At 70.3% G+C, this 55,854-nt stretch carries 53 protein-coding genes and 5 pseudogenes (2 of these 58 cut by a window edge); 37 read left to right on the forward strand and 21 right to left on the reverse strand.

The window, feature by feature from the left end:
* Both OHU35_RS31675 and OHU35_RS31680 read left to right on the forward strand, forming a co-directional pair.
* A protein-coding gene (locus tag OHU35_RS31675) for a ferrochelatase (RefSeq protein WP_405507685.1) crosses the window boundary here: on the forward strand, positions 1–321 show its 3' end. Its footprint begins 807 nt before the window's first position; only the last 321 of its 1,128 coding nucleotides appear in the window; the start codon falls outside the window, past its left edge; it ends in the stop codon at positions 319–321.
* An 8-nt stretch (positions 322–329) separates the two neighbouring features.
* Complete coding sequence (locus OHU35_RS31680; protein WP_405507687.1) at positions 330–1,145, forward strand: inositol monophosphatase family protein; 816 nt, start codon at positions 330–332, stop codon at positions 1,143–1,145.
* Positions 1,146–1,265: 120 nt separating this feature from the next.
* Here the strand turns inward: OHU35_RS31680 and OHU35_RS31685 are convergent, their stop codons facing one another.
* Positions 1,266–1,439: a hypothetical protein gene (locus OHU35_RS31685; RefSeq protein WP_189721794.1), complete on the reverse strand. Its 174-nt coding sequence runs from the start codon at positions 1,437–1,439 to the stop codon at positions 1,266–1,268.
* A gap of 426 nt (positions 1,440–1,865) precedes the next feature.
* Between OHU35_RS31685 and OHU35_RS31690 the strand changes: the two genes are divergently transcribed.
* From OHU35_RS31690 to OHU35_RS31705, 4 genes are all read left to right on the forward strand, one after another.
* Positions 1,866–2,519 (forward strand): response regulator transcription factor, encoded by a 654-nt coding sequence (locus OHU35_RS31690; RefSeq protein ID WP_405507689.1) that lies wholly within the window; start codon positions 1,866–1,868, stop codon positions 2,517–2,519.
* 6 nt (positions 2,520–2,525) lie between these two features.
* A complete protein-coding gene (locus OHU35_RS31695; RefSeq protein WP_189721793.1) occupies positions 2,526–3,758 on the forward strand; it encodes a HAMP domain-containing sensor histidine kinase in 1,233 nt (410 codons plus the stop codon).
* 406 nt (positions 3,759–4,164) lie between these two features.
* Entirely contained in the window at positions 4,165–4,461 is a 297-nt protein-coding gene (locus tag OHU35_RS31700; RefSeq protein WP_003993510.1) for a DUF4193 domain-containing protein, read from the forward strand.
* A 13-nt stretch (positions 4,462–4,474) separates the two neighbouring features.
* A complete protein-coding gene (locus OHU35_RS31705) occupies positions 4,475–5,458 on the forward strand; it encodes a hypothetical protein (protein WP_405507691.1) in 984 nt (327 codons plus the stop codon).
* 44 nt (positions 5,459–5,502) lie between these two features.
* Here the strand turns inward: OHU35_RS31705 and OHU35_RS31710 are convergent, their stop codons facing one another.
* Positions 5,503–5,961, reverse strand: a complete 459-nt coding sequence (locus tag OHU35_RS31710) for a DUF3093 domain-containing protein (RefSeq protein ID WP_189721792.1) — start codon at positions 5,959–5,961, stop codon at positions 5,503–5,505.
* Between the two features lie 58 nt (positions 5,962–6,019).
* On the opposite strand from OHU35_RS31710, the gene OHU35_RS31715 reads away from it, so the two are divergent.
* The 8 genes from OHU35_RS31715 to OHU35_RS31750 all read left to right on the forward strand — a co-directional run bounded on the left by OHU35_RS31715 (position 6,020) and on the right by OHU35_RS31750 (position 13,860).
* Positions 6,020–6,604, forward strand: coding sequence for a PaaI family thioesterase (locus OHU35_RS31715; protein ID WP_189721791.1), 585 nt, complete (start codon positions 6,020–6,022; stop codon positions 6,602–6,604).
* Positions 6,605–6,690: 86 nt separating this feature from the next.
* On the forward strand, positions 6,691–7,242 hold the full coding sequence (gene dut, locus OHU35_RS31720; protein ID WP_189721790.1) for a dUTP diphosphatase: 552 nt from the start codon (positions 6,691–6,693) through the stop codon (positions 7,240–7,242).
* Between the two features lies 1 nt (position 7,243).
* Positions 7,244–7,993, forward strand: a complete 750-nt coding sequence (locus tag OHU35_RS31725) for a DUF3710 domain-containing protein (RefSeq protein WP_189721789.1) — start codon at positions 7,244–7,246, stop codon at positions 7,991–7,993.
* Between the two features lie 160 nt (positions 7,994–8,153).
* Positions 8,154–9,320, forward strand: coding sequence for an alginate lyase family protein (locus tag OHU35_RS31730; protein WP_405507693.1), 1,167 nt, complete (start codon positions 8,154–8,156; stop codon positions 9,318–9,320).
* Between the two features lie 131 nt (positions 9,321–9,451).
* Positions 9,452–11,995: an ATP-binding protein gene (locus OHU35_RS31735; protein ID WP_405507694.1), complete on the forward strand. Its 2,544-nt coding sequence runs from the start codon at positions 9,452–9,454 to the stop codon at positions 11,993–11,995.
* Positions 11,992–12,675: a response regulator gene (locus OHU35_RS31740; RefSeq protein WP_405507695.1), complete on the forward strand. Its 684-nt coding sequence runs from the start codon at positions 11,992–11,994 to the stop codon at positions 12,673–12,675. The genes OHU35_RS31735 and OHU35_RS31740 overlap by 4 nt, the downstream gene beginning before the upstream one ends.
* A gap of 51 nt (positions 12,676–12,726) precedes the next feature.
* The gene (locus OHU35_RS31745) at positions 12,727–13,125 is read left to right on the forward strand and encodes an OB-fold nucleic acid binding domain-containing protein (protein ID WP_078602751.1); all 399 of its coding nucleotides are present in this window, start codon (positions 12,727–12,729) and stop codon (positions 13,123–13,125) included.
* A gap of 3 nt (positions 13,126–13,128) precedes the next feature.
* Positions 13,129–13,860, forward strand: a complete 732-nt coding sequence (locus OHU35_RS31750; protein WP_189721785.1) for a DUF3159 domain-containing protein — start codon at positions 13,129–13,131, stop codon at positions 13,858–13,860.
* Between the two features lie 87 nt (positions 13,861–13,947).
* Here OHU35_RS31750 and OHU35_RS31755 read toward each other — a convergent pair whose 3' ends face one another.
* On the reverse strand, positions 13,948–14,625 hold the full coding sequence (locus tag OHU35_RS31755; protein ID WP_189721784.1) for a TrkA family potassium uptake protein: 678 nt from the start codon (positions 14,623–14,625) through the stop codon (positions 13,948–13,950).
* Entirely contained in the window at positions 14,625–15,296 is a 672-nt protein-coding gene (locus tag OHU35_RS31760) for a TrkA family potassium uptake protein (RefSeq protein WP_114255765.1), read from the reverse strand. Before OHU35_RS31760 ends, OHU35_RS31755 begins: the two co-directional genes overlap by 1 nt.
* 269 nt (positions 15,297–15,565) lie before the next feature.
* Between OHU35_RS31760 and OHU35_RS31765 the strand changes: the two genes are divergently transcribed.
* The 3 genes from OHU35_RS31765 (at position 15,566) to OHU35_RS31775 (ending at position 20,265) form a co-directional block, all read left to right on the forward strand.
* Complete coding sequence (locus tag OHU35_RS31765) at positions 15,566–16,480, forward strand: PfkB family carbohydrate kinase (RefSeq protein WP_405507697.1); 915 nt, start codon at positions 15,566–15,568, stop codon at positions 16,478–16,480.
* Positions 16,481–16,745: 265 nt separating this feature from the next.
* The gene (locus OHU35_RS31770; protein WP_189721782.1) at positions 16,746–18,797 is read left to right on the forward strand and encodes an APC family permease; all 2,052 of its coding nucleotides are present in this window, start codon (positions 16,746–16,748) and stop codon (positions 18,795–18,797) included.
* A 139-nt stretch (positions 18,798–18,936) separates the two neighbouring features.
* Positions 18,937–20,265: a class I SAM-dependent RNA methyltransferase gene (locus OHU35_RS31775; RefSeq protein ID WP_189721781.1), complete on the forward strand. Its 1,329-nt coding sequence runs from the start codon at positions 18,937–18,939 to the stop codon at positions 20,263–20,265.
* Between the two features lie 729 nt (positions 20,266–20,994).
* On the opposite strand, the gene OHU35_RS31780 is transcribed toward OHU35_RS31775, so the two are convergent.
* Both OHU35_RS31780 and OHU35_RS31785 read right to left on the reverse strand, forming a co-directional pair.
* Positions 20,995–21,810 (reverse strand): substrate-binding domain-containing protein, encoded by an 816-nt coding sequence (locus tag OHU35_RS31780; protein ID WP_229872781.1) that lies wholly within the window; start codon positions 21,808–21,810, stop codon positions 20,995–20,997.
* Between the two features lie 66 nt (positions 21,811–21,876).
* Positions 21,877–22,083 (reverse strand): annotated as a pseudogene (locus OHU35_RS31785) (LacI family DNA-binding transcriptional regulator); the annotation flags it as partial.
* Positions 22,084–22,521: 438 nt separating this feature from the next.
* Here OHU35_RS31785 and OHU35_RS31790 point away from each other — a divergent pair.
* The 6 genes and pseudogenes from OHU35_RS31790 to OHU35_RS31815 all read left to right on the forward strand — a co-directional run.
* Complete coding sequence (locus OHU35_RS31790) at positions 22,522–23,859, forward strand: ABC transporter substrate-binding protein (RefSeq protein ID WP_229872780.1); 1,338 nt, start codon at positions 22,522–22,524, stop codon at positions 23,857–23,859.
* Entirely contained in the window at positions 23,859–24,830 is a 972-nt protein-coding gene (locus tag OHU35_RS31795; RefSeq protein ID WP_189721779.1) for a carbohydrate ABC transporter permease, read from the forward strand. Before OHU35_RS31790 ends, OHU35_RS31795 begins: the two co-directional genes overlap by 1 nt.
* Positions 24,827–25,714 (forward strand): carbohydrate ABC transporter permease, encoded by an 888-nt coding sequence (locus OHU35_RS31800; RefSeq protein WP_189721778.1) that lies wholly within the window; start codon positions 24,827–24,829, stop codon positions 25,712–25,714. The genes OHU35_RS31795 and OHU35_RS31800 overlap by 4 nt, the downstream gene beginning before the upstream one ends.
* Before the next feature lie 105 nt (positions 25,715–25,819).
* Positions 25,820–28,114 (forward strand): glycoside hydrolase family 65 protein, encoded by a 2,295-nt coding sequence (locus tag OHU35_RS31805; RefSeq protein ID WP_189721777.1) that lies wholly within the window; start codon positions 25,820–25,822, stop codon positions 28,112–28,114.
* A 234-nt stretch (positions 28,115–28,348) separates the two neighbouring features.
* The gene (locus OHU35_RS31810) at positions 28,349–30,565 is read left to right on the forward strand and encodes a glycoside hydrolase family 3 N-terminal domain-containing protein (protein WP_308400963.1); all 2,217 of its coding nucleotides are present in this window, start codon (positions 28,349–28,351) and stop codon (positions 30,563–30,565) included.
* A gap of 674 nt (positions 30,566–31,239) precedes the next feature.
* A pseudogene (locus tag OHU35_RS31815) lies at positions 31,240–31,335 on the forward strand (flavodoxin family protein); the annotation flags it as partial.
* 1,023 nt (positions 31,336–32,358) lie between these two features.
* Here OHU35_RS31815 and OHU35_RS31820 read toward each other — a convergent pair.
* The 6 genes and pseudogenes from OHU35_RS31820 to OHU35_RS31845 form a co-directional block, all read right to left on the reverse strand.
* Positions 32,359–32,712, reverse strand: a complete 354-nt coding sequence (locus OHU35_RS31820) for a hypothetical protein (protein ID WP_189721775.1) — start codon at positions 32,710–32,712, stop codon at positions 32,359–32,361.
* A gap of 398 nt (positions 32,713–33,110) precedes the next feature.
* Positions 33,111–33,256: pseudogene (locus tag OHU35_RS31825) on the reverse strand (ArsR family transcriptional regulator); the annotation flags it as partial.
* A 192-nt stretch (positions 33,257–33,448) separates the two neighbouring features.
* Complete coding sequence (locus OHU35_RS31830) at positions 33,449–33,940, reverse strand: CinA family protein (protein ID WP_229872779.1); 492 nt, start codon at positions 33,938–33,940, stop codon at positions 33,449–33,451.
* Between the two features lie 174 nt (positions 33,941–34,114).
* Complete coding sequence (locus tag OHU35_RS31835) at positions 34,115–34,468, reverse strand: hypothetical protein (RefSeq protein ID WP_189721773.1); 354 nt, start codon at positions 34,466–34,468, stop codon at positions 34,115–34,117.
* Positions 34,469–34,659: 191 nt separating this feature from the next.
* The gene (locus OHU35_RS31840) at positions 34,660–34,878 is read right to left on the reverse strand and encodes a hypothetical protein (RefSeq protein WP_405507702.1); all 219 of its coding nucleotides are present in this window, start codon (positions 34,876–34,878) and stop codon (positions 34,660–34,662) included.
* Positions 34,879–35,069: 191 nt separating this feature from the next.
* Entirely contained in the window at positions 35,070–35,603 is a 534-nt protein-coding gene (locus tag OHU35_RS31845) for a DUF4232 domain-containing protein (protein WP_405507704.1), read from the reverse strand.
* Between the two features lie 186 nt (positions 35,604–35,789).
* Here OHU35_RS31845 and OHU35_RS31850 point away from each other — a divergent pair.
* A pseudogene (locus OHU35_RS31850) lies at positions 35,790–36,029 on the forward strand (GntR family transcriptional regulator); the annotation flags it as partial.
* 23 nt (positions 36,030–36,052) lie between these two features.
* Here OHU35_RS31850 and OHU35_RS31855 read toward each other — a convergent pair.
* The gene (locus OHU35_RS31855; RefSeq protein ID WP_405507706.1) at positions 36,053–36,772 is read right to left on the reverse strand and encodes an ABC transporter permease; all 720 of its coding nucleotides are present in this window, start codon (positions 36,770–36,772) and stop codon (positions 36,053–36,055) included.
* A 66-nt stretch (positions 36,773–36,838) separates the two neighbouring features.
* Positions 36,839–37,723, reverse strand: coding sequence for an ABC transporter ATP-binding protein (locus OHU35_RS31860; protein WP_405507708.1), 885 nt, complete (start codon positions 37,721–37,723; stop codon positions 36,839–36,841).
* Positions 37,724–37,888: 165 nt separating this feature from the next.
* Here OHU35_RS31860 and OHU35_RS31865 point away from each other — a divergent pair, with 165 nt between their 5' ends.
* From OHU35_RS31865 to OHU35_RS31895, 7 genes are all read left to right on the forward strand, one after another.
* On the forward strand, positions 37,889–38,143 hold the full coding sequence (locus OHU35_RS31865; protein WP_189721768.1) for a hypothetical protein: 255 nt from the start codon (positions 37,889–37,891) through the stop codon (positions 38,141–38,143).
* Positions 38,143–39,255, forward strand: coding sequence for a sensor histidine kinase (locus OHU35_RS31870; RefSeq protein WP_405507710.1), 1,113 nt, complete (start codon positions 38,143–38,145; stop codon positions 39,253–39,255). Before OHU35_RS31865 ends, OHU35_RS31870 begins: the two co-directional genes overlap by 1 nt.
* Positions 39,252–39,854, forward strand: coding sequence for a response regulator transcription factor (locus OHU35_RS31875; protein WP_189721766.1), 603 nt, complete (start codon positions 39,252–39,254; stop codon positions 39,852–39,854). Before OHU35_RS31870 ends, OHU35_RS31875 begins: the two co-directional genes overlap by 4 nt.
* Before the next feature lie 128 nt (positions 39,855–39,982).
* Positions 39,983–40,660 carry a hypothetical protein gene (locus OHU35_RS31880; protein WP_359888831.1) on the forward strand — a complete coding sequence of 226 codons (678 nt, stop codon included), beginning with the start codon at positions 39,983–39,985 and terminating at the stop codon, positions 40,658–40,660.
* Between the two features lie 59 nt (positions 40,661–40,719).
* Positions 40,720–41,388: a thioredoxin domain-containing protein gene (locus OHU35_RS31885; protein ID WP_359888828.1), complete on the forward strand. Its 669-nt coding sequence runs from the start codon at positions 40,720–40,722 to the stop codon at positions 41,386–41,388.
* Between the two features lie 41 nt (positions 41,389–41,429).
* Positions 41,430–41,819: a hypothetical protein gene (locus OHU35_RS31890; RefSeq protein WP_359888825.1), complete on the forward strand. Its 390-nt coding sequence runs from the start codon at positions 41,430–41,432 to the stop codon at positions 41,817–41,819.
* A gap of 108 nt (positions 41,820–41,927) precedes the next feature.
* A complete protein-coding gene (locus OHU35_RS31895; protein ID WP_405507714.1) occupies positions 41,928–42,581 on the forward strand; it encodes a DUF3105 domain-containing protein in 654 nt (217 codons plus the stop codon).
* Between the two features lie 18 nt (positions 42,582–42,599).
* Here the strand turns inward: OHU35_RS31895 and OHU35_RS31900 are convergent, their stop codons facing one another.
* The 4 genes and pseudogenes from OHU35_RS31900 to OHU35_RS31915 form a co-directional block, all read right to left on the reverse strand.
* Positions 42,600–43,367, reverse strand: a complete 768-nt coding sequence (locus OHU35_RS31900; protein WP_405507716.1) for an SDR family NAD(P)-dependent oxidoreductase — start codon at positions 43,365–43,367, stop codon at positions 42,600–42,602.
* 25 nt (positions 43,368–43,392) lie between these two features.
* Positions 43,393–43,911, reverse strand: a complete 519-nt coding sequence (locus OHU35_RS31905) for a cyclophilin-like fold protein (protein ID WP_189721760.1) — start codon at positions 43,909–43,911, stop codon at positions 43,393–43,395.
* Positions 43,912–43,929: 18 nt separating this feature from the next.
* Positions 43,930–44,595 carry an SDR family NAD(P)-dependent oxidoreductase gene (locus tag OHU35_RS31910; RefSeq protein WP_405507718.1) on the reverse strand — a complete coding sequence of 222 codons (666 nt, stop codon included), beginning with the start codon at positions 44,593–44,595 and terminating at the stop codon, positions 43,930–43,932.
* Positions 44,596–44,619: 24 nt separating this feature from the next.
* Positions 44,620–44,808, reverse strand: a pseudogene (locus OHU35_RS31915) (IMP dehydrogenase); the annotation flags it as partial.
* A 242-nt stretch (positions 44,809–45,050) separates the two neighbouring features.
* Here OHU35_RS31915 and OHU35_RS31920 point away from each other — a divergent pair.
* On the forward strand, positions 45,051–45,920 hold the full coding sequence (locus tag OHU35_RS31920; RefSeq protein ID WP_405507719.1) for a helix-turn-helix domain-containing protein: 870 nt from the start codon (positions 45,051–45,053) through the stop codon (positions 45,918–45,920).
* 26 nt (positions 45,921–45,946) lie between these two features.
* Here the strand turns inward: OHU35_RS31920 and OHU35_RS31925 are convergent, their stop codons facing one another.
* From OHU35_RS31925 to OHU35_RS31935, 3 genes are read right to left on the reverse strand one after another with little or no spacing between them, the layout of a single operon-like run.
* The gene (locus OHU35_RS31925; RefSeq protein WP_405507721.1) at positions 45,947–48,142 is read right to left on the reverse strand and encodes a xanthine dehydrogenase family protein molybdopterin-binding subunit; all 2,196 of its coding nucleotides are present in this window, start codon (positions 48,140–48,142) and stop codon (positions 45,947–45,949) included.
* Positions 48,139–49,119, reverse strand: a complete 981-nt coding sequence (locus tag OHU35_RS31930; RefSeq protein ID WP_189721756.1) for a xanthine dehydrogenase family protein subunit M — start codon at positions 49,117–49,119, stop codon at positions 48,139–48,141. The genes OHU35_RS31925 and OHU35_RS31930 overlap by 4 nt, the downstream gene beginning before the upstream one ends.
* Before the next feature lie 9 nt (positions 49,120–49,128).
* Positions 49,129–49,779 (reverse strand): (2Fe-2S)-binding protein, encoded by a 651-nt coding sequence (locus OHU35_RS31935; RefSeq protein ID WP_405507722.1) that lies wholly within the window; start codon positions 49,777–49,779, stop codon positions 49,129–49,131.
* A 263-nt stretch (positions 49,780–50,042) separates the two neighbouring features.
* Between OHU35_RS31935 and dctA the strand changes: the two genes are divergently transcribed.
* From dctA to OHU35_RS31960, 5 genes are all read left to right on the forward strand, one after another.
* A complete protein-coding gene (gene dctA, locus OHU35_RS31940; RefSeq protein WP_405507724.1) occupies positions 50,043–51,452 on the forward strand; it encodes a C4-dicarboxylate transporter DctA in 1,410 nt (469 codons plus the stop codon).
* Complete coding sequence (locus tag OHU35_RS31945; protein WP_359888803.1) at positions 51,452–52,600, forward strand: glycerate kinase; 1,149 nt, start codon at positions 51,452–51,454, stop codon at positions 52,598–52,600. The genes dctA and OHU35_RS31945 overlap by 1 nt, the downstream gene beginning before the upstream one ends.
* Positions 52,601–52,637: 37 nt before the next feature.
* Complete coding sequence (locus OHU35_RS31950) at positions 52,638–53,567, forward strand: LysR family transcriptional regulator (protein ID WP_189721753.1); 930 nt, start codon at positions 52,638–52,640, stop codon at positions 53,565–53,567.
* Between the two features lie 106 nt (positions 53,568–53,673).
* Positions 53,674–54,759, forward strand: a complete 1,086-nt coding sequence (locus OHU35_RS31955; RefSeq protein ID WP_359888799.1) for a tartrate dehydrogenase — start codon at positions 53,674–53,676, stop codon at positions 54,757–54,759.
* 122 nt (positions 54,760–54,881) lie between these two features.
* Positions 54,882–55,854, forward strand: partial view of a phosphatase PAP2 family protein gene (locus tag OHU35_RS31960; protein ID WP_359888797.1) — the 5' portion only. Its footprint extends 383 nt past the window's final position; the window shows 973 of its 1,356 coding nt (coding positions 1–973); it begins with the start codon at positions 54,882–54,884; its stop codon lies beyond the right edge, outside the window.

Consider the following 55,854-nt stretch of genomic DNA (forward strand, 5'->3'; position numbering starts at 1 on the left):
GTCCCGGCCGTCGTGATCGCGCCCATCGGGTTCGTCTCCGACCACATGGAGGTCCTGTACGACCTCGACACGGAGGCCAAGGCGAAGGCCGAGGAGCTGGGGCTGCCGATGCGCCGCTCGGCCACCGTCGGCGCCGACCCGAGGTTCGCCGCCGCGATCCGCGAGCTCGTCGTGGAGCGGGCCGCCACCGAGCGCGGGCAGGAGGTCGCCCCCTGTGCCCTGGGCGCCCTCGGGCCGAGCCACGACCTCTGCCCGGTCGGCTGCTGCCCGGCCCGCGCCCCCCGGCCCGCCGCTGCGGGCGCCGACAGCACCTACGCGTGAGGAGCCCCGTGACCGACCCCCTGCACACGGACCTGCTCGAACTAGCCCAGGAGGCCGCCCGCCGCGCGGGCGCGCTGCTGCGGGACGGGCGTCCGGCCGACCTGGCGGTCGCCGCGACCAAGTCCAGCCCCATCGACGTCGTCACGGAGATGGACATCGCGGCCGAGAAGCTGATCACCGGCCTGATCGCCGAGCGCCGCCCGGACGACGGCTTCCTCGGTGAGGAGGGCGCTTCCAGCGACGGCACGAGCGGTATCCGCTGGGTGATCGACCCGCTCGACGGCACGGTCAACTATCTGTACGGGCTCCCCACCTGGGCCGTCTCCATCGCCGCCGAGCAGGACGGCGAGGCCGTCGTCGGAGTCGTCACGGCCCCGATGCGCGGCGAGACGTTCCACGCCGTGCTCGGCGGCGGCGCCTGGGCCACGGGCGCCTGGGACGGCGAGCGCCGGCTGGCCGTCCGTCCCGCGCCGCCCCTGGACCAGGCGCTGGTCTCGACGGGCTTCAACTACGTCGCCGAGGTCCGCGCCCACCAGGCCGAGGTCGCCCAGCGCCTGATCCCGCTGCTGCGCGACATCCGGCGCGGCGGCTCGGCCGCGGTCGACCTGTGCGACCTGGCCGCGGGACGCCTGGACGGCTACTACGAGCGCGGTCTGCACGCCTGGGACATGGCCGCGGGTGACCTGATCGCCCGTGAGGCGGGCGCCCTGACCGGTGGACGCCCCGGAGAGCGCCCGTCCGGTGATCTGGCAGTCGCGGGGACCCCGGGTGTCTTCGAACCCCTCCAGCGCCTCCTGGAGGACTTCGGCGCCTGGCACGACTGAGGACGGCCCGCACCGGCGTACGACGGCCGACGCCGTGCCGAACGCCGGGTGAACGGGCCCGCAGGACGACGAAGCGGGCCCCGGCGCTGGATTCGCCGGGGCCCGCTTCGTACGGCCTGATCAGACGCTCGCTGCGCCGACCTCCACACCGTGCTCGGCGGCGAGGCGGCGCAGGTCGTCGAGCTCGCCCTGCTCCACCTCGACGAGGAAGTCGTCGCCCTCGTCGCGAGCCCGGTCGAGATCGGACTCGGTCGCCCTTATGCGCTGCAGAAGTCCTGCGGTGAATGCGTCCATGCTGCGCCCCCTCGTCCTGGGTCGTGGGTCGATGGCACGGGGGTGTGCCGTTCGGAAGGGACGATCACGTCGCCGGTGGATGCCCAGCGCCGCTGTGCTGGGCGGCGGCGGTGCCGGACACCCACGCCCGCTCTGCGGAAAAGCGGATTGGTGCGCACCGCATGGTGGTGCGGTGCCAGCAGAGTGTGATCGTGGGATGTAAAGCCGTCCTCCCCAAGCTCTCTTCCGTGGAAACCTAACCGGAGGAGAAAATCTCCTATTCCCCACTCCCACACCCGGGCCCGACCTCTCCCTCACCCGCCTTACCTCCGACTTATGGCCGAAAAGGGCAGGATGGAGGGCAACACACCAACAGACCGTCGAAGACCCCTGCCCGCATGCGCCTGTGAAGCGCTCTGCGGGTGGACATGAGGAAGGACCAGGGACGTGCGCGTACTCGTCGTCGAGGACGAGCAACTGCTCGCCGATGCGGTGGCCACCGGACTGCGCCGGGAGGCCATGGCCGTCGACGTCGTGTACGGCGGTGCGGCCGCCCTCGAGCGCATCGGCGTCAACGACTACGACGTGGTCGTCCTCGACCGCGACCTCCCGCTCGTGCACGGCGACGACGTCTGCCGCAAGATCGTCGAGCTCGGCATGCCCACGCGCGTGCTGATGCTCACGGCCTCCGGCGACGTCAGCGACCGTGTGGAGGGCCTGGAGATCGGCGCCGACGACTACCTGCCCAAGCCCTTCGCGTTCAGCGAGCTCATCGCGCGCGTGCGGGCCCTCGGCCGGCGCACCAGCGTGCCCCTGCCGCCCGTCCTTGAGCGCTCCGGCATCAAGCTCGACCCCAACCGCCGCGAGGTCTTCCGTGACGGCAAGGAGGTCCAGCTCGCACCCAAGGAGTTCGCCGTGCTGGAGGTGCTGATGCGCAGCGAGGGCGCCGTCGTCTCGGCGGAGCAGCTGCTGGAGAAGGCCTGGGACGAGAACACCGACCCGTTCACGAACGTCGTGCGCGTGACCGTCATGACCCTGCGCCGCAAGCTCGGCGAGCCGCCCGTCATCGTCACGGTCCCCGGCTCCGGCTACCGGATCTGATACCCCGTGGCAGCGACTCCCGCGCCTCCGCAGGCGCCCCCGAAGCCCACCTGGGACCCCAGAAGGCCCGCGCCGCCCATCCCGTGGCTGCGCCCGACCATCCGCATACGGCTCACGCTGCTCTACGGCGGCATGTTCCTGATCGCCGGCATCCTGCTGCTGTCGATCATCTACCTGCTGGCCGCGCAGGCGCTGAACGTGGGCAGTGAACTGCCCTTCAAGATCGTCGAGGGCAAGGTCACCAGCGACATCTGCAACCTGCCCAGCCAGGCCTCGCCCAGCGAGTTCAACCACGCCATGAACCAGTGCGTCAACGATCAGCGTCAGGCCGCCCTGGACAACCTGCTCAGCCGCTCGCTCCTGGCCCTGCTGGGCCTGGCGGTCATCGCCTTCGCCTTCGGCTACGCCATGGCCGGCCGGGTCCTGTCGCCGCTGGGCCGGATCACCCGCACCGCCCGCGCGGTGGCGGGCTCCGACCTGTCCCGCCGGATCGAGCTGGACGGCCCGGACGACGAGCTGAAGGAGCTGGCGGACACCTTCGACGACATGCTGGAGCGGCTGCAGCGCGCCTTCACCGCCCAGCAGCGCTTCGTCGGCAACGCCTCGCACGAGCTGAGGACGCCGCTGGCGATCAACCGCACGCTCCTGGAGGTGCATCTGTCCGACCCGGGCGCACCGATGGAGCTCCAGCAGCTCGGCAAGACGCTGCTGGCCACCAACGAGCGCAGCGAGCAGCTCGTCGAGGGCCTGCTGCTGCTCGCCCGAAGCGACAACCAGATCGTGGAACGGGGGCCGGTGGACCTCGCCGAGGTCGCCTCGCAGGCCATCGACCAGGTGCACGGCGAGGCCGAGGACAAGGGCGTGCGGATCCGTGGCGAACAGAAGCCCGCGGTCGTCCAGGGCAACGGCGTGCTGCTGGAGCGGATCGCGCTCAACCTGGTGCAGAACGCCGTGCGCTACAACGTGGCCGAGGACGGCTGGGTCGAGGTCACCACCGAGGTCCAGCACGGCCAGGCGCTCCTGGTCGTCTCGAACACGGGCCCGGTCGTGCCGGCGTACGAGATCGACAATCTCTTCGAGCCGTTCCGGCGGCTGCGCACGGAGCGCACGGGCAGCGACAAGGGCGTCGGACTCGGTCTGTCCATCGTCCGGTCCGTGGCCCGGGCACACGGCGGCCACATCTACGCCCAGCCACGTGAGGGAGGTGGGCTCGTGATGCGAGTCACGCTGCCCATCTGAGATCATGTCGCCGATCAACTCGGCGGTGCACGGGGATGTTCGCTTTGCGCGGAATTTCTGAGGCCTCATCTCGCGCACCCCGTGTGTGATCGATCACAGGGGCGCCTTTCCGGCCATCTACTCTCCGTGATCATGAGACCTGTCGGAAAGCCGGGAAAATCCCGGTTTTCGGGGGTCTTGATCACGGGAAGTACAGGGTGAGACGCCTTTGAGGTGCGGCATTCGGACCGTGTACGGTCCCCATCGCCATCCAAGCCGATCACTCGTGAGGAGTCCGGTTGGGTGTCGATTGAGTAACAGACCTTGATGTGAGGCAAAATCTCCGCCTCAGGTCGGGCACAAGTCCGGCCTCTCACGCGTTACGTGCGCTGGAGACACCGCAGACACCCAGAGGGGGAGAGCGACCATGGCAACCGATTACGACACTCCACGCAAGACCGATGACGACGTTGACTCGGACAGCCTCGAAGAGCTGAAGGCCCGGCGGAACGACAAGTCGGCCTCCGCAGTGGACGTCGACGAATTCGAGGCCGCCGAAGGCCTCGAGCTGCCCGGAGCCGATCTCTCGAACGAGGAGCTCGCCGTCCGGGTGCTCCCGAAGCAGCAGGACGAGTTCACCTGCATGAGCTGCTTCCTGGTGCACCACCGCAGCCAGCTGGCCCGGGAGAAGAACGGTCAGCCGATCTGCCGCGACTGCGACTGAGGACGGGTCGGCCGTGACTGGCTCGACCCCTCCCTGGAAGCGCCGCTTCTCCAAGCGGAAAGCGGACGAAGGGCCGATGGACGGCCCGCAGCACGGCGTGCGTGACGACGAGCGAGGCCCAACCGGCACGGGGGCGGCCTCGCTCGAACCGGCCTCGGACCGGGGTGACCTCCCGGCGTCCGTGGATGTCCCCGCACCCGTCGCCCGACGGCGGGCGGGGACGATCCGGGAGAGGGCCAGGGAGGGCGCCCGCAAGGGCGGTGTCCGGGCCCGGGCGGGGCTCGCGTACCTCGCCGACCGGATCATCGAACTGGCGCCGCGGATCCCCGTACGGGACCTGACGACGCTCCGCAGGCAGTTCCCGGGCCTCGGGCCCGAAGAGCTCGCGGACAAACTCGTCGTGGGCGCGGCGAGCGCTACGGCGACGGTCGGAGCGGGCATCGGCGCGGCCGCGATGCTTCCCGTGCCGCCCGCGTTGCCGACGGAACTGGCCGCCGAGGTCACCGGCGTCGCCGCGATCGAGCTGAAGCTGATCGCCGAGCTCCACGAGGTCTACGGCGTACGGCCGCCCGGCAACCTCAAGCAGCGCAGCACCGCGTATCTCGACTCGTGGTCGGGGGAGCGCGGGATCGACGCGACCAAGCCCTCGACGCTGAGCGTGGCGCTGAACAGCCGCATGAAGCGGGAGCTGCGGCAGCGGATCATGAAGCGGATGGTCCGCAGCATGCCGAACCTGATCCCCTTCCTGGTGGGCGCGGCCGTGGGGGCGGCCATGAACCGCAGCGAGACGAGAAAGCTCGCCGCCCGCATCCGTGAGGACCTGCGCAGAATCCAGGTGCCCTGGGAGGCCCTCGAGGCGCTTCCCGCCCTGGAACGTCCGGCGGACGCCCTGGAGATGGGGGAGATCACGAACGACCCTCTGGGCCGCCGCGCGGACGCGAAACACGACGTCAAGGGCGACGAACTCAACGGCGACGACAAGCACGACGGGCGCTGAAGCCCCGCCCGGCCGTCCGTCGGGTGAAGGCCCGCTCGGATGTGCTACGCCGACTTCGTGGCCCTCAGCGCCTCCGCCAGACGCTCCGGCTCGCGCGTGGACAGGTACAGGTACGGAGTCGGGTCCTCCGGGTCCGTGACCTCCACGCGCAGGGCCGTGGGGATGTAGGCGCGCAGCAGCAGAAAGGCGCGCGGGTCGGCCTTGTGGGTGCGCCAGGCGCGCGCCTCCTCCGCGTCCAGGATCTCGGCCTCGCCCAGCGCCGCCAGCGGGATCTTCGCCTCGCCCGCGATCAGCGAATCGCCCACCACACGGATGCGGACCGAGCCGTACGAACTCGCGGCGACGGCCGCGACCGCGGTGCCTCCGGCCAGGCCGCCGAGCATGGGCAGCGTGCCGAACGGAAGCAGGATCAGGGCCATCGAGACGCCGACGAGGAACGAGATCAGCCACCAGGTCCGGGGGGCGGTGAGGCGTTCTTCGTACGGGGCGGCGGAGAGCTGCATGGAGCCAAGCTTGACACGGTGTCCGGAACGGGCCGACGCGCGGGTAAGGTCTCCGGCTGTGAGTCGTACATCCGCAGCTCTTCAGCCTCCGGCCGACGCCGTGCGACCGGTGCGGCATCCGGACGCTCCGGCGCCCGGTGAGCTTCTCGGCGCGCACTACGGCCAGTGTTTCGGCTGTGGTGGCGACCAGCCGCACGGGCTGCACCTGGAGGCGCGGGCCGGCGAGGGCGTGTCACTCACCGCAGAGTTCATCGTGCAGCCCGCCCACCAGGGCGCCCCCGGCCTGGCGCACGGTGGTGTGCTCGCCTCCGCCCTGGACGAGGCCCTCGGCTCGCTGAACTGGCTGCTGCGCACGATCGCCGTGACCGGGCGGCTGGAGACCGACTTCGTGGGGCCCGTGCCCGTCGGCACCACGCTGCACCTTCAGGCGGAGGTGACGGCGGTGGCCGGGCGGAAGATCTACTCGACCGCGACCGGACGCGTGGGAGGCCCCGACGGGCCCGTAGCCGTGCGCGCCGACGCCCTCTTCGTCGAGGTGAAGGTCGACCACTTCGTCGACCACGGCCGCCAGGAGGAGATCCAGGCGGCCATGAACGACCCGGACCAGGTCCGGCGCGCCCGTGCCTTCGAGGTGAACCCGTGAGCCTGGAAGGCCCTGTGAGCCCAGCCGGCCCCATGAGCCCCACCGACCCCGCGAGCACGGAAAGCCCCATGACTCCCACGAGCCCCGTGAGCCGTCAGCCCGTGGATGTGCTGATCCGGCGCGTCGACCCGGACGTACCCCTTCCGTCGTATGCGCAGCCCGGTGACGCGGGAGCCGATCTGCGCACCACCGAGGCGTGCCAACTGGAGCCGGGCGAGCGGGCCGTGCTGCCCACGGGAGTGTCTGTGGCGCTGCCGGAGGGGTACGCGGCCTTCGTGCACCCGCGATCCGGTCTGGCCGCCCGCTGCGGCGTCGCCCTGGTGAATGCCCCGGGGACGGTTGATGCCGGGTACCGTGGGGAGATCAAGGTGATCGTGGTGAATCTCGACCCGCGCGAGGCAGTGCGGTTCGAGCGCTTCGACCGGATTGCCCAACTGGTAGTCCAGCAGGTCGAGAAGGTTCGCTTCCAAGAGGTGGCAAAACTTCCCGACTCGGCGCGGGCCGAGGGGGGCTTCGGGTCCACCGGAGGCCATGCGGCGGTGGACGGGACGAGCGGCACAAGCGGTCAGGCCGCCCTGGGCGGTCGGACGGGTGGGAATCGATACGCTTCGGTCGTATCCGACCGGGAAGGACAGTGACGTGTTCGGACGTCGCAAGAATAGGGATGCCGCCGAGGACGCGGCCGGCGAGGCCGAGCAGGTCGTCGACGGTGTCGACAGTGAGGCGGACGAGGGCGAGCGCCTGAGGCTCGAGCCGGCGCCGCGGCCCGACGGGCCCTGGGACAGCTCCGAGGTCCACGATCCGGCCGAGGGCCGGGTCGACCTGGGCGGTCTGTTCGTGCCGGGCGTCGAGGGCATGGAGCTCAGGGTCGAGGTCGCGGGCGACGCGATCGTGGCGGCGACGGTCGTGCTGCGCGACAGCGCCGTCCAGCTGCAGGGCTTCGCCGCGCCCAAGCGTGAGGGCATCTGGGGCGAGGTGCGCGAGGAGATCGGCTCGGGCATCACCCAGCAGGGCGGCATCGTCGACGAGGTCGAGGGGCCGCTGGGCTGGGAGTTGCGGGCCCAGGTGCCGGTGCAGCTGCCGGACGGCACCGGCGGCTTCCAGGTCGTGCGGTTCATCGGCGTGGACGGCCCCCGGTGGTTCCTGCGCGGGGTCATCTCGGGCCAGGGCGCGGTGCAGCCGCAGGCGGCCGGGCTGCTCGAGCAGATCTTCCGGGACACGGTCGTGGTCCGCGGCGAGGGCCCGATGGCGCCCCGCGACCCGATCGTCCTGAAGCTGCCGAACGACGCCCAGATGGTCCCCGAGGGCGTCCAGCAGGAGGAGGGCTCCCGCTTCGCCGGCGGAATGGGCCAGCTCCAGCGCGGACCGGAGATCACCGAGGTCCGCTGAGGCTCGTAGAGACAGCAGGGCCGCACCCCCAGGGGGGTGCGGCCCTTTCCCATGCGTGAAGCCTTGACGGGTCATTGGTCTGTACCTACCGTCTCCGTCCAACGCGTCTGTTCATAAAGGCGCTTCACGTTCACATACGAGAACGGAAGGCCCCCTACGTATGCGCAGAACCGCACTGTTAGCGGCCTCGGCGGCCCTCGTCGCCGGTGTCCTCGCCTGGCCCGCCGACGCCGCTCCCAGCAGCTTCGTCCACCCCGGAGTCACCGTCTCCAAGGGGCAGCTGGACTTCACCCGCTCCAAGGTCAACTCCGGTGCCCAGCCCTGGAAGGGCGCCTTCGACCGGATGATGGCGAGCAAGTACGCAGACCTGAACCGCACACCCGAGCCCCGGGCCGTCGTCGAGTGCGGTTCCTACTCCAACCCCAACCACGGCTGCACCGACGAGCGCGAGGACGCGATCGCCGCCTACACCCAGGCCCTCGCCTGGTACATCACCCGCGACGAACGGCACGCGCGCAAGGCCATCGAGCTGATGGACGCCTGGTCGGCCGTGATCAGGGACCACACCAACAGCAACGCGCCCCTGCAGACCGGCTGGGCCGGCTCCTCCTGGCCCAAGGCCGCCGAGATCATCAAGTACACGTACACCGGGACCTGGGCGAACTCCGGCCGCTTCGCCACCATGCTCCGCGACGTCTACCTCCCCGAGGTGATCAACGGCTCGAACTCCAACGGGAACTGGGAGCTGTCGATGATGGAGGCCGCCGTCGGCATCTCCGTCTTCCTGGAGGACAAGGCGTCGTACGACAGGGCCATGGCGAAGTTCCGCACACGGACGGCCGCCTACGTCTACCTGGCCTCCGACGGTGAGCTGCCGAAGACCGTGCCGAGCCAGAACCTGAACACCCGGGAGAAGATCGTCAAGTACTGGCAGGGGCAGACGACCTTCGTCGACGGGCTCAGCCAGGAGACCTGCCGGGACTTCACCCACACCGGCTACGGCCTCTCCGCCGTCTCCCACGTCGCCGAGACCAGCCGGATCCAGGGCCAGGACCTCTACGGCACCGACGTGGGCGAGCGGCTGCGGCACGGGCTCGGCTTCCACGCCAAGTACCAGCTCGGCGCCGCCGCCCCCGGCTGGCTGTGCGGGGGCTCGCTCAAGCTCGGGCTCGGGCCGGTCTCCGAAGTCGGCCACAACGCCCTGGCCAACCGCCTCGGACACACCATGACCAACACCGAGACGCTGACCGTGCGGGGCCGCCCGGCCGGCAGCAACAACCTCTTCGTCGCCTGGGAGACCCTCAGCCACGGCGACAACCCCGCGTGAGGCCCTGACCTGCCGGGCGCGTCAGAGTTCCGTCAAAGACGGACCCGGAGCCGCGCCCGGCACCCGAATGCCGTCATCGCCGGTCGTAGGGTCGACGCTGCGCAGGCAGCGGACCGGAAGACAATGAGGCCATGGCACGCGGCAAGTTTCGGATCTACCTCGGTGCGGCACCGGGCGTCGGCAAGACGTACGCGATGCTCTCCGAGGCGCATCGCCGTGTCGAGCGGGGCACCGACTGCGTGGTGGCGTTCGTCGAGCACTACGACCGGCCCCGCACCGAGGTGATGCTGCACGGCCTGGAGCAGGTGCCGCGCAGGCAGCTGGAGTACCGCGGCGGCGTCTTCCCCGAGACGGACCTCGACGCCGTCCTCGCCCGCCACCCCCAGGTCGCCCTGGTGGACGAACTGGCCCACACGAACGTCCCCGGATCCCGCAACGCCAAGCGCTGGCAGGACGTGGAGGAACTGCTGACGGCCGGGATCGACGTGATCTCGACCGTCAACATCCAGCACCTGGAGTCCCTCGGCGACGTCGTCGAGTCGATCACCGGGGTGCGGCAGCAGGAGACCGTGCCGGACGAGGTGGTGCGGCGGGCCGACCAGATCGAGCTCGTCGACATGTCGCCCGAGGCGCTGCGGCGGCGGATGGCGCACGGCAACATCTACCAGCCGGACAAGGTCGACGCGGCCCTGTCCAACTACTTCCGGCCGGGCAACCTGACCGCCCTGCGCGAGCTGGCGCTGCTGTGGGTGGCCGACCGGGTCGACGCCTACCTCACCCAGTACCGCAGCGAGCACCGGGTGTCGAGGATCTGGGGCTCGCGCGAGCGGATCGTCGTCGGCCTGACCGGAGGTCCGGAGGGGCGGACGCTGATCCGCCGGGCGGCACGTCTGGCCGAGAAGGGCGCCGGCGGCGAGGTACTGGCCGTCTACATAGCCCGCAGCGACGGGCTGACCTCGGCCTCGCCCAAGGAACTGGCGATGCAGCGGACCCTGGCCGAGGACCTCGGCGGCACCTTCCACCACGTCGTGGGCGACGACATACCGGCCGCCCTGCTCGCCTTCGCCCGCGGCGTGAACGCCACCCAGATCGTGCTGGGCTCCTCGCGCCGCAAGACCTGGCAGTACGTCTTCGGGCCCGGCGTCGGCGCGACGGTCGCCCGGGAGTCCGGGCCCGACCTCGACGTGCACATCGTCACCCACGACGAGGTCGCCAAGGGCCGCGGACTGCCGGTGGCCCGGGACGCGCGCCTCGGGCGTTCCCGGCGGGTGTGGGGCTGGATCGTCGGCGTCGCCGGCCCGCCGGCCCTGGCGGCGCTGCTCAACACCGTCGACCTCGGCCTCGCCAACGACATGCTGCTGTTCCTGGCGCTGACGGTGGCGGCGGCCCTGCTCGGCGGGCTGCTTCCCGCGCTGGCCTCGGCGGCGGTGGGATCGCTGCTGCTGAACTACTTCTACACACCGCCGCTGCACCGGTGGACGATCGCCGACCCGAAGAACATCGTCGCCATCGTGATCTTCGTGGCCGTCGGTGTGGCGGTGGCCTCCGTGGTCGACCTCGCGGCCCGCCGCACCCATCAGGCGGCCAGGCTGCGGGCCGAGTCCGAGATCCTGTCCTTCCTCGCGGGCAACGTGCTGCGCGGCGAGACCGGCCTGGAGAACCTGCTCGAACGCGTCCGGGAGACCTTCGGCATGGAGTCGGCGGCCCTGCTGGAGCGGGCGAGCGATGTCGAGCCGTGGACCTGCGCGGGCCGCGTCGGGCAGGGACATCCCGTGGAGCGGCCCGAGCAGGCGGACGTGGACATGCCCGTCGGGGACCATATGGCGCTCGCGCTGACCGGCCGCGTCCTGCCCGCCGAGGACCGCCGGGTGCTGGCCGCCTTCGCCGCCCAGGCCGCCGTCGTACTGGACCGCCGCCGGCTCCAGGAGGAGGCCGACCGGGCCCGCGCGCTCGCCGAGGGCAACCGCATCCGTACGGCGCTGCTGGCCGCCGTCAGCCACGATCTGCGCACCCCGCTCGCCGGCATCAAGGCGGCCGTGACCTCCCTGCGCTCCGAGGACGTCGAGTGGTCCGAGGAGGACCGGGCGGAACTGCTGGAGGGCATCGAGGAGGGCGCGGACCGCCTCGACCACCTCGTCGGCAACCTGCTCGACATGTCCCGCCTCCAGACCGGCACCGTCACCCCGCTGATCCGCGAGATCGACCTCGACGAGGTGGTGCCGATGGCGCTCGGCGGGGTGCCCGAGGGCAGCGCCGACCTGGACGTGCCCGAGACCCTGCCGATGGTCGCCGTGGACCCGGGGCTGCTGGAGCGGGCGATGGCCAACCTGGTCGAGAACGCCGTCAAGTACAGTCCGTCCGGCTCGCCCGTGCTGGTCGCCGCCAGCGCGCTCGCCGACCGGGTGGAGGTGCGGGTGGTCGACCGGGGGCCGGGCGTCCCCGACGAGGCCAAGGACCGCATATTCGAACCCTTCCAGCGCTACGGCGACGCCCCGCGCGGCGCCGGCGTGGGTCTGGGGCTCGCGGTGGCGCGCGGCTTCGCCGAGGCCATGAGCGGCACCCTGAACGCCGAGGACACGCCCGGCGGCGGGCTCACCATGGTCCTCACCCTCCGCGCGGCGGGAACACGCCCGGAGCCGCTCCACACGGCAGAACCCGAAAGGCAGGCCTCATGACCCGCGTCCTGGTGGTCGACGACGAGCCCCAGATCGTGCGTGCTCTCGTGATCAACCTCAAGGCACGCAAGTACGAGGTCGACGCGGCCCACGACGGCGCCACCGCCCTTCGGCTCGCCGCCGCCCGCCACCCCGACGTGGTCGTCCTCGACCTCGGGCTGCCCGACATGGACGGCGTCGAGGTGATCAGGGGCCTGCGCGGCTGGACGCGGGTGCCGATCCTGGTGCTGTCCGCCCGGCACTCCTCCGACGAGAAGGTCGAGGCGCTGGACGCGGGTGCCGACGACTACGTCACCAAGCCGTTCGGCATGGACGAGCTGCTGGCCCGGCTGCGGGCCGCCGTACGCCGGGCCGAACCGGCCGGAGGAGGTGAGGACGACATGATCGTGGAGACCGACGAGTTCACCGTCGACCTGGCCGCGAAGAAGGTCAACCGCGCGGGAAAGGACGTACGCCTGACGCCGACGGAGTGGCATCTGCTCGAGGTCCTGGTGCGCCACAGCGGCCGCCTGGTCGGGCAGAAGCAGCTGCTCCAGGAGGTGTGGGGGCCGTCGTACGGCACGGAGACGAACTACCTGCGCGTGTACATGGCACAGCTGCGGCGGAAGCTGGAGGCGGACCCCTCGCATCCCAAGCACTTCATCACGGAGCCGGGGATGGGCTACCGCTTCGAGAGGTAAGGCCTGCCACAGGACTGCGTAGCTGTCAGCGGGCCCCGGTACGCTCTAGTCATGAGTGCTGTTCCTCGTTCGCAGAAGCCGGCGGGCCGGTTCCGGCGCATGCTCGACCGGCTCTCCTCGTCGCAGGAGGACCTGGAGTCCGAGGAGCTGCGGGAGGACACCGAGACGACCGGCTGTATCCGGATCGGAGACTGTCAGGACCGGCAGATAGTGACGGTTACTGGTACCTTGCGCACGGTCACCCTGCGGCCGCGCGCGGGAGTCCCGGCCCTGGAGGCCGAGCTGTTCGACGGCTCCGCCGCGCTGGACGTGGTGTGGCTCGGCAGGCGCTCCATCGTGGGCATAGAACCGGGGCGCAAGCTGATCGCATCGGGCCGGATCTCGATGAGCCGCGGCCGCCGGGTGCTGTTCAACCCCAAGTACGAACTGAGACCCCTCGGACGGGAGTAGCCGGTGACGTCGCTCGACAAGCCGACCGAAGAGACATCTGCGGACGACGCCCGGGCGGTGACCGAGGCCGCCCTCTTCGAGGCGTTCGGCGGCGTCCGGGGCATGGTCGAGACGGTGCTGCCCGGCCTGCTCTTCGTCACCATCTACACGATCAACAAGGACCTGCATCTGTCGGCGATCGCGGCACTGGCCGTGTCGCTGGTGCTGGTCGTGGTCCGGCTGGTGATGAAGGACACCGTCAAGCACGCCTTCAGCGGTGTCTTCGGCGTCGCCTTCGGTGTCGTCTTCGCGATGATGACCGGCAACGCCAAGGACTTCTACCTGCCCGGCATGCTCTACACGCTGGGCCTCGGACTCGCGTACATCGTCACCACGCTGTGCGGCGTCCCGCTGATCGGGCTGATCCTCGGCCCGGTCTTCAAGGAGAACCTCTCCTGGCGCACGCGGAACCCCGGCCGCAAGAAGGCCTACGCCAAGGCCAGTTACGCGTGGGGTGCGATCCTGCTCGCCAAGTGCGCGATCCTCTTCCCGCTGTACTGGTGGGCCGACACCACGCAGCTGGGCTGGGTGCTGATCGCCCTGAAGATCCCGCCGTTCCTGCTCGCCGTGTGGCTGACCTGGGTGTTCCTGGCGAAGGCGCCCGCGCCGATCGATGTGTTCGCGGAGATGGAGGCCGAGGAGAAGGCCGCCGAGGAGAGGGAGCGGGAGGCCGCCGCCCGGTCCGCCGAGCAGTGAACTCCGAGAGCTGACCTCGAGAACCGCGAGAGGGGGCGTCCTGGTAGCCCAGGGCGCCCCCTCCTGCTTGCCCCGAAGGGCACCGCCTCAGCTCTTCGCGCTGTCCCGCCGCACCGACAGCAGGTCCTCCAGCTGCTCCTCACGCGCCTGCGCGGCCACGAAGAGGAGTTCGTCGCCCGCCTCCAGGGAGTCCTCCCGGGAGGGGGTCAGGACGCGGGTGCCGCGGATGATCGTGACCAGGGACGTGTCCTCGGGCCACTCGACGTCGCCGACCTGCGTGCCGGCCAGGGCCGACTCCTCCGGCAGGGTCAGCTCGACGAGGTTCGCGTCGCCGTGGCTGAAGCGGAGCAGGCGGACCAGATCGCCCACGCTCACCGCCTCCTCGACCAGGGCGGACATCAGACGCGGGGTGGAGACGGCGACGTCCACGCCCCAGGACTCGTTGAAGAGCCACTCGTTCTTCGGGTTGTTCACCCGCGCGACCACCCGCGGAACGCCGTACTCCGTCTTGGCCAGGAGCGAGACGACCAGGTTCACCTTGTCGTCGCCGGTCGCGGCGATGACCACGTTGCAGCGCTGGAGCGCCGCCTCGTCCAGGGAGGTGATCTCGCAGGCGTCGGCGAGCAGCCATTCTGCCTGCGGGACGCGTTCGACCGAGATGGCCGTCGGCGCCTTGTCGATGAGCAGGACCTCGTGGCCGTTCTCCAGCAGCTCGCCCGCGATCGAACGGCCGACCGCGCCGGCTCCGGCAATGGCGACCCTCATCAGTGACCGCCCTCCTCTTCGGGACCCTTGGCGAACGCCGCCTCGACCGTGTCGACCTCGTCGGTGCGCATCATCACGTGCACCAGGTCGCCCTCCTGCAGCACCGTCTGCGAGGTGGGCAGGACCGCCTCGCCGAGCCGGGTCAGAAACGCCACGCGCACGCCGGTCTCCTCCTGGATCCGGCTGATCTTGTGGCCGACCCAGGCGGTGGAGGCGTGCACCTCGGCCAGCTGGACGCCGCCCGTGGGGTCGCGCCACAGCGGCTCGGCGCCGGAGGGCAGCAGCCGGCGCAGCATCTGGTCGGCCGTCCAGCGGACGGTCGCGACGGTGGGGATGCCCAGCCGCTGGTAGACCTCGGCGCGGCGGGGGTCGTAGATGCGTGCGGCGACGTTCTCGATGCCGAACATCTCGCGGGCCACGCGTGCGGCGATGATGTTGGAGTTGTCACCGCTGGAGACGGCGGCGAAGGCGCCGGCCTCCTCGATGCCGGCCTCCCGCAGGGTGTCCTGGTCGAAACCGACCCCGGTGACCCGGCGGCCGCCGAAGGAGGACCCCAGGCGGCGGAAGGCGGTGGGGTCCTGGTCGACCACGGCGACCGTGTGGCCCTGTTGCTCCAGGTTCTGGGCCAGGGCGGAGCCCACTCGCCCGCAACCCATGATGACAATATGCATCGCGTCACACCGCGCTTCCTGCAGGCCCTCTGACCTTCATGAATGTCGTGATCATGTCTCTCTTTCGGCTCGCCAGGCATCACATCGCGGCCTGCGTGCGGGCCGCCGGGCAACATCATGCCGGTGGAATCAGGCCATGATGCCCTGCGGGGCGGTGCCGCGTTCGACTGCCCGACTCCAACGTATCGGCAAAGTCGAGGGGGTTGCCGACGGCCCTGCCCGGGCCGGAGCCGGCTTCGGCCGGGGCCTCGGCGGGGGAGGAAGACACCATGAGTACCGAGATCGACGTCCTGGTCCTGGGCGGCGCGGGCGTGGACACGATCGTGCACGTGCCCGAGCTGCCCGTGCCGCTCGCCGACAGCCACATGATCCGGCCCGGGATCGTGACGCGCGCGGGCCAGAGCGGAGACTTCGTCGCCCTGGGGACGAGCGCGCTGGGCCTGCGCACCCACCACCTCGACATGCTGGGCGACGATCCCGAGGGCGACCTCGTCCGCGCCCTGCACCGCGACCGCGGCATCGCGCTCACCGCCGTCCCCCAGCCGCTCGGCACCAAGCGCGCGGTCAACCTCGTCGGCCCGGACGGCAAGCGGCTCTCCCTCTACGACGCCACGCGCGCGGCGGATACGGACCGGCTGCCCGAGGCCACGGTGCGGGAACTGGCCGCCGTCAGCCGGCACGCCCACGTCGTCATCACCCAACCGTGCGGCCACGCGCTCCCCGCCTTGCGCGAGGCCGGTGTGACCGTCTCGACCGACCTGCACGACTGGGACGGGTCCAACCCGTACCACGAGACCTTCGCCCACCAGGCCGACCTGGTCTTCCTGTCCGGCGCGGCACTGGCCGACCCGGAGCGCACCATGCGGCGGATCACCGAACGGGGCCGGGCCCGGGCGGTCGTCGCCACCGCGGGGGCCGACGGGGCCTACCTGCTGGCCGACGGCGAGCTGACTCACGTCCCCGCCGCCGCGCCCCCGGCGCCGGTGGTCGACTCCAACGGCGCGGGCGACGCCTTCGCCGCCGCGTTCCTCTACGCCTGGCTGAACGCCGAGCCGCCCCGCCGCTGCGCCCTGTACGGCACGGTGGCGGGGGCGTACGCCTGCACGGTGCCGTCGACCCGGGCCGACAGCATCGGGCGGACGGAACTGTGTGCCAGGGTCACCGACCTGGTCAGCGGCGGTTGATGCTGCGCACGCTCGCGAGAGTCAGGATTCCGAGGGCGATGACGGTGGCCGCGGCGCCGATCAGTTCTGCGGGCGTGTGCATGGGACCTCCGGGGTCGACAACGGCCGGGAGACGGACGGGGCTTAGTCATATAGGCATGGGATGTGGGTGACCTGCGGAATCCGCAGCCGCGGCGGCCTCTGAATTCACTCGGAGGGCAGATGGGAGGCCGATGAGGGGTGGCGGGTGGGCGAGCCCGCAATCGAACGCTTACGATCCTCTGTTGTGTCCAAACTGACCGACGTGCCCAAGCGGATCCTGATCGGGCGCGCACTGCGCAGTGACCGGCTGGGAGAGACTCTCCTGCCCAAGCGCATCGCACTACCCGTCTTCGCCTCCGACCCGCTGTCCTCCGTGGCGTATGCGCCCGGGGAGGTGCTGCTGGTCCTGTCCATCGCGGGCGTGACGGCGTACCACTTCAGTCCGTGGATCGCCGTCGCGGTCGTCGTACTGATGTTCACCGTGGTGGCCTCGTACCGGCAGAACGTGCACGCCTACCCCAGCGGCGGCGGCGACTACGAGGTGGCGAACACCAACCTCGGCCCCAAGGCGGGCCTCACGGTCGCCAGCGCGCTGCTCGTCGACTACGTCCTCACCGTCGCGGTGTCGATCTCCTCCGGCATCGAGAACCTGGGCTCGGCGATCCCGTTCGTGGTCGAGCACAAGGTGCTCTGCGCGATAGGCGTGATCGTGCTGCTGACGTTGATGAACCTGCGCGGGGTGAAGGAGTCGGGCTCGCTGTTCGCGATTCCGACGTACATCTTCGTCGCGGGCGTCTTCACCATGATCGCCTGGGGCGCCTTCCGCGGACTGGTCCTGGACGACACCATGCGGGCCCCGACGGCGGACTACGTCATCAAACCCGAGCACCAGGGCCTGGCGGGCTTCGCCCTGGTCTTCCTGCTGCTGCGCGCCTTCTCCTCCGGCTGCGCCGCCCTCACCGGCGTCGAGGCGATCTCCAACGGCGTCCCGGCCTTCCGCAAGCCCAAGTCCAAGAACGCCGCGACCACCCTCGCGGCGATGGGCCTGCTGGCCGTCACCATGTTCTGCGGCATCATCGCGCTGGCCGCCGCGACCGACGTCCGCATGGCCGAGAACCCGGCCAAGGACCTCATCCACAACGGCGTCCCGCTCGGCGCGGACTACGTCCAGAACCCGGTGATCTCCCAGGTCGCCGAGGCCGTCTTCGGCAAGGGCAGCTTCCTCTTCATCATCCTGGCCGCGGCCACCGCGCTGGTGCTGTTCCTCGCCGCGAACACCGCCTACAACGGCTTCCCGCTGCTCGGCTCGATCCTCGCCCAGGACCGCTACCTGCCCCGCCAGTTGCACACCCGCGGCGACCGCCTGGCCTTCTCCAACGGCATCGTGCTCCTCGCGGGCGCCGCCGGACTGCTCGTCGGGATCTACGGCGCCGACTCCACGCGCCTGATCCAGCTGTACATCGTCGGCGTGTTCGTGTCCTTCACGCTCAGCCAGACCGGCATGGTCCGGCACTGGAACCGCCACCTGGCCACCGAGCGGGACCAGGCCAAGCGCCGCCACATGATCCGCTCGCGGGCGATCAACGCCTTCGGCGCCTTCTTCACCGGCCTCGTGCTGGTCGTCGTCCTCGTCACCAAGTTCACGCACGGCGCGTGGGTCGCCCTGCTCGGCATGGTGATCTTCTACGCGACGATGACGGCCATCCGTAAGCACTACGACCGCGTCGCCGAGGAGATCGCCGCCCCCGAGGGCCCGAGCGACGACAGCGTGCGGCCCTCCCGCATCCACTCCGTCGTCCTGATCTCCAAGATCCACCGCCCGACGCTGCGCGCCCTGGCCTACGCCAAGCTGATGCGCTCGGACAGCCTGGAGGCGCTGAGCGTCAACGTCGACCCGGAGGAGACCAAGGCGCTGCGGGCCGAGTGGGAGCGGCGCGGCATCGACGTACCGCTGAAGGTCCTGGACTCGCCCTACCGCGAGATCACGCGGCCGATCATCGAGTACGTCAAGGGACTGCGCAAGGAATCGCCGCGGGACGCGGTGTCCGTGATCATCCCCGAGTACGTCGTCGGCCACTGGTACGAGCATCTGCTGCACAACCAGAGCGCACTGCGGCTGAAGGGCCGGCTGCTGTTCACGCCGGGGATCATGGTGACCTCGGTGCCGTACCAGCTCCAGTCCTCCGAGGCGGCCAAGAAGCGGGCCCGCAGGCAGCAGGAGTGGAACGCGCCGGGTTCGGTGCGGCGGGGGCCGGCGCAGGTGCGGTCGAAGGAGTCCTCGGAGCCGAAGGGCTGAGACCAGGGCTTCGACGGACCTGAGGCCTGTGTGCAACGGGCGTGAATCGGCCGGGCGACAGCCACGTAGACTGGTGGGCTGTTGTCCGGCCGTTTTTTGATCGGCCCTTCCCCCTCACGCGTTATGGAGTCACCCCGCCATGCAGGCAGAACCGAGGAAGTCGCTGGTGGGGGAGGAGTACGAGGTCGAGGTCGGCCCCGTCGCCCACGGCGGCCACTGCATCGCCCGTACGTCCGAGGGCCAGGTGCTGTTCGTCCGGCACGCGCTGCCCGGTGAGCGGGTCGTGGCGCGGGTGACGGACGGCGAGGAGGGTGCCCGGTTCCTGCGCGCGGACGCGGTGGACGTCCTGGACGCCTCCAAGGACCGGATCGACGTGCCCTGCCCGTTCGCCGGCCCCGGCCGCTGCGGCGGCTGCGACTGGCAGCACGCCAAGCCGGGCGCGCAGCGGCGTCTGAAGGCCGACGTCATCGCCGAACAGCTCCAGCGGCTCGCCGGGCTCACGCCGGAGGAGGCCGGCTGGGACGGCACGGTGCTGCCCGCCGAAGGCGACAAGCTGCCCGCGGGCCAGGTCCCCGCGTGGCGCACCCGCGTCCAGTACGCCGTCACCGCCGACGGCCGGGCGGGCCTGCGTCGGCACCGCTCCCACGAGGTCGAGCCGATCGACCACTGCATGATCGCCGCCGAGGAGGTCAGCGAGCTGGGCATCGAGAAGCGCGACTGGACCGGCATGGACTCCGTCGAGGCGATCGCGGCGACGGGTTCGCAGGACCGGCAGGTGGTCCTGACGCCGAAGCCGGGCGCGCGCCTGCCGCTGGTCGAACTGGACCGTCCCGTATCCGTCCTGCGGGTCGACGAACGCGACGGCGGTGTCCACCGCGTCCACGGCCGCCCCTTCGTCCGCGAACGCGCCGACGGCCGGACCCACCGGGTCGGCAACGGCGGCTTCTGGCAGGTCCACCCGAAGTCGGCCGACACCCTGGTGACGGCGGTCATGCAGGGCCTGCTGCCGCGCAAGGGCGACATGGCCCTCGACCTGTACTGCGGGGTCGGCCTCTTCGCGGGCGCCCTCGCCGACCGGGTCGGAGAGGGCGGGGCGGTCCTCGGAATCGAGTCCGGCAAGCGGGCGGTGGAGGATGCCCGTCACAACCTCGCGGACTTCGACCGTGTCCGCATCGAGCAGGGCAAGGTCGAGAGCGTGTTGCCGCGCACGGGCATCACGGACGTCGACCTGATCGTCCTGGACCCGCCGCGGGCGGGGGCGGGCCGGAAGACGGTGGCGCATCTGTCGTCGCTGGGGGCGCGGCGGATTGCGTATGTTGCCTGCGATCCGGCTGCGCTGGCGCGGGACTTGGGGTACTTCCGGGATGGGGGGTATCGGGTGCGGACGCTTCGGGCGTTCGATCTGTTTCCGATGACGTCGCACGTGGAGTGCGTGGCGATTTTGGAGCCGATCGCGAAGGGTGCCTGACCCGCGGTTTTCCGGGGCGTTGTGGTCGCTCGACCTGTTTCCCTTCGCTTAGGTCCAGGTATTCGGTGAGCAGGCGGCGGGTGGCCGGGACGGGCGGAGCAGGGGCGGGGACGGCGAAGCCGGTGGTCAGGTAGCGCGCGGCGTCGGGGAGGCTCCAGCCGACGACGGTTCCGTGCCGGACGAGGAGCGCCACGTCGGGGGCGATGCCGATGCGGGCATCGGGTGGTTCGGCGAGGACGTCGAGGTCGCGTAGGCAGGTCAGCACGGCATCGCCGGGAGCGCGGCGCAGCACCGAGCACTTGTCGTGCCGGAAGTCCCTGACCTCGTCCGCGCGGAGCCCGCCCGGGCGTACTTCGGGCAGGACGGGAAGGCGGGCGGAGGCCTCGGCTGAGGCGGACTCTTCCGGAATGCGGAGTTCAGCCCCGACCAGCTGTCGGTCGCCCGGGGCGAAGCGGAAGGCATCGGGGAGGTCCCACAGCAACTCCTGGCTGCCGAACGTTTCCGCGAGGAAATTCTTCCGTTCCACGCGGTCCGCACAGGGGGAAACGATCAATCAAGTACCGAGGAGACGGGGAACGAGGTCGAGCGGCTCGTCCGTCACCGTCGCGGACCAGCCGCCGTACGTCTCCAGACTTGATGTGTCTCATGAGACATGTGGTGGCCGTCGCCGGCTCGCCTTGCATATGTCCAGACGGGAGCGCGCTACGCCCGCGAAGCCTGGCCGGGGACTCACTGAGTCACGGTGCTTTCCCGGACCACGAGCGTGGGCCGGAGCAGGACCTGTTCGGCCTTGGCGTCCGGGTCCTTGAGCCGGTCGAGGAGGAGGCGCATGGTGTGTCGTGCGACCAGTTCCAGTGGCTGGGCGAGGCTGGTCAACCCGGGGTCGACGAAGTGTGCGCCGACGCTGTCGTCGAATCCCACGACGCCGACGTCATGGCCGACGGCCAGTCCCCGCTCGCGGCACGCTCGGAGCGCACCGATCGCGATCGTGTCGCTGACGCACACGAATCCTGTCGGTGGCGTCTTCCTGTCGAGGAGCCGGCCGGCGAGCTCCCGGCCCGTGCTGATCTCGTCGGGCCCGCCGACCGAGAGATCACGGGTGGAGAAGCCGTGTGAACGCATGGCGCGACGCCAGCCGGACTCCCGGTCGTCCCCGTACCCGCTGGGCCCGTCCCAGCCCAGGTAGGCAATACGCCGGTGACCGCGTTTGGCGAGATGGTCCACGGCCTGCTCCATACCGGCGGCACCGTCGACGTCGACCCACCACGTGTCCGACATGGGATGACCCCAAGGGCGCCCGAAGGAGACGAAGGGAATGCCGCGTTCGCGCAGGAAGGCGATACGAGGGTCGTGGTCCTGGGTGGCAGTGATCACGAAGCAGTCGACGGTGTTCGTGCTGAAGATCTCCTGGATGACCTGGATCTCTTCCTCGTCGGTGGCGGCGGGGTGGCAGTAGACCGCGTGGTCGGCTCGGTGTGCCGCTACCGAGAGTTCGTAGAGAAAGCTCGCCCATACCCCGCCCGACTGGCCTTCGGTGGTCGGCAACAGCCGAAAGCCGACGGCCCGCGGAGACTGCGTGCGCAGTGAACGCGCAGCCTGGTTGGGCCGGTAACCCAAGTCGTCGACTGCCTTGAGGACCCGACGCAACGTGGTGGGGCTGAGACGGTCCGGAGAGTTCAAGGCGTAGTGAACGGTCTGCTTGGAGACTCCCACCCGCGCCGCCACCATGGCCATGGTCGGCCTTGACGACCCGGATGTCCCCTCAGTGGCCGGTCTCCGACCGCGCCTCGAACCCGATGGTTGATCGGTAAAACCCATTCGCACATTCTGGTGGGTATGAAGCGCGACAGTCAAGGATGTTCGACCCGCCCGCCTGTTCGTCGCGCAAATCAGGCCGCAGGATCGCTGCGGGCTGTCGTCGAGCGTCCCCCGGGCGGGTCATGTGTATGCCTTGTGCCGCAGAGAATACCCGTGACCTGGTAGAAGATCCGCGAAGTGGTTGAGGGCACGCCGGGCCCCTCCCGATGACGCCCCAGTGCGGGCACCGCCCCGACGGTCGCCATCTCGTGCGTGCAGACCTCTTGACTTGCTGCGGCAAACGCCTCTACGGTCCCCGTTTTATCGGTAACACAGAAGTTATACCGATGACACCGAGAGCCCGCGAACCTGCGCCCAAAAGCTCGACCAGGCACCGTGACGCGGCGAAACGATCAAGAGCTGCTCTACGGCGACGTACCGCCGGCGAAAGGGACGACTGTGTTCAGACGCAAGAATGTGATCAAGGAGGCGGCTGCCACCACGGCTGTGGACCGCCGCAACCTCCTCAAGGCGGGCATGTTCGCCGGTCTCGGTCTGGCCGCCGCGCCCGCGCTCGCGGCATGCGGCGGCGGCTCCGCGGGGAGTGGACCCGCACTGAAGTGGGCGGGCTGGGACGGGCCGCCCCAGTCGGAGGTGTTCCGTCGGTTCTCCGAGAAGATGACCGAGAAGCTGGGCGTGAAGGTCACCTACCAACAGGTCGTGGGTGACTACCTCTCCAAGCTGTTGCCGCAACTGTCGGCCGGCGCTGCTCCGGACGCCTTCTACGTCGGTGACATCTACATGGCCAAGCTGATCGAGACCAAGCAGGTGCTCGACCTCACCGACTACCTGGACAGTGGCAAAGCCGCGGTCAAGCTCGATGACTTCCACGAGGGGCTGTACCGGTGGTGCAGGCCCGCGGACGGCAGCCCCGGGCTGTTCGGGCTGCCGGTGGACTGCAGCCCGCTGGTGTTCTGGTTCAACAAGGACGTCCTGGCCGAGGCGGGCGTCAGCACCGACCCGGCCGCCCGGTTCGAGGCGGGCACCTGGACCCAGGACGCGCTGACCGACCTGCTCGACAAGATCCGGGCCACCAAGAAGAGGGGTCTGGTGCTCAATGGCAGCAACTGGCAGGACTGGTTCGGCTGGTTGTCCACCTTCGGCGGGACGCTCTTCGACGAGTCCGGCAAGGCGGTGTTCGACGCCGACCCCAAGTCCCAGGAGGCGCTGGCGTGGCTGTTCGAGCAGTTGAAGTCAGGAAACATCACCTACTCCGGCGCCCTCCCGCAGGGACAGGGCGCTGACGTGCTGTTCTACGCCGGCCAGCTGGCCTGCTTGACCTATTCCCGCGTCATCCTGCCGAACGTAAAGAAGGCCCAGTTCGGCTTCGACATCGCCCCCTTGCCCTCCCCGTCCGGTAAGGACGTCATGCCGGTACCGGTCCAGACGGCGGCGCTGTCGGTCAACGCCAAGTCCAAGAACCAGGCCAAGGCGCTGGAGTTCCTCGGCAACTTCCTGAACGCCGAGGGGCAGAGGTTCCGCCTGTCCGGCGGCGGCAACGCGGTGCCGTCGATCAAGGGCCTGGACGGCATCGTCACCGAGGGCCACGTGCCCGCGCACGGCAGCCTGTTCAACGACGTCGCGGCCAAGGGCTACGCCGTCCCCAGCGCGATCGCCGGCAACGCGAAGGTCGCCCGGGAGCTCCCGGTGCTGGTGGACAAGATGCTCAAGGCGGGCAACGAGACGCCGAAGTCGTTCAGCGGCAAGGTGGTCAAGCTGATCAACGGGGGCGCCTGATGGCCGTCAGCAGCGCCGCTTCCCGGGCCGGGGCGCAATCGAGGTCCGGGGACCAGGACGTCGCCCCGGACGCGCGTCCGGACCGGCGGAGCCGGCGTCGGCGAGGCGGGGACACCGCCGCGGGGTACCTGTTCCTGGCGCCCCAGTTGCTGGGGCTGGTGGTGTTCATGGTCGGCCCGCTGCTGTTCGCCCTGGTGCTGGCGTTCTACCACTGGGACGGATTCGGCACCCGGTCCTTCGCCGGTCTGTCCAACTTCACGGAGGTCGTGTCCGACCCGCGCATCCAGCGCTCGGCGGTCAACACCCTCTGGTTCACGGTGCTGCAGGTGCCGGGACTGATGCTCACCGGATTGTTCTTCGCCCTGCTGATGCAGCGTGCCGGCAAGCTGACCCCGGTGTACCGGCTGGCGTTCTTCGCACCGGTGATCACCTCCTCGGTCGCGGTCGCGGCGATCTGGCTGTGGCTCTTCAACCCCGACATCAGCCCGGTCAACAACGCGCTGCGCGGGGTCGGGCTGCCCGCGCCGAACTGGCTGCAGGACGCCCGGTTCGTCATCCCGGCCTTCGCGATCGTCGGGATCTGGCAGGGCCTGGGCTACCAGCTGATCATGTTCATGTCCGGGCTGCAGAGCATCGACCGCTCGTTCTTGGAGGCCGCCGTGCTGGACGGCTGCTCGGAGTGGCAGAAGCTGCGGCACGTCACCATCCCGCTGCTGTCCCCGACCATCCTGTTCCTCTCCATCACCTCGGTCATCGGCTCCTTCCAGGTGTTCGACTACATCTACGTCTTCTTCGACGACAGGGCTCCGGACTCCGCCCGCACCATCGTCTACGAGGTGGTCCGGATCGCCTTCGGGGAGTTCGACTTCGGGGAGGCATCGGCACTCGCCTTCCTCCTGTTCCTGGCCCTGCTCCTGGTCACCGGCTGCCAGCTCGCAGCCCAGAAGAGATGGGTCCACTACACAGAATGAGTACATTCTCCAACCCCGTCAGCCGCGCGGCCACGACCGCCAAGGGCGCTTCCGGCTCCGGCCTGCCCGCCCGTCGCAAACTGCTGCTGCACGCGGTCCTCCTCGTCTGCGCCATCGCCATGGCGCTGCCGTTTGCCTGGATGCTGTTCTCCTCGTTCAAACCTTTGAGCGAGATCTTCGTGCAGCCGCCCAAGCTGTTGCCCCAGGACTGGAACGAGGAGGGCTACCGCACCGCTCTGGGCGGCGCCGACTTCGTCCGCGGGTTCTGGAACAGCACCTACATCGCCCTGACGGTCACCGCGGTCTCCCTGCTCACCTCGGCTATGGCCGCCTACGCGTTCGCGCGGATCGACTTCTGGGGCCGCCGCCCGCTGTTCATGGTCTTCCTCGCGACCATGATGGTCCCCGGCCAGCTCACGATCATCCCGCTGTACATCATCATGGGCTGGCTCGGCTGGGTGGACACCCATACCGCGATCATCGTGCCGCCCGCACTGTTCAACGCCTTCGGGGTCTTCCTGCTGCGCCAGTACATCAGGGGCATCCCCGTGGAGTTGGAGGAAGCCGCCCAGATCGACGGCGCCGGCCGGGTCCGCAGGTTCGTGACGATCATCCTGCCGCTGCTGCGCACGCCTCTCACGGCGTTGGGAATCTTCACCTTCCTCGGCCAGTGGAACAACTTCTTCTTCCCGCTGATCTTCCTCAACAGCTCCGACAAGTTCACGCTGCCGCTGCTGGTCAACCAGTTCAAGGGCCAGTACGTCTCTGACTGGCCCGCGCTGATGGCCGCCACGACACTGCTGGCGGCGCCGATGCTGATCGTGTTCGCGTTCGCGCAACGCCAGATCGTCGAAGGCATCGCCCTGTCCGGCTCCAAGTCCTGAGCCACGCACGTTCACAAGGGCGGTGGCCACTCCGGGCCACACCCATGCCTTCCGGCGCTCCCCGCCCACGCACCCCACGACAACACCCATCCGAGAAGGGCACGCATGACCCCCCACGGATCCGACCAGCCCACCCACGACCCGGCACCCGCGCGGTCCCGGCACGCTTCTCCCGGTCACGACGACCACACCCCCACAGAAGAGTCCCGGCCCGGCACCGAGTGGACGCTCAGCACCACCGAAACCGACGACGACTACGCGCCGACCTTCCTCGGCAACGGCTATTTCGGCGGCCGGATCCCCGCGGCGGGGACGGGATACGCGACGACGCCGATCGAAACCCAAGCGCACCTGGCCGGTTTCTTCGCCCAGGACGGCCCGATCGAGAAGTACGCGAACATCCCGACCTGGTCCACCCTCGCGTTCTCCGACGAGTCGGGCACCTACGGCCGGCTGCCACGGGCGGCACGGGCAGGCGAACAGGACGCCCTGGAGCAGGGAGCGGTGAGCAACTACCGCCAGGCACTGGACCTGCGGGCCGGGTTGCTGACCACACGAGCGACGTGGACCTCACCGGCGGGCCGCCGCACCGATCTCACCTACCAGGTACTGGTCCACCGGGCCCGGCATCGGGTGGCCGCGGTCCAGCTCACCTTCACCCCGCACTGGAATGGCAGCGCACGCGTGTCCGGGGTCTTCGACGGAACCAGCGCAAGGCTGACCGAACGGTCGACCAAGGGCTACGGCCGTGCGGCGGCCGAGTCGTACGAGACGGTGACAACGCTCGGCACGGGTATCACCGCGGCGCTAGCCTCGCGACTGGAACTGCCCACCGGGGTGGCGGCACACGTCGCCGAGTTCGAGACCGACCAGGTCCAGTCGGCTGGTGTGCAGGCGACCTTCGAAGTGCGGGCCGGCAGCACGTACACGGTCACCAAGTACGTCGGCGTGGCCAGCTCCCAGGACTCCGACGACCCGTTGCCGGCTGCTCGCGCCGCCGCGGCGGCCGCGGCGGACACCGGGTACGGGGACCTGCTGGCCGAGCACGAGGCGGCGTGGGCCGACCTGTGGCGGGCCGACATCGAGGTCCTGGGGGACCCGGTGCTGCAACAGCAGGTCCGCGCGAGCATGTTCTACCTGCTGGAGAGCACCCGCGCCGGGGTGAACTGGAGCCTGTCCCCGTGCGGCCTGTCCGGCGACGGCTACAACGGGCACGTCTTCTGGGACACCGAGACCTGGATGTACCCAGCGCTGCTGGCCCAGCACCCGGACATCGCGGCGGGTATGAACACCTATCGACAGCAGCGTCTGACCGCTGCCCAGGAGTACGCGGCCCGAACAGGGTTCGCGGGCGCGAGGTTCCCCTGGGAGAGCGCGCTGCACGGAGACGAACAGACCCCACCGGGCTGGGAAATGGGGGACCTCGAGCACCACATCACCGCCGACATCGCCCTCGCCCACTGGCAGTACTACCTCGCCACGGGCGACCGCGACTGGCTCGCCGACAAGGCCTGGCCGGTACTGAAGGGTGCCGCCGAGTTCTGGGCGAGCTCCGCCGTTCCTCACGACGACGGTGGCTACGACATCAAGCAGGTGATGGGTCCTGACGAGTACCACTTCCCGGTCGACAACAGCGCGTACACCAACGTCGCGGCCGCGGAGACCCTGCGGATCGCCACCCGGGTGGCGAAGGTCGTGGGTGTGGCCGCGGACCACGAGTGGGACCGGGTCGCCGACGGCCTTCGGGTCCCGTACGACGACGATATGGGCATCCATCCGCAGTACGACGGCTACGACGGCGAAACCATCAAGCAGGCCGACGTGGTGATGTTGCAGTACCCCTGGGAGCACCCCATGCCCGCCGAGGTCGCGCGGAACGATCTCGACCACTACGTGCCGCGCACCGACCCTGACGGACCGTCCATGACCGACTCCATCCACTCCATCGCCCACGCCGCGCTGGGTACGCCCGGGTCCGCGGCCTACGACTTCATGCGGCGCAGCGTCGACCCGTTCATGCGCGGACCGTTCAACCAGTTCGCCGAGCAGCGTCACGGGGGCGCGTTCACGTTCACCACCGGACAGGGCGGCTTCCTGCAGGTGTTTCTCTACGGCTTCAGCGGGATGCGATGGCGTGAGGACCGACTCAGGCTCGACCCGACCTTGCCACATCAGTTGGACGGCCTCACCCTGCGTCGGATGTTGTGGCAGGGACGCGAGTTCGACGTCGCGATCGGCCCGGAGCACACCACGATCACGCTGACCGGAGGTCTCCCGACGACGGTCGAAGTCACGGGCGTGACACACCCACTGCGTCAGGGCGCGCCGCTGATCCTGCCGACCCGCCGGCCCGACCCGCTGCCCACGGGTGACCTCGCCGGCGCGTCGAGGAGAGCGTGACCGCGAGCAAGGCCGAGGGCGACGACACCCGGATGCGCCGTCTCGACAGCTTCCCAGGAGATCGAACTCATGAGTTCAGAAGCACACCGGAGCCCGGCAACCGTGGGCCAGGGGGCAGGAGCGGAGTCTTCCTCCCGCCCAGACCGCCCCGCGGGCTCAGCCACCACGACCTCGCCGGCCTACCGGGACCCGTCCAGGCCGCTCGAGGAACGCCTGGAGGATCTGCTCGCCCGCATGACGCTGCCGGAAAAGGTCGGACAGATGCTGCAGCTCGACGCCCGGGGCGACTTGGAGGACGCCGTGGCCACGAAGCTGGCCGGGTCGATCCTGCACGCCTCGCCCGAACGCATGCACGCTGCCGTCGAGCTGGCGGCAGCCACCAGGCTGGGCATCCCGCTGCTCGTCGCTGACGACTGCATCCACGGCCACTCGTTCTGGCCGGGTGCCACGATCTTCCCCACGCAGTTGGGGATGGCCTGCACCTGGGACACCGAGCTCATTGAGCGCATGGCCCGGGCCACCGCAGTGGAAGTCGCCGCGACGGGCATCCACTGGACCTTCTCGCCGGTGCTGTGCATCACCCGCGACCTGCGATGGGGACGGGTGAACGAGACCTTCGGGGAGGACCCACTGCTCATCGGGGAGCTGGGCGCCGCGATGGTCCGCGGGTATCAGGGAGCGGGACTGGACGACCCGACAGCGGTTCTGGCCTGCGCCAAGCACTTCGCGGGCTATTCGGAGACACAGGGCGGACGCGACGCGAGCGAGGCGGACCTGAGCCGGCGCAAGCTGCGATCATGGTTTCTGCCGCCGTTCGAGAAAGTCGCTCGCGAGGGCTGCCGCACGTTCATGCTCGGCTACCAGGCGATGGACGGGGTCCCGATCACGGCGAACAGGTGGCTCCTGAACGATGTCCTCAAGGGTGAATGGGAGTTCACCGGCACGCTCGTGACCGACTGGGACAACGTGGGCCGGATGGTGTGGGAGCAGAAGGTCTGCGCGGACGCTGTGGAGGCCGCGGCGGTCGCGGTGCAGGCCGGAAACGACCTGGTGATGACCACGCCGGACTTCTTCGAGGGCGCCCAGGAAGCAGTCGCGCAGGGGCGGCTGCGGGAGTCGGAGATCGACGAGGCGGTCCGGCGGATCCTGAAACTGAAACTGGAACTGGGCCTGTTCGAGGACCCCCGCACACCGGACCGCGCACGTCAGGCCGACGTGATCGGGTGCGCCGAGCACACCGCCCTCAACCTCGAAGTCGCCCGAAGGTCCCTGGTGCTGTTGCGCAACGACGGCACCCTGCCGCTCGACGGCGGACTGACCGTGGACGGTCAGGGCCACACCCTCACTGCCGGGAGCCCTCGCACGATCGCCGTGATCGGCCCCAACGGCGACGACCCGCAGGCCATGCTCGGCGACTGGGCCGGCGCATCCGGCCAGGTGGACTGGATGCCGGACGGGCACCCGCGCGAGACCGTCACGACGGTGCTCGACGGGTTCCGCGAAGCCGTCCCCGACGGCTGGACGGTCACCCACGCCCGCGGCGCCGACATCGGGCGCTTCGTGCCGGACCCGCAAGGACCGCTGTACCCCGACGGACAGCCACGCCCGCCCCTGTTCGCGCCCGCCCCCGTCGACGAGGCTCAGATCGCGGAGGCGGTGAGCCTCGCGCGCGCGGCTGACTACGTCGTCGCCGTCGTCGGAGACACCGTCGCGTTGACGGGGGAAACCTGCTCGACCGCGACCCTGGAGCTGCAGGGCGGACAGGTCGCCCTCCTCGAGGCGCTCGTCGCCACCGGCACACCCGTCGTCGTGGTGCTGGTCCACGGCAAGCCCTCGGTACTCCCCGATGCCGCGCTGGCGGCGGAAGCGCTGATCGAGGCGTTCAACCCCGGCATGCGAGGCGGCCAGGCGGTGGCCGAGCTCGTCCTCGGTCTCATCGAGCCGTCGGGACGCCTGCCCCTGACCGTGCCACGCCATGTCGGGCAGCAGCCCGTCTACTACAACCAGGTGCGCGGCCAGCATGGTGACCGTTACGCCGACCTGACCCAGGAACCACTCTTCGCCTTCGGGGAGGGGTTGTCCTACAGCACGATCGAGTACACCGACCTGGCCATCCTCGATGAAGTCGTCGCCTTGGACGGCGTGATTCACGCCGAAGTCACCGTCTCCAACACCGGCACTCGGCCGGTACTGGAGACCGTGCAGGCCTACATCACGGACCTGGTCACGAGCGTCACGTGGGCGGAGCGGGAACTCAAGGCCTGGCGGCAGGTCACGGTTCCACCCGGCGACAGCGTGCGGATCCGGCTGGCGATCCCCGCCGCGGCATGCTCCCTGGTCGACGCAGAAGGGCGCCGGATCGTCGAGCCCGGAGCGTTCGACCTGCTCGTCGGCCCCAACTCACGCGCCGCCGCCCTGCTTCGCGCCCGTTTCACCCTCAGCCGGCCATGACATCCGCCGCGCCGGCACGGTGCAGCGAGCCGCGACGCCGACGCCTCAGCAGGCGACTTCGACGGTTGTGGGAACAGCCCGCAGAGCGGGAAGCTCACCGTGACCTGGACCGACCGCACCCGGAGGGATCAGCACGATGAACCTCCACGCGGCCACCGTCCCGCTCACCGCGGGCAAGCAGGTCGCCTCCGTCGAGCCTGCCCGGCAACCGGAACCTGTGCCTCCTCGCCGCCACGATCAGAACCTGTGTCGAGGAGGCTCAGCGGCCGAGACACCTGACTCCTGGTGCTCTGGACTGCGCCGAGCGGGCTGCCTGTTCACAGGCCGAGCCGCACCGGTCCGGTCGGAACACCAGAGGTGATCAACGCCATCAAAGGCGTTGCGAGGTCGCGCGGGGAGAACAGGTCGGGACCGGCCAGCCGGGTAGCGGCAGAACTCGCCGAGAGCCTCACTGGCCTGCCGGCCCCAGCGCTGTCACATCAGCGCCGCCCGCAGGGCGATGTCGCGGGCCAGTGTGAGGCTGCCCATCACCTCGGCGCGCAGGCCCAGCGCGGCCGGCAACACCTGGACGCGGTCGTCGAAGCCCGGCTGCGCCAGGCGCCGGACGGAGTCGCGGATGCCGTCGACGAAGGCGGATCGCGGCGGTTGTCGTGCCCGTGGTGGTGGCCCGTGCCCGGCACCTCGGCTACACGATCCCGCCCCAGGCGGATGCGGGCTGGATCGGCGCGGCCGGCCTCGTGCCGTCGTACCTCGACGCGGGCGGACAAGGGCTGTTTCGCCCCATGACGCTGCCCGCGGAGCACGCTGGGCCGTCGGCCCTGATGCCACGGCCGACGGCGTGCGGCACAGCCTGGTCGTGGTCGTGGTCGTTCGGAGTGCGAGGCGGCCGACGCGGTCACGGCCGGGGCTGCATCCTGTGCGGCGGTCAGGCAGGCGAGGGCGGCGCGCGTCGCGTCCTGCAGAGCGAGGTCAGCGACCCGGCCCGCTCCGTGCCGGGGCGACGCGCGGGACGGCTTGCCGCCGGTGCCGGGTCCATCATCAGCGGGCCGGCCAGGGGAAGCCGGCGGTGCCGTAGTGCGGGGTCATGAGGCGGGCTCGAACTCCCACTGGTCGGCTCCGAGGGTCTGGCCGCGGTCCCAGACGTAGTGCACCCATCCGTCCTGGAAGCCGTCGCCCCAGTTGTGCGGCAGCAGACGCCGCCGGTCTTGATGTTGACGATGTGGGTCGTGATCAGGGGGCGCGCGTGCGCGGTGGTGGCGGTTGCGGCTGAACCGAGCAGCGCACCGAGCATGCCGATGGGTGCGATCCGCCGCCGGGTCGGTCGCACATACGCCGCCCGGACAGGCGAGGAATACTCCGTAGCGCGCAGCGCACCCGACCGAACACCGAAAGTGAGAAGCGGACGGGTCTGGCCAATCCGGCGCAGCAGGTTTCGAGCGCCCTTGCCCCTACCGCTTCATTGCCGTCCCGCCGTCGGTGCGGCGCCGCAGCCACTCACGCCCTCTTCGGCGTCACCCGGCCCTCCGGTCGTGACCGAAAGTATGGCACCACACATCCCTCGTTCACTCTCTCGGAGAGTGAACCAACGGGCAGGAAGTTGACGCCTCGGCGAGCACAACAATCTCTTGGGGTGCCCGGCGCGCCGACAGCTCGTCCGGCGATCCGCCCTCGGCAGCCCCCGCCGGGGGCTCCTCCACCGCCGTACCGGTGCGGTCGGGCGCAGCCGCCGTCGTATGCGTGAGGGTGCTGATTGCGGTTGTTCGGGGCGGGCTTTGTGAAGGCCGGGTATGTCGTCAGGCTCGGTTCAGCCGTGCGGCGATCCCATGACCGATCAGCAAATACATGACGGCCGGGAGGCCGTAGTTGAGGACAACACGTAGGCCCTCTGTGTCCATCGTGAAAATGTCCTGCGACCACCAGGCCAACAAGTCCGCCGTTCCTCGCACGAAGTCGACGAATACATTCGCCTGGTTCGCATCGAGCAGGAACAGCAGGATCCACAGGCCAAGGAAACCAGCCGCAATGTCGGCGATCGTGCAGACCGCCAGGGCCGCACGTCGTGCGGTGGCCTGCTCGCGTACGGGGCGCTCCGGGCCCGAGGGCTGGTTGTACGTCTGATATCCGGGAGCCGGGTCGAAGTTGCTCACTAGAAATCCGATCTGTGGGGGTTGTCCTGTCGGCACGCTCGCCCCGGATGCCGAAATGCAGTCCGGTTCGTCGCCCCGCTTCTGCCTACCCCTGCGTCCTGTAAGCGCTGCCGTGTTACACCCTCATCCGCGATGACCCAAATATGGCTTCCTATTCAGGTGCATGCCCAAATATTCGTGTCCAAGGGTACATTTGCTGATGGGAGTAGATCCACGGCCTCCGCAAGTTGAAGTCCGGCAAGTGCCAGGCGACCGTACGCAATTGGGCGGAAGACCAACCTGACGTCCAGCGTGCTGCCGCGACGCTGGCAGGCCAGATGTGCTGTGTACGCAGCGTGGCGAAGAACTTCGTCAACACCTGTGACGCTTCGCGCTGACCCGTGCCCTCGGGCTCATCCGACCGGTACCTCGCCTGCCAGCGCGCTGACGTAGTTCCGGCTCTCCAGCAGCGCCGCGACGATCCGCAAGCGGTGCGGATTGCCCAGACGGAGAGCACCTTCAGCAACTCGTCGCCCGTCGGTGCCGGAGGCGGGACCTCGGGCATCGCGGCCCCTTTCCGTCGTACCTGTCAGAAACGGCTGACAGCGGGGGTGCCTCAGGGTTGCGTCAGGGGCGGCGTGTTGCGGCGCTGGTCCGGGTGGAGGGTGTCGAGGACGAGGGTGCGGCCGAAGGTGAACTCGTCGGTGTGGTCCTGGCCGGGCTTGGGGGCGCGCTCAATGGCCAGTTGCCTGCTCCGTCAGCTCTTCTCCGGCCGGTCAAGATGGTCGACTAGCAGGCTCAGTGCCCGCTCCACGGCCTGGCTGCGCACTTCGTCGCGTGTCGAGCCGCTGCTTCTGAACTCGTGGCTGACCGTGCGCTCCGCGTCGGAGACGCCGATGTAGACGAGTCCCACGGGCTTGCCGTCCTGGCCGGTGGGGCCGGCGACGCCGGTGGTCGAGACACCCAGGGAACTCCCGAACAACTCCCGTACACCGCGCGCCATCTGTTCGGCGGTCGCAGGACTCACGGGGCCGTCGGAGGTGAGGGTCACCTCGGCGACGGAGAGGACCGTCGCCTTGGAGTCCGTCGCGTACGTGATCGCGCCCCCGCGGTAGTAGTCCGATGCGCCGGGGGTGCCGGTGATCGTCGCGCCGAGCATGCCGCCGGTGAGGGATTCCGCCGTGCTGACGGACAGACCGCCGGCGCGGAGCAGCGAACCGAGCCGTGCCGCGATGTCCTGCAGTGTCACAAAGACTCCTCCGTTGCGGGCTGCGCCGGGGTGCCCGTCGCCGCGAGTGCTCATTGAATCAGTCGAAGAGGGAGGTCCCGCTCTCCTCGATGTCACGCACGATGTCGTCGATCCGCTGGTACTCGTACTCCTTGCAGCGTGGGAAGTCCGGGCTGTACTGCGCGGCTTGGCGGATCATGAACGGCAGACGGATACCAGGTCCTTCGGCATCACCAGCAGGAAGCGCGCGCTTTCGCGCAGGGCGGCGGAGTCGCGGTGGGCGCCCACGTCCGGCCGTTCGAAACTGGCTTTGGTCGGGCGCCGCTCACCCGCGTAATAGACCTTGAACCGGCAATCGCGTTCCAGGGCTTCCAGGACCCGGAGGATTCCGAGCCGGTGGGACTCGTAGTCCTCGTCGGAGGGCAGTGAGGCCATGGGGCTCGACAGGAAGACGTCGTAGGTGATCGGCCTTGCGTTTTCGTTCCCGGCGAGCGGCTCATCCGCCGCGGGGTCGGCCGCGGGGCGTCTCCGACGGTTCATCAGGACCACCAAGAACAGCGAGATCCCGAGAATTCCCAGGAAAACAGCGCTGAATTAGGTTGGGGCTGGTGTGGCGATTGCCTTACGGAAATACCCTTTGCGGACCGTGCCGTGCATCGTCCGTGGCCGAACACTTCATGAGTCAGCCCCGGGGATCACGATGAGATCCCCGGGGCCCGGAGTCACGGCCGGAACATTGTCTAGTGGCCGAGGTCGTTGACATTCACCGGGAGGAGGCTGGTGAGCGGGCTGAGGGCGTTGGTTGTTCTGCGGAGGAGGTTGTTCTCGCTCGTGCTTCCGGCGGTGCTACGGGTCTGGTCGCTCTTGTCGCCGGGGTCGGCGGCATGAGCTGTGCCGGTGGCGGTCAGGGCAGCCCCCGCGAGAGCCAGGGCGGCGAGGGTGCGTCGCGTGTTGGTCATGCACTGCTGAACGATCAAGCGGCGCATGCGTAACTAGGCCAAAACGGCGCTACTCGGTCGCCCTCTTCAGGGCGTTGAGCCAGCCGCTCAGCGCGGCGGGCTCCACCGGCCGGAAGGCGACCGGCAGTCTGACCCCGGCCGCCTCCACCTCCCCGTCGAGCACCACTACCCAGAGGCGCCCCGCGTGTGCGTCAGCCGGAGAACGGGACGGCGTCGGCCGGGTCGGCGTGCCAGTTGGTGGCGACGGGCCTGTCGACCAGGGCGGTCTCGGGGAGGTCGAGGCTGATGGAGTTGGCCTCGTCGCCCGCGACGGAGAGGTGGAGCCGGTCGAACTCCTTGCCGTAGTCGTTGTTGGTGGTCTTGGGGTTGATGCCGGCGTAGGCCCGGGTGGAGCCGGAGAGCACGACGTTCTCGCTGACGGCGTGCTCGGCCGGTGCCACCTCGGTGTCGGCGGCCGAGCCGAACGACGCGGAGGGGAAGACGCCCTTCAGGTAGCAGGTGACGCCCGACTTGGCCTTTGCGGTGACGAGGAAGTAGCCACCCGCCTGCGTCTCCGTGGTGAGTTTGAAGGTCAGGTCCTTGGTTCCACAGGCCCGCGCGGCGCTGCCTCGGCTGTCGGCGGCGGAGGCGGCGGTGGCGGTCGCGGTGGCGGTGGCGGTGAGGGCCACCGCCGCGACGGCGGCCAGGGCGAGGCGGGCGGGGCGGGCGGCGAAGCGCGAACGCATCAAGATCTCCATCGTGCGGAAGTGGGTGGTCCAGCGGGCTGCTGGGACGACCGCAGCTTGTTCCGCGATCCGTCCCGCCCGCCACAGGTGGCGGTGATGACGGGACGCCGGAACGCTGGAACGGGGGCTGACCAGCAGAGACGCTGACCGCCTGGAACGGTGTGCTGGGACGGGGGGAGAGCCGACGTCGCGGAATCACTCGGGGTCAACCTCCACACCGTGCTCCGCGGTTAACAACGGCTGCGCGACGAAGGGCTGATCGAGCTGCGACGCGGGCGCGGGGCGGTGGTGCTCGCCGGCACCCAGGCCCGCGCACGCCTCCTGGAGCAGGTGCGTGCGCTCGTGTCCGAGGCGAACGCCCTCGGCCTGTCCGAGGACGAGGTGGTCGGGCTCGTGCGCAGCGGCCTCAGGGGAAGCGAGGCCTGACCCCCTGTCCGCGCTGTCCGCGCTCACCGGCGCGGCTCCCAGCGGAACAGGCGGGAAGCAAGCGCGATGACGACGACGACCCAGCTCAGGGTGGGAGCCAGCAGGAGGAGGGAGTCCGCCACGGGGACGCCGCCGTTCCAGGCGTTGAGGACCAGTTCGGTGGCCGATCCGCCGGGGAGCAGCCTTTTGAGCAGGGTGAGTTCCTCGGTGCCGGTGATCCCCACCCAGCTGGCGACGGCGATGGTGCCGAGGCTGACCGGCAGCGTGGTCACCTGGGCGTGCTCGGGGGAGTTCGTCAGTCCGGCCGTGGCCAGTCCCAGCCCGAGCATCATGACGACCGTGGAGAGGACCGCCGCCACCAGGAGGGGAACATGGGCCGGTTCGCCGGCGACCGCGGCCAGCACGGCGAGGATCGCCACCACCTGGACCAGCGCCAGGACGGTGACCGGGAGCATCAGTCCGGAGAGGATGCCGGCGTCGCCCGCCGGGGTGGATCGCAGCCGCTTGAGGAAGAGGTTCTGACGGCGCGAGGCCAGCGTGGTCACCGTGGTCGTGTAGAGCCCGAACGCCCCTACGGTGAACACGACCACCGCCGCGATGTATCCGAGGCTGCCCAAGTCCGCGAAGACCTCGTGCTGGCGGATGAAGTATGCGCTGACCGCCGTGGGCATGATGAAACTGGTGACCAGAACCAGCCGGTTCCGGAAGATCTGGATCAGCTCGCCGAGAGCGATTGAGAGCATGGTGAAAGGCCTTTTCCTGGGAGGTTCCGGGGGAGGGCTCGGGGCCGCTTGCCGTCGGGGGAGGGGCTAGTCGTCGCCGATGGCGCGGAAGACGTCGTCGAGCCGGGTCGGCCCGGCTTCGAGTTCGCGCAGCTCCAGCCCGTTGGCGTGCGCCCAGTCGAGCAGGGCGTAGAGGGTCTCCTGCAGGCCGAAGGTCTCGACGAGGAACCGTCCGTCACCCTCACGCGTGGCCCGCAGCGGCAGCACCGGTGCGGCGGCCGGGAGGGAGAAGCGGATGGCGGCCGGCAGGGTCCGCGTCAGCTCGGCGACGGTCCCCTCCTGGTGGAAGGCGCCCTTGTGCATGAGCCCGACGCGATCGGCGCGCGCCTGGGCCTCCTCCAGGTAGTGCGTGGTGAGCACAATGGTGGATCCGTCTTCGCGCAGTTTGTCCACGGCGTCCCACAGGGCGTCCCGGGACTGGATGTCCAAGCCGGTGGTCGGCTCGTCGAGGAAGATCAGCTCAGGATTCCCGTACACGGCCGTGGCGAAGTCCAGGCGCCGCTTCTCGCCGCCGGAGAGCTGGGACACCTTGGTGCTGGCCTTGTGCGTGAGGTCGACGATGTCGAGGACGCGTTCGACCCTGTCCCGGCGCCGGGAGAGCGTTCCGATCATCCGGACGGATTCCTTCACCGTCAGGTCCGGGGAGAACCCGCTCTCCTGGAGCATGATGCCCATCCTGGGCCGCACGGACCGCCGGTCGCGGGGGCTCTGGCCGAAGACCCGCACGGTGCCCGAGGTGGCCGCGCGGTGGCCTTCGACGGTCTCCAGGGTCGAGGTCTTGCCGGCCCCGTTCGTGCCGAGCAGCGCGTAGAGCTCCCCCTTCCGCACCTGGAACGACAGGTCCTTCACGGCGTGGAAGTCGCCGTAGCTGAGGTTGAGGCGTTCAACGTCGATGACTGGTGTCGAGGTCATGTGTCGATCTCAGCCGTCTTCACGCTGGTCCGGCAGTGCCGTGGTGTCATCGTCGCGGCGTGACATCTCGGGGGGTGAACCCATGACGTGGTGTCACTGGTGCCGCCCGTGAGCAGGCCGAACACTGCCGGGGAGACAGTGCTGTTCGACCCCGGAGCGCCGTACATGGACACCAGACCCCTGCGCATGCTGCTGACGGCCAATGCGGCCGTCTTTCTCCTGGTCTGCGCGGTTTTCCTCGTCCACCACCTCGGCGTCGGTCTCTACCCTGACGACATGGAGTCCTGGCTCGAGAACAACCAGTGGCTGATGTGGACGGCCGCGGCCCTCATGGTGGCGAGCGCCTCGGCGATCCCGCTGCTCAGCGTGCGGACCCAGCGTGCGGACTCAGCGGTGAGGCCGCCGCGGGGAAGGACCTGATGTCCGAGGACCGCTGGGGAACACGGGAACGGCTGCGCCGGCTGAACGTCACCACGATGGTCGCGGTGAACGCCTCCGTCGGGACCCTGCTGGTGGCGGTCGATGCCCGGACGTGGTGGGACGCCGTCATCCTGAGCCTGGGCGTGGCCGCGGCACTGGTCGCCTCCGCGCGATGGACGGCGAAAGGCTTTTCGCGGGTCGTCCTCCCGTGCCTGATCATCACCGCGATGGTGTGGCTCGCCGGGGTGCTGTTCGTGGACGGCCACACGGCGTTCTACGGCATCTCCGTCCTGGGCCCGCTGTACGCGCCCAAGCTGCCGCGCCACCGCATCGTGGCCGCCGGCGGGCTGATCGCCTTCGTCGCCGCCGTGGGCGCGGCCCGGCTGCTGGTCGCACCGGCGGATGTGCCGGAGGTCCTGCTCCTCTATGTCCTCACCCCGGCAGGCGTCATGGTCGTGGTGACCGGCGGCATGTTCGCCGGGCAGGTCTTCTACGACCTCGTCGAGGAGCTGGAGCAGTCACGGGAACGCGAAGCGGAGCTGGCCGTCGTCCGGGAGCGCGTGCGCTTCGCCAGTGATCTGCACGATATCCAGGGCCACACGCTGCATGTGGTGAAGCTGAAGATCGCGCTGGCCGAGAAGCTGGTGCGCAGTGACATCGGGCGGGTGGAGGAGGAACTGCGGGAGGTGCGCGCCCTGGTCGGCGACACCATCACCCAGACCAAGGAGCTGGCGTACGCGCAGCGGCGGCTCAATCTGTCCGTGGAGCTGGAGAACGCGAAGAACCTCTTCGAAGCCGCGGGCATCCGCGTGCGGGTCGACCGTGAGGCCGACGTCGACGAACGGGCCAACGAGCTGCTCGGACAGGTCCTGCGGGAGACGACGACGAACATCCTGCGCCACGCGCAGGCCACGCAGGTGCGGATCACTCTCGCGGAGTCGGGCATCACCATCGTCAACGACGGCGCGGGGACGGCTCCCCTTTCCGGGCTCAGCGGACTGTCCACGCTCAGGGAGCGAGTGGGTGACCACGGCGGTGAGCTGACGGTGGAGCAGACGGACGGGCGCTTCCGCACGGCCGCGGCGTTTTCGTACGGGAGGACTGACCGATGACCACCGTGGTGCTGGCCGACGACGAGGCTCTGCTCCGCAAGGCGCTGGCGGCGTTGCTGAGCCTCGAGGACGAGATCACCGTGCTCGCCGAAGCGCAGGACGGCGAATCGGCGGTCCGGGCCACGCTCAAGCACCAGCCCGACGTGCTCGTCATCGATCTCGAGATGCCCGGTGTGGACGGACTGGGCGCCGTCGCGGAGATCCGCCGTGCCCGGCCGGAGCAGGTGATCCTCATGCTGACCCGCCATGCCAGGCCCGGAGTGCTCCGCAAGGCCCTGAAACTGGGCGTCCAGGGCTTCGTCAGCAAGTCGGCGGAGCCCGCCCACATCACGTCGGTCATCACCACGCTGCACGACGGCAAGCGCTGGATCGACCCGGACGTCTCCGCGCTCGCCGTCGTCGACGACTGCCCCCTCACCGACCGGGAGATCGACGTCCTGCGCGTCACGCGCGACGGCTATACCGTCGCCGACATCGCCGCCCGCCTCCACCTGGCGGAAGGCACCGTACGCAACTACCTCTCGAATGCCATGCAGAAGACCCAGACCCGGACCCGGCACGAAGCGGCGCGCTACGCCTGGGAGCACGACTGGCTGTAGAGGCGGGCACTGCGGGAGCGTCAGCCGTCGCCCGGTACGCTGCCGAGGCACATGCGGGGAACCGAGTCCTCGCAGCCTGACGCCCCCCGTCCGTCCGGCCCCGGACGGCTCCCGAAGGCCCGAACCTGATGCGACCGCACCGCCCGAGAGGACCCGCCTCCCCGGCGTCCGGTGCGCTGCGTGGGCTCAGGGCGGGTCTGCTCGCCGTGCTGTGTGTGCTGCTGCCGCTGGCCGGGCACGTGCTGGCGCAGTGCCACGCCCCTCGGTGGATCATCGTGGCCGGGACGGCCGCGGTGGCGGTGCCGGGCGCGACGGCGCTGACGCGGCGGAGGCTGACGGACACCCAGGTGCTCGCGGTGCTCGCCGCCGCGCAACTGGCCTGTCACGCCGCGTACTCACTGCCCGGCGCGTGTGCGGCGGTGGCGGAACACGGCGGCTCCGGCGGCGGCTTGTCCCGGCTGGCCGAACACGACGCGGTCGCCGGGCCGTCGCCCGGGGTGGTGCTGGCCGGCCATGCGGTCACGCTGCTGCTCGCCGCCCGTCTGCTGGGCCTCACCGAGCGGCTGCTGTGGCAGAGCGGGACGCTCTGGGCGGTCGTACGACGTCTGCTGCGGTTCCTGTGGCCGCTGCTGGGCGGCCGCCACGGCAACGGCCCTCAGGTCGCGGTCCGCGAGAGCGCCGCTCCGCCGGTGTCGGCGCTGCTGGTGCGGCTGAACGAGGGCAGGGCGCCCCCGCGTCACGGGCGCGGTCCGTTCGTCCCGCCCCTTCTCCGGCCGATGCCGATCGGTGGTCCCTGCCTGCCCTGACGGGCACGCGGCGGGGACGACGGCCGGCGGGCCGGGGCCGTCACCCCCACCGAGGAATCATGAAGAAGCTGTACAAGCACCTGATCGTCGCCGCCGTACTCGTGGCCGGTTTCGCCGCGGCCCTCGGCTCCTACCTGCTGCTCAGGCCCGACGACGGCGGCAGGGCCGGGGCGGACGTGCGGCCCGCCGCCGAGGCGCTGCCCGTCCGGGCCTCCAGCCACCGGCTGACCGAGCCGAAGAAGAGCGAACTCACCATCGTCGAGTTCCTCGACTTCGAGTGTGAGGCGTGCGGGGCGTACTACCCGGTCGTGGAGCGGCTGCGTGAGGAGTACGGCGACCGGGTCACCTTCGTCGCCCGCTACTTCCCCATGCCCGGACACCGCAACGCCGAGCCGGCCGCACGCGCCGCGGAGGCCGCCGCCCGCCAGGGCAGGTTCGAGGCGATGTACACCAAGCTCTTCACCACGCAGAAGGAGTGGGGCGAGTCGCAGGAGTGGAAGGCGACCGTCTTTCGCGGCTACGCCGAGGAACTCGGCCTGAACATGAAGCAGTTCGACGCCGACTTCGCCGATCCGGAGACGGCCGGACGCATCCAGGCCGACCAGCGCGACGGCCTCGGCCTCGGCGTCCAGGGCACCCCGACCTTCCTCATCGACGGATCCAAGGTTCAACCGCCCGCTTCCTACGAGGAGTTCAAGAAGCTCATCGAGGGCAGGCTCGGCGATTGACCCCGCCCCGGCACCCCCAGAAACCGCTTAACATCACCGTGATGACGAGCAGGACGCCGCTGATGCAGCGCAGACCCCGCGGAGCGTGGTGGACCACGTGGGCCCGGGCCCTCTGCCCTGCTCTCGCCGTCCTGCTCGCGGCAGTGGTGATGTGCCTGGGGTACGCGGAACACGGCGCCGGCGACGACCGGGCCGGGCATCACGCCGTGACGGCCGTGCATCTGGACGACTGCCCCACCGGCGACGCGTGCTGCGCTCCGGCCGTACACCCGGCGGCGGGGGTGCTCGCGGCCCCCGTTCAACCTATGCCGGCGCTTCTGCCCCGCATGCCCGATCTCCCCAGGCGGCAGGGCAGCCCCGCGCTCCTCGCCCAGCCTCCTCCCGCGAGCGGCGCTCCCGACCTTCACGTCCTTCAGGTGCTGCGGACCTGAGCCGGATGCCAGGACGCCGTGCGCTCCCGCAAGCGCACGGCGCCCCGAGACATCCACTCCACCCCGCACCGACCGCCGTACGGCGCGAAGGAAGAAGGACACCCAGCCATGAGCAAGACCAGCAAGAAGGCCGCCGCCGTTTCCCGCAAGGCGCGGGTCGAGGAGATGCGCCGCGCCGACAGAGCCCGCGAGCGCCGCAACCGCGTCATCACCATCACGCTCAGCACGGTCATCGTCGCCGGACTGGCCGGCTTCGGCGTCTACGCCCTGAACAAGGCCGACGAGAAGGACGAGCAGCAGGCCGCCGCGGCGAAGAAGCCCGTACGCGGCGAGCAGACCTGGGACGCGAAGAAGCTCGGCCGCGATCACGTCCAGGCCGCCGTGGACTACCCGATGAACCCGCCCGTCGGCGGCGACCACAACCAGGCGTGGATGACCTGCGACGGCACGGTCTACACCAAGGCCATAGGCAAGGAGAACGCCGTCCACTCCCTCGAACACGGGGCGGTCTGGGTGACGTACAACGACAAGGCCGCCGACGCCGACATCAAGGCGCTCGGAGACAAGGTCTCCAAGACCCCCTACACGCTGATGAGTCCGGTCGACGACCAATCCGGGACGATCATGCTCTCGGCCTGGGGCTACCAGCTCACCGTGGACAAGGCGTCGGACCCGCGAGTCGAGCAGTTCCTGACCAAGTACGTTCAGGGCTCGCAGACGCCCGAGCCGGGCGCCGCCTGCACGAACGGACTGACCCAGTAGGTGCGCGTGCTGGGCCGGTCATCGGGCGACGTAGCCGCCGTCGACGGGAAGGGCGACGCCGACGACGAAGCCGGCTCCCGGGCTGCACAGCCACAGCACGGCCTGGGCGATCTCGTCGGCGGTGCCGAGCCGGTTGACGGGCTGGTCGGCCTCGGCCTCGGCGCGGTCGAGCTCTCCCTTGGCGATCATGTCGCTGACCATGGGGGTGTCGATGGTGCCGGGGCAGACGGCGTTGACGCGGATGCCGCGCGGGGCGTACTCGAGGGCGGCGCTGGTGGTCAGGCCGATGACCCCGTGCTTGGAGGCGTGGTAGGAGGCACGGCCGGGGAGGCCGACGAGGCCGCCGAGGGAGGAGCAGTTGACGATGGCCCCGCTGCCCTGGGCGCGCATGTGCCGCAGCTCGTGCTTCATCGCGGCCCAGACGCCGCGGAGGTTGATGGCGTTGACGCGGTCGAACCGTTCGGCGGGTTCGTCGGCGGCGTCGCTCGGCGGGATCTGGATACCGGCGTTGTTGTAGGCCATGTCGAGGCGGCCGAAGGTCTCGATGGTGCGGTCGACGGCGGCCGCGACCTGGTCCTCGTCGGTGACGTCGCAGAGGAGGGCGAGGACGTGGTGGCCGCCGTCGGTGAGTTCCTTCGCGGCCGCGTCGAGCGCGGCTTCGTCGATGTCGGTGAGGGCGACGGCGGCACCGGATGCGGCGAAGGCGCGGGCGGTGGCCAGGCCCATGCCGGAGCCGGCCCCGGTGACGAGGGCGACCTGGCCGGTGAAGTCGTAGGTGGGGTTCATGCGGTGTTCTCCCGTTCAGGGCCGGTCAGGAGGCGGCTTCGATGGTGACGTGCCCGGCGGTGGCGAGGCGCTCGGTGTCGCCGTCGGCGACGTGGCCGAGGATGACCAGGCCGGAGTCGCTGGAGCCGCCGTCGCGGTAGTAGAGGGCCAGGTTGCCCCAGGGCGCGTAGTAGGCCAGGTCACCGGCCCTGGCCTCGGCCGCGTCCGGCGCGCCGGAGGTGTCCAGCCTGCGCGGCAGGTCGGCGATCCGTTCCGTGCCGTGGAAGTCGCTCAGGTCCAGGGTGAGGGGGAGCAGCGCGGCGAAGTCGCGGGCGGCGGTGCTGTCGTTCAGGGTGGCGTCGGCCGGACGGCCGTCGAGGGTGAGCCGGATGTTCACAGTGGTGGTCCTGGTGGGGGGCTGGGTGGGTGCGGGTCCTGTCGCTGTCCGTTGGCGCGGTGCGGGCGACGTGGGGCCGGACGACTCCCGCGTGTCCTGGGCGCAGGCGGTCACGGCCAGGAGCAGGGCGGCGGCCGGTACGGCGCGGGCGAGGGCGGCCGGGGTCATGGATGCCGTCCGGGGAGCTCAGTCGGGCAGCGGCTCGGCGTAGTGCCGGAAGCCGTCGCGCTCCGTGTGGAGGTCGTACAGGCGCCGGGCCAGGACCTCGGGGCTGCTGTGCTCGGCGTCGGGCCGGATGGCGCCCGGGATGATCAGCTGGGCGGCGTGGATGTTCTCCGGGGCGAGTGCGTCGTGCAGCATGCGGGCGTAGGCGCTCTCCGCGGCGAAGGCGATCGAGGTGCCGGCCCGGTCGGGGTGGGGGCGTACGGCGCTGCCGCCGTTGACGAACAGCAGGGTGCCGCGGCCGAGGGCGCGCATGCCGGGCAGCACGGCATGCACGGCTGTGACGGGTCCCTTGACGGAGAAGGACAGGGGCGCTTCGAGGTCGTCGGCGCTCGTGTCGAGGACCGGCTTCATGAAGTCGGCGCGGGGCACGGGGCTGTACTGGAGGATCTCGATGGGCCCCAGCGTTTCGGAGGCCTCCCGAAGAGCAGTGGTGAGGGAAGCGGGGTCGAGGACGTCGGCGGCGAAGCCGCGGGCCCGGATGCCGTCGCGGGCCAGTTCGGCGGTCAGCTCCTCCAGCTTCCGGGCGTCGCGGGAGATGAGGGCCACGGCGTGGCCGGCGGTTCCGAAGCGGCGGGCGGTGGCGAGTCCGAGGCCGGGGCCGGCGCCGACGAGGGCGAAGGTGGTCACGTTGAGTCCTTCGGTGGTGACGGGTCAGGGCTTGAGGAGGGCCTTGATGGCACGGCGCTCGTCCCTCGCCCTGTACCCCTCGGCGACCTGTTCCAGGGGCAGGGTGAGGTCGAAGACCTTGCCAGGATCGATCCGGCCGGTCAGGACCCGGTCGATCAGGTCGGGCGGACAGCGGCGTACGGGGGCGGGGCCGCCGCGCGGGCCGACGTGGGTTCGGGTCGTCGAGCTCCTCGAAGCGCACGTCGCCGGGGAGTGGATGACTGCTCCGCGCATGGGTGGACCTTCCTTACCGCGAGGATCTGCGTGCCGCAGCGGGGCCGGGCACGGCTGCTCACGGTCGAGCCTCACACCGCGGGGCGCGCGCGAGAAGCGGAGAAAACCATCCTGGGAGAGGAACATCCTGGGAGTGTTTTCTCCCCCCTTCCCCGGGCACGATCGATGTCATCCTGGGAAGCATGACCGGCAACGTCCCCCTCGATGAGCTGGGAGAATTCCTCAAGAAGCGCCGCTCGGAGCTGAGCCCCCGCACGGTCGGCCTGCCCGAGACCGGCAGGCCCCGCCGGGTGGCCGGGCTGCGCCGCGAGGAGGTCGCCCAGCTCGCCAGCATCAGCACCGACTACTACACCCGCCTCGAGCAGGGCCGTATGCAGGCGTCGGCGCCCGTGCTGGACGTCCTCGCCCGGGTCTTCCACCTGGACGACGACGAGCGGGGCTACCTCTTCCAGCTCGCGGGCAAGACCACCACCCGCACCCGGCGCCGCGGCCGGCAGACGGTTCAGCCGCAACTGCAGCGGGTCCTGGACGACCTCACCGCCACCCCGGCCATCGTGCAGGGCCGGCGCGGGGACATCCTCGCCTGGAACGCGCTGGCCGCCGCCCTGGTCACCGACTTCTCGCGCGTCCCGGAGAAGCACCGCAACTACCCGCGCATCATCTTCACGGATCCGGCCATGCGCACCCTGTACGCCGACTGGGAGACCTCCGCGCACATCTCCGTGGCCCAGCTGCGGATGGAGGCCGCGAAGTACCCCGAGGACCCGCGTCTGATCGAGCTGGTCGGTGAACTGTCCCTGAGTGACAAGCAGTTCGCCCAGTGGTGGGGCGACCACCGCGTCGCCGCCCGCACCGTCGGCACCAAGACCCTCGACCATCCGGTGGTTGGCGAACTCGTCCTCGACTGGGACACCCTCACCGCCAACACCGACCCCGACCAGCACCTGACCGTCTGGACCGCCGCTCCCGGCTCCCCGACCCATGAGCGCCTGCGCATTCTCGCCTCCTGGGCCGTCGACCAGGACCTGTCGGCCTCACCACCACCCGGCTGACGGCACCGCCCCGGGCCGACTGGGTCTCACAGCAACGCCTCGGCCGTGATGGGCAGTTCGCGGACGCGGCGGCCGGTGGCGTTGAAGACCGCGTTGGCGATGGCGGGAGCCACGCCGATCATCACCAGCTCGCCGAGTCCCTTGACGCCGAGCGGGTCGGCCTCGGGGTCCTCACCGTTCAGGTAGATCGCCTCGAGGTCGGAGACGTCGGCGTTGACGGGCACGAGGTAGTCGGCGAGGCCGGCGTTGACGATCCGCCCGTCGCGGTGGTCGGTGACGGTGTGTTCCAGCAGGGCCGTGCCGATGCCGCCCACCATGCCGCCGATCGCCTGGCTGTCCGCGAGCTTGGGGCTGATGATGCGGCCCGCGTCGTACACGCCGAGCATGCGCCGCACCCGCACCAGCCCGAGGGTGGCGTCGACGGCGACCTCGGCGAAGGTCGCGTTGTAGCCGTAGAAGGAGTGGCGTTCGGGCCCCGACGGTGGTGCGAAGGAGCCGTCCGCTTCCAGGCGGGTGCGGTTGTTGCGGGCCAGCAGCCGCTGGTACGTCTCACCGCGCGCCGGGTTCCCGCGCACGTGCAGTCGGCCGTTGCGGACCACGACATCGTCGGCCGGCACGTCGTACAGCGGCGACTGCTCGTCCTCGACGGCCAGTCGGACGGCCTGCCGCCGGAGCTTGTCGCAGGCGTCGAGGACGGCGGAGCCGACACTGGCCATGGTCATCGAGCCGCCGTGCGGCGGGGTCGGCGGGAAGAGGGAGTCGCCGAGCCGGAAGGTGACCGTCCGCATGGTCAGTCCGAGGGCGTCCGCGGCGACCTGGGTCTGGGACGTGTAGGTGCCGGGGCCCATGTCGGTGGCGGCGGCCTCGACCGACGCGGTGCCGTCGGCCTCCAGACGGGCGCGGGCCTGGGCCGGCATGCGTGCGGTGTCGTACACGCCCGCGGCCATCCCCATGCCGATCAGCCAGTCGCCTTCGCGCCGCGAGCGAGGCCGTCGCGCGCGTCGGTGCCAGCCGAACTCGCGGGCGCCGGTGGTGTAGCACTCGCGCAGCCGGCGGGTGGAGAACGGCAGCCCGTTCGACTCGTCCTCGGACGGCTCGTTGCGCCGGCGCAGCTCGATCGGGTCGACGCCGAGCCGGTCCGCGAGCTCGTCCATGGCCGACTCGATGACGAAGGAGGCCGTTTGGAAGCCGGGGCCGCGCATGTACAGCGGCGTGGGCAGATCCAGCGGCACGGTCCGGTACGCCTGGCGGACGTGGGGCATGCTGTAGAGCATCTGACCGGCCGCCAGGACGGCCTCGGTGAACGTCTCGTACGACGAGGTCTCGGCGTCCATCTCGTGGACCGCGGCGGCCAGCCGGCCGCGCCGGTCGCTGCCGAGGCGCAGGCGGTACTCGTACGACGGCCGGAACCCCGTGCCGAGGTACATCTGCTTGCGGCTCAGGACGAGCTTGACCGGACGCTTGGTCTCCCGGGCCGCAAGCGCGGCGACGACCACATGAGGCCAGCAGCGCAGCGCGGAACCGAAGCCACCGCCGACGAACGGTGAGATGACCCGCACGGCGTCCATCTCCAGGCCGAACACCGCCGCGAGTTCGGTCTGGGTGCCGACCACCCACTGGGTCTTGTCCCAGACGGTGAGCCTGCCGCCGTCCCAGCGGGCGATGGTGGCGTGCGGCTCCATCGGGTTGTGGTGGTTGCGGGCGGTCCGGTAGGTCAGGTCCAGCCGGACGGCGGCGTCGCGCAGTCCGGCCTCGGCGTCGCCGCGCGCGTAGGCCGTCGGCGTGCCGGGGGTGGCCTCGTGCAGGTCGGTCGAGGGCCGCTCGGCGTCGTAGCCGACCTCGACCAGGCGCGCGCCGTGCTGTGCGGCTTCCAGGGTGGTGGCGATGACGACGGCGACCGGCTGGCCGTGGAAGCGGACCCGGTCGTCCTGGAAGACCCGCAGCCTGCGCCCGGGCGGGTTGTTCGACCCGGCGTTGTCGCGGTACGGCAGTTCGGGCGCGTTGCGGTGGTGGATCACCCTCAGCACACCCGGGTGGGCCTCGGCGTCACGGGTGTCGAGGGAGGTGATACGGCCCCGTCCGACGGACGCGTCCACGATGACGGCGTGCACCGTCCCGTCGTTGGCGTGCTCGGCGGCGTAGAGCGCCTTGCCGGTGACCTTGAGCCGGCCGTCCACCCGGGACAGCGGCGCACCCACGGCTGACCGCGGCTGGGGGCTCACTTCGTACCTCCTACGACGCGCAGCTGGCGTTCGACCGTCCGCTTGAGCAGTTCGACCTTGAACTCGTTGTGCCGGAGCGGGCGGGCACCGTCGGCGGCCAGCCGGGCGGCGGCCGGCCACAGGCTCTCGGCGGGCCGCTCCCCGATGAGGTGCCGCTCGACGGCGGACAGCTTCCAGGGCACGGTGCCCACGCCTCCGGCGGCGACCTTCGCCTCCCGGATCACCCCGCCGCGCACATGCAGGGCGACGGCCGCGGACGTCAGGGCGAATTCGTACGACTGCCTGTCGCGCACCTTCAGGTAGCCCGACTTGAGCGGCCTCGGATGCGCCGGTATCTCGACGGCGGTTATCAACTCGCCCTTCCTGAGGGCTTGTTCATGCTGAGGCGTGTTGCCCGGCCGGAGCAGGAAGTCGGTGAAGGGGACCTGGCGTTCGCCGTCCGGTCCCAGCAGACGTACCCGGGCCTCCAGCGCCGCGAACGCCACGGCCACATCGGAGGGGTGGGTCGCCACACAGTGGTCGGAGGTGCCGAGGATCGCGTGTGTGCGGTTGTGGCCGTGCAGGGCGGCGCAACCGGAGCCGGGATCGCGTTTGTTGCAGTCGGCGGTCACGTCGCGGAAGTACGTGCACCGGGTGCGCTGCATGATGTTGCCGCCGAGCGTCGCCATGTTCCGCAACTGGGCCGAGGCGCTCAGCTCCAGCGCCTCGGAGATCACGGGGAACAGCGTGCGCACCTTGGGGTGGGCGGCGGCCTCGGACATGGACACCAGGGCACCGACGCGCAGCCCGCCGCGCTCGGTCACGGTGACCTCGCCCAGCGGCAGACGCGAGATGTCGACGAGGGTCTCGGGGCGTTCGACGGTCTCCCGCATCAGGTCGACCAAGGTGGTGCCCCCGGCGATGTAACGGCCGCCGCGGCGGCCCGCGTCGAGGGCCTCACGCGTGTCGGACGCCTTGGTGAAGGCAAAGGGATGCATCGGCGGGCCTCACTTCCGGCGTGCGGTCTGCTCGACCGCGCGCACGATCTTGACGTAGCAGCCGCAGCGGCAGATGTTGCCGCTCATCCACTCCCGGATCTCCTCCTGCGAGCCGGTGTGACCCTCCTCGATGCACCCCACCCCGGAGACGATCTGACCGGGCGTGCAGTACCCGCACTGGAAGGCGTCCTCGTCGATGAACGCCTGCTGGAGCGGGTGGAGCCGGTCGCCGTCGGCCAGGCCCTCGACCGTCGTGACCTCGGCATCCTCCAGCCGTACCGCCAGCGTCAGACAGGAGTTGACCCGGCGCCCGTCGACCAGCACGGTGCACGCTCCGCAGGCTCCGGCGTCGCAGCCCTTCTTCGAGCCGGTCAGGCCGAGGTGCTCGCGCAGCAGATCCAGCAGCGAGGTCCGGTTGTCCACCGTCACGGCGCGCCGGGTGCCGTTGACCGTCAGGGAGACACGGCTGGAGGGCACCTTGTCGTCGGCGCTCGCCTCCCTCGCGTCGGCGAGCAGGGTTCCTCCGACCACACCGCCCGCGACGACGACGCCGCCGACCGCGCTACCGGTGGCGATGAACGCGCGCCGGCTCGGAGCGGAGGCGGGGTCACTCGATCCGGTGGGGGGCGGGGCAGCGGGCTCAGGGAGTTCAGCAGACATGCGTACGCCTTCGCATCACCTTGGCAGCGGGGCTGGTCGATCGGGAGTCTGGCACCACCGGCACCACGTGTGGCAGGGAGAGTTTCGTCCCCCCTTGCGAACCCCGGTGGGCGCCGCCCGCCACATGCGCCAGGACAGATAGGTCCTGCCTATACGGGGCATCGATTTTTGGTCGTGGACCCCCTGAGCTGCGCCCCGGTTCACTGTGGCGCAAGCTGGCGCGGACCGATCGGGCTCGGTGCCGCGCGATCAGGGAGGCTGCAATGACGCATACCCCGGGCAACGAGCGAGCCGAGCAAGCCGCGCGCATCGCGGGAACGCCGTGGTACCGGCAGTTGTACGTACAGGTGCTGGTGGCGATCGTGATCGGCGTCGTGCTGGGCTGGCGATGGCCGGATCTCGCCACCGACATGGAGCCGATCGGTACGACGTTCATCACCGCGATGAAGATGCTGATCGGCCCGATCGTGTTCCTGACGATCATCGGCGGCATCGCCGGGGTCGCCGACCTGAAGAAGGTCGGCCGTACCGGCATCAAGGCGCTGACCTACTTCCAGGTCGGCACGATCGTGGCCCTGCTGACCGGCCTGGTGGCGATCAACATCTTCCGGCTCGGCGACGGTGTGCACGCCGACCCGTCGACGCTAACGGCCTCGGGCGACGCGAGTCAGTACATCGACCAGGGCGAACACCAGCACTGGTGGGAGTTCCTCACCAACATCGTGCCGGACAGCTTCTTCGGCCCGTTCGTCGAGGGCGACATCCTCCAGGTGATCTTCCTGGCCGTCGTCTTCGGTATCGCGCTGAAGATGGTGGGGAAGACGGGCGAGCCGATCATCGCGGCCGTGGGACGGCTGACCGAGGTCGTCTTCAAGGTCCTGTCGTTCGTCATGAAGGCCGCACCGCTGGGTGCCTTCGGCGCGATGTCGTACGCCATCGGGAAGTTCGGCCTGTCCACGCTGACCAGCCTCGGCTCGCTGATCCTCCTCTTCTACGTCACCTCCGCCCTGTTCGTCGTGGTCGTGCTCGGCGGAGTGCTCGCGCTGTACGTGCGGCTGAACATCTTCCAGCTCTTCCGCTACTTCAAGGAGGAGTTCTGGCTGATCCTCGGCACCTCGACCGCCGAGCCCGCGCTGCCCGGGCTGATGCGCAAGCTGCAGTTCATGGGGGCCGAGCGGTCCACGGTCGGTCTGGTCGTGCCGACCGGCTACAGCTTCAACCTCGACGGCGCGGCCATCTACCTGTCGCTGGCCACGCTCTACATCGCCCAGGCCACCGACACGTCCCTCTCCCTCGGTCAGCAACTCGGGCTGCTGGCCGTCATGCTGCTGACGTCCAAGGGTGCGGCGGGTGTCGCGGGCGGCGGCTTCATCGCACTCACCGCGACGCTGTCGACAGTCGGTTCCGTCCCGGCCGCGGGCATCATGCTCATCTTCGGCATCGACAAGTTCATGTCGGAGTGCCGGGCGCTGGTGAACTTCTTCGGCAACGCCGTCGCCACCCTGTTCGTCGCCAAGTGGGAGAACGGCCTCGACCTGGCCAGGGCTCGCGCGGTCCTCGCCGGCGAGGCGGGAGAGCCACCGGCGACCTCCGAGTCCGAGGAGACCGGCCGGGCAGGTGCGCCCGCCCCCGTCCAGCCCGCCCCCGCCGAACCCGCCGAGGTGACGCCCTGATGGCGTCCGTCCTGATCGCCCCGGACAAGTTCAAGGGCTCCCTCAGCGCCGACGAGGTGGCCCTCGCTCTGGAGCGCGGGCTGCTGGAAGCGGCCCCGGACACGCGGGTCGACCGGCTGCCGTTGGCGGACGGCGGCGAGGGGAGCGTGGCCGCCGCCTGTGCGGGCCGGTTCGACCTCAGAGGAATCACGGTGTCCGGCCCGACCGGGCAGCCCGTCACCGCCGGCGTCGCGGTACACGGCCGTACAGTCCTCGTCGAAGCCGCGGCCGTCTGCGGACTCGGCGTCCTGCCGGGTGGACGGAAAGCGCCGCTCACGGCCACGAGCCACGGCGTCGGCGAGGCGATCCGGTACGCGCTGGACGGTGACGCGGACACCATCGTCCTCGCGCTCGGCGGCGTGGCGACCACCGACGGCGGCGCGGGCCTGTTGCGGTCCCTGGGTGCGGTGCTCACCCGCGCGGACGGCACCTCGATCGGCCCGGGTGGTCGCGGACTGGCCGACCTCCACACCGTCGACATCACCGAAGCCCGTGCCGCCCTGAAGGACGTCGACCTCGTTCTCGCCACCGACGTGGACAACCCGCTGCTCGGGCCGACGGGCGCGGCCGCCGTCTACGGGCCGCAAAAGGGGGCAAACGCGGCAGAAGTGCGAGAACTGGACGGCGCCCTCGCCGGTTTCGTACACCGGGTGGCGGCGGGCGTCCCGGACGCCGCACGACTCGCGGAGACGCATGGCGCCGGAGCCGCCGGCGGGCTCGGCTACGCCGGGATGCTGCTGGGTGGGCGGGTGTGCTCCGGGGCGGACTACTTCCTCACCCTGCTCGGAGCCGACGAGCTGCTCGCCGCGAGCGACTTCGTCGTCACCGGTGAGGGCAGCCTCGACGAGCAGTCCCTGTCGGGCAAGCTGCCGGTCGCGCTCGCCCGGCGGGCCCGCCGGTACGGCACGGAGGTGCACGCGGTGGCCGGCCGCTGCACGCTGCCCGCCGAGCGGACCGCCGCCCACTTCCGTTCCGTCCAGGCCCTGACGGACCTCACCGACCAGGACTGCGCGCACGACAGCGACTTGTCCGCGCGGCTGCTCGAGCGGTGCGGGCGCGCACTTGCCGAGGGCCGGCTCGGACGGGAGAGAACGGAAACCGCCAGGTAGGCTCGCCTGTCGCACCAGGACGGAGCGGGGAGGCACCGTGGACGCCCGGCAACTGGAGTACTTCCTCGCCATCGTCGAGCACGGCGGCTTCAGCAAGGCCGCCGCCGCCCTGCACGTCGCCCAGCCCTCGCTGTCCCAGGCGATGGCGAACCTGGAGGCCGACCTCGGGGTGGCCCTCTTCCACCGGGTGGGCCGGGGCGTCGTGCTGAGCGAGGCCGGCCAGGAGCTGCTGGAGCCGAGCAGGCGGGTGCTGCGCGACCTGGCGGCCGTACGGGACACCGCCGCCGCGCTCGCCGGGCTGCACGGCGGCACGGTCGAGGTCGCCACCATGCCCTCGCCCGGCATCGAACCGCTGACGACCCTCGTCCACCGCTTCGCCGAGCTGCATCCGTCGGTGACGGTGAGCACCCAGGCCGCCTTCACCCCCGACGAGGTGCTGTCCCTGGTCCGCAGTGGCGCGTGCGAACTGGGGCTGCTGGGCAGCGCCACCCCGGTGCACCCGGCCGGGCTGGACGTCCTGCACGTCGAGGACCAGCCGTTCGTGGTCGTCGCCGCCCCCGGCGGGGCGATCGAGGACGACGTCACGATCCGCCCCGGGGACCTCGCCGGGCAGAAGCTCATCGCGTCCCGCACCGGCAGCCTGATGCGCAGCATCGTCGACGACGTCACCGCGGGCGGCACCGGCACGGAGATCGTGACGGTCGTGGACCACCGCACCTCGATCCTGCCGCTGGTCCTCACCGGGGTGGGTGTCGCGGTCCTGCCGTCCTCCTGGACCCGGCTGGCCCGCCGCTGCGGTGCCGTGGTCGCGCCCATCGAGCCGACCGCTCACCTCCACGTGGCGATGGTCAGCCTGCCCGCGCACCTCACGCCGGCCGCGCGCGCCTTCCTCGCCCTCACCGAATCGCTCGCCCGGCGGCGGGCGGCAGCAGGCGCCGGAGGGCGGCACGCGACGCCTGACGCGTAACTGATCGGCGGCGCCTATACGTCGCATCGGAAGCAGGTCTTGGACGCCGTACGACCGCGCTGTGTTGACTCGCAACCGATCCCGTCACAGCGAGCCGGAGGCAGCCATGACCACCGCACCCCGCACGTTCCGTATCGCCGCCATTCCCGCCGACGGCGTGGGCAAGGAGGTCGTCGCCGCCGGGCGGACCGTCCTCGACGCCCTGGCCGCGGACTCCGGCGGAGCCTTCGCCTTCGAGTGGGAGGAGTTCCCCTGGGGCTGCGGGTACTACGAGCGCACCGGCCGGATGATGGACGAGGACGGGCTCGACCGGCTCAAGGACTTCGACGCCATCTACTTCGGCGCCGTCGGCTGGCCCACCGTCCCCGACCACATCAGCCTGTGGGGCCTGCGCCTGAAGATCTGCCAGAGCTTCGACCAGTGGGCCAACGTCCGCCCCGTGCACTTCCTGCCGGGCGTCGTCAGCCCTCTGCGCAAGGCCGACGACACCGAGCTGGACTGGGTCGTCGTCCGTGAGAACAGCGAGGGCGAGTACGCCGGGCTCGGCGGGCGCAACCTCGGCGGTCGCGGGCCGGGCGGCGAAGTCGCCGTGCAGTCTGCCCTGTTCACCGAGGTCGGCTGCGAACGCATCATGCGCTTCGCCTTCGACCTGGCCCGCACGCGCGGCCGTCGCAAGGTGTCGTCGGTGACGAAGAGCAACGCCCAGCAGTACGGCATGGTCCTGTGGGACGACGTCTTCCGGCGGGTCGCCGCCGACTACCCGGACGTGGAGACCGAGAGCGTCCTCGTCGACGCCATGTCCGCGAAGTTCGTCCTGCGCCCCGAGGACCTGTCGGTGGTCGTCGCGTCGAACCTGAACGCCGACATCCTCTCCGACCTCGGCAGCGCCCTGGCCGGCAGTCTGGGCCTCGCGGCCAGCGCCAACCTCAACCCGGAGCGCCGCTTCCCGAGCATGTTCGAGCCGGTGCACGGCTCCGCCCCGGACATCGCGGGCCAGGGCCTGGCCAACCCGATCGGCGCGGTCGGCAGCGCGGCCCTGATGCTGGAGCACTTCGGCCTGCCGGACCAGGCGGCCAGGCTGAACAAGGCGATCGAGGCGACCACGGCCGCGGGCATCCTCACCCGCGACGTCGGCGGCACCGCCGCCACGGAGGACGTCACCAAGGCCCTGATCGATGCCCTGGCCATCTGAGTCGGCTCGAATCACCCGTAATCGCGAGACTCATCCGCATCGCTCCGCTAGCATGTTCGAGCTTGTGACGAGTTGCCTCATCGCCCTTCTTCACCGGAAAACAGACTAAAAAATTGATACCCATGGCATCGCGGTTGTTTGCGCGAATAAGCAGCAGAACGACGTTCGCCGCATGGCGTCAACCGCGAGTGCTGCTATGGGCCGTGGCGGGGGTGATCACCCTCGGATTCCTCATCGCGCTGGAGATCGCCGCGCGTCGCTACGGAGTGCCGGGGCCGATCACCTGCCAGGTGCAAGAAGTGATACTCCCGCCCAAATCGGGCTGGTTGCTGTATGCCTGCCTGGCCATGGCGCTGATCGTCCTCAACCGGCGGCAACGGTTCATCGCGGTCGGCGTCGCGGTCGGCATCGACGCCGTCTTCCAGCTGGTGCGGTGGGCGATCGGCGCCCCCTTCCTGGCCGACGGTCACCCCTTCGGCAACGGCGCGTTGTGGGTGATCCTGGGGATAGCGGTCATGGCCGTCACACGCCGCACCGGCGCGGAGCGGGTTCTGCTGCTGAAGGGCGTCGGGCTCGGCCTGCTGCTGGTGGCCGGCCGTAAGACCGGAGACACCTGGCTGCTCATCACGTCGAAGACCCAGCCGACGGTTCTCGACCAGTACCTGGCGTCCGCCGATCACGCGCTCGGCAACCCGTCGTGGCTGGTGGGCCGTATCGTCACGGCGACCGGTCCGGTCGGTACCGGGCTGCTCGACGTCGTCTACGCGCAGCTCGCGGTGGGCGCGGTCGTCGTCGCGCTGTACCAGCTGCGCAACGTGGCGGCCGAGCGCCGCTTCCCGAAGCATCATCTGGTGCGCACGTTCCTGGTGATCGGCCTCCTCGGGCCGGGCATCTACATGATCTTCCCGGTGGTCGGGCCGGTCTACGCCTACGGTGCCGACGGCGGGCACTGGGCGCTGGCCAACCTGTGGCCCGACCTGCCGCCGCCGATCGGCGCCCCGCAGGCGATGCCGTTCGACGGGATCACCCCGCGCAACTGCATGCCCAGCCTGCACACGGCATGGGCCACCGCGATCTTCCTCCACTCCCGCCAGG

Source organism: Streptomyces purpurascens (genome assembly GCF_045040895.1).
GTDB lineage: Bacteria > Actinomycetota > Actinomycetes > Streptomycetales > Streptomycetaceae > Streptomyces > Streptomyces purpurascens.

Excerpts from the sequence above, each read along its gene's own strand:
- OHU35_RS31860 (WP_405507708.1), bottom strand. The coding sequence starts at position 37,723 with ATGACCTCGACACCAGTCATCGACGTTGAACGCCTCAACCTCAGCTAC.
- OHU35_RS31930 (WP_189721756.1), bottom strand. The coding sequence starts at position 49,119 with ATGCATCCCTTTGCCTTCACCAAGGCGTCCGACACGCGTGAGGCCCTC.
- OHU35_RS31810 (WP_308400963.1), top strand. The coding sequence starts at position 28,349 with ATGACGCTGCCGGAAAAGGTCGGACAGATGCTGCAGCTCGACGCCCGG.
- OHU35_RS31775 (WP_189721781.1), top strand. The coding sequence starts at position 18,937 with ATGCAGGCAGAACCGAGGAAGTCGCTGGTGGGGGAGGAGTACGAGGTC.
- OHU35_RS31710 (WP_189721792.1), bottom strand. The coding sequence starts at position 5,961 with ATGCAGCTCTCCGCCGCCCCGTACGAAGAACGCCTCACCGCCCCCCGG.
- OHU35_RS31795 (WP_189721779.1), top strand. The coding sequence starts at position 23,859 with ATGGCCGTCAGCAGCGCCGCTTCCCGGGCCGGGGCGCAATCGAGGTCC.
- OHU35_RS31870 (WP_405507710.1), top strand. The coding sequence starts at position 38,143 with ATGTCCGAGGACCGCTGGGGAACACGGGAACGGCTGCGCCGGCTGAAC.
- OHU35_RS31955 (WP_359888799.1), top strand. The coding sequence starts at position 53,674 with ATGACCACCGCACCCCGCACGTTCCGTATCGCCGCCATTCCCGCCGAC.
- OHU35_RS31845 (WP_405507704.1), bottom strand. The coding sequence starts at position 35,603 with ATGCGTTCGCGCTTCGCCGCCCGCCCCGCCCGCCTCGCCCTGGCCGCC.
- OHU35_RS31880 (WP_359888831.1), top strand. The coding sequence starts at position 39,983 with ATGCGACCGCACCGCCCGAGAGGACCCGCCTCCCCGGCGTCCGGTGCG.
- OHU35_RS31730 (WP_405507693.1), top strand. The coding sequence starts at position 8,154 with ATGCGCAGAACCGCACTGTTAGCGGCCTCGGCGGCCCTCGTCGCCGGT.
- OHU35_RS31740 (WP_405507695.1), top strand. The coding sequence starts at position 11,992 with ATGACCCGCGTCCTGGTGGTCGACGACGAGCCCCAGATCGTGCGTGCT.
- OHU35_RS31755 (WP_189721784.1), bottom strand. The coding sequence starts at position 14,625 with ATGAGGGTCGCCATTGCCGGAGCCGGCGCGGTCGGCCGTTCGATCGCG.
- OHU35_RS31735 (WP_405507694.1), top strand. The coding sequence starts at position 9,452 with ATGGCACGCGGCAAGTTTCGGATCTACCTCGGTGCGGCACCGGGCGTC.
- OHU35_RS31865 (WP_189721768.1), top strand. The coding sequence starts at position 37,889 with ATGGACACCAGACCCCTGCGCATGCTGCTGACGGCCAATGCGGCCGTC.
- OHU35_RS31760 (WP_114255765.1), bottom strand. The coding sequence starts at position 15,296 with ATGCATATTGTCATCATGGGTTGCGGGCGAGTGGGCTCCGCCCTGGCC.
- OHU35_RS31765 (WP_405507697.1), top strand. The coding sequence starts at position 15,566 with ATGAGTACCGAGATCGACGTCCTGGTCCTGGGCGGCGCGGGCGTGGAC.
- OHU35_RS31900 (WP_405507716.1), bottom strand. The coding sequence starts at position 43,367 with ATGAACCCCACCTACGACTTCACCGGCCAGGTCGCCCTCGTCACCGGG.
- OHU35_RS31935 (WP_405507722.1), bottom strand. The coding sequence starts at position 49,779 with ATGTCTGCTGAACTCCCTGAGCCCGCTGCCCCGCCCCCCACCGGATCG.
- OHU35_RS31685 (WP_189721794.1), bottom strand. The coding sequence starts at position 1,439 with ATGGACGCATTCACCGCAGGACTTCTGCAGCGCATAAGGGCGACCGAG.
- OHU35_RS31800 (WP_189721778.1), top strand. The coding sequence starts at position 24,827 with ATGAGTACATTCTCCAACCCCGTCAGCCGCGCGGCCACGACCGCCAAG.
- OHU35_RS31920 (WP_405507719.1), top strand. The coding sequence starts at position 45,051 with ATGACCGGCAACGTCCCCCTCGATGAGCTGGGAGAATTCCTCAAGAAG.
- OHU35_RS31855 (WP_405507706.1), bottom strand. The coding sequence starts at position 36,772 with ATGCTCTCAATCGCTCTCGGCGAGCTGATCCAGATCTTCCGGAACCGG.
- OHU35_RS31885 (WP_359888828.1), top strand. The coding sequence starts at position 40,720 with ATGAAGAAGCTGTACAAGCACCTGATCGTCGCCGCCGTACTCGTGGCC.
- OHU35_RS31875 (WP_189721766.1), top strand. The coding sequence starts at position 39,252 with ATGACCACCGTGGTGCTGGCCGACGACGAGGCTCTGCTCCGCAAGGCG.
- dctA (WP_405507724.1), top strand. The coding sequence starts at position 50,043 with ATGACGCATACCCCGGGCAACGAGCGAGCCGAGCAAGCCGCGCGCATC.
- OHU35_RS31890 (WP_359888825.1), top strand. The coding sequence starts at position 41,430 with ATGACGAGCAGGACGCCGCTGATGCAGCGCAGACCCCGCGGAGCGTGG.
- OHU35_RS31840 (WP_405507702.1), bottom strand. The coding sequence starts at position 34,878 with ATGACCAACACGCGACGCACCCTCGCCGCCCTGGCTCTCGCGGGGGCT.
- OHU35_RS31905 (WP_189721760.1), bottom strand. The coding sequence starts at position 43,911 with ATGACCCCGGCCGCCCTCGCCCGCGCCGTACCGGCCGCCGCCCTGCTC.
- OHU35_RS31700 (WP_003993510.1), top strand. The coding sequence starts at position 4,165 with ATGGCAACCGATTACGACACTCCACGCAAGACCGATGACGACGTTGAC.
- OHU35_RS31805 (WP_189721777.1), top strand. The coding sequence starts at position 25,820 with ATGACCCCCCACGGATCCGACCAGCCCACCCACGACCCGGCACCCGCG.
- OHU35_RS31895 (WP_405507714.1), top strand. The coding sequence starts at position 41,928 with ATGAGCAAGACCAGCAAGAAGGCCGCCGCCGTTTCCCGCAAGGCGCGG.
- OHU35_RS31745 (WP_078602751.1), top strand. The coding sequence starts at position 12,727 with ATGAGTGCTGTTCCTCGTTCGCAGAAGCCGGCGGGCCGGTTCCGGCGC.
- OHU35_RS31945 (WP_359888803.1), top strand. The coding sequence starts at position 51,452 with ATGGCGTCCGTCCTGATCGCCCCGGACAAGTTCAAGGGCTCCCTCAGC.